Genomic DNA, 57508 nt, shown 5'->3' on the forward strand with positions numbered 1-57508 from the left:
GCGGGCGATATCCTGACAAGAGTGTCCGATATCCATCCAGGGATGTCCGATAAAAGCGAGAACGTCCGATAAATGAGGCAAAGTGTCCGATATCCGGAGCGGAGCGGGCGATATCCTGACGAGAGTGTCCGATATCCATTCAAGAGTGTCCGATAAAAGCGAGAACGTCCGATAAATGAGGGGAAGTGTCCGATATCCGGAGCGGGCCGGGTGATATCCTGACAAGAATGTCTGATATCCACCCAAGAGTGTCCGATAAAAGCGCGAACGTCCAATCACAGAGTAGAAGTGAATCTGCAACAGCCTAAAACAAGAAAAAACCCTGCACCGCGTTCGATGCAAGGCCTATTCAATGATTGGTGATTTTGGAGCGTGTTTCTTCTCATGCTCACGCTTAATGATTGGGAAGGCATAAATCAGGAATGCTGCGATATGGGCAAATACGACATTGCCGACGAAGATCATATTGAGGACGTAGTGGTCGATGAAATTTAAGCTTCCGCTGAGATAGAGGAGAAAGTAAGCCCACATTCCAACAATAAATGGAATATGGATGATTGCTAATCTCTTTCGTTCAGGCCAGAGAAATAAAGGAGTTGCTGTCGCGATGAAAAGATAAACCACGAACACATCCATTTCACTTACCTCCTTGTCAAATTTGTTAACGCTTACATAACTTGACCAATTGTGACAGAGAAAAGAACAATTTGTGAACTTTCTGTTACAACTAGTATATCACAAAATTCTGATAATTAAAGAATTTTGTTTGAGAAAATTTGCCTATTTTTACGTTTAGCATTTCTCATTTGTGGAATTTTTAAACTATATACTTTGAGGAGGACAAAAAAATGACATTAAAAGCATTGGTATTGAACTGTTCCCTGAAAAAGGGTGATGAAGAATCAAATACGGAAGCGTTAGTTAAAAAGGTAACCGGCATTATGCAGCGTGAAGGAGTATTTACTGAGACAGTCAGGGTAGCTGATTATAACGTAGCTTTTGGAATCTCCGATGATATGGGCGGAGGAGATGAATGGCCGCAGATTTTTGAAAAAGTGAAAGAGGCGGACATTCTAATTATAGGCACCCCTCTTTGGATTGGGGAGAAGAGCAGCATTGCAGCCATGGTTATGGAGAGGCTGTATGGCGGAAGCAGCCTGACCAATGAAAAAGGACAATCCATCTATTACAACAAAGTCGGCGGAGTTGTTATAACTGGGAATGAGGATGGAGCAAAAGATGCGGCTAAATCCATTTTATACGGTCTTTCGCATATGGGACTTACCGTTCCTCCAAATGTTGATACATATTGGGTGGGAGAGGCTGGACCAGGACCTTCTTTTATTGAAGCGGAAGGATATAAAAATGAATTTACAAAACAGCATGTGCAAATGCTGGCATTTAACCTGATGCATTTCGCCAGAATGCTGAAAGAAAACCCCATCCCTGCTCAGGGTACGGTTATTCAATAAGGGTTGCTGGTATTTTGAGACGGTTACTTAATATAGCCATTTCACTGAAAAACGCTGTATTAGGTAACCAGGCCCGTAAAACGGAATACCTCATTATTTATGAGTCAGCATTTTCCTAATCAGCCTTATTTGACCTCTATGGTTGATTTCATCCTCAAATACGTGAAAACAGATGAAATAATTATTAGACGGGTGGTGATCCCATACTCTATTTTCGTAAAGCCAGTCATCATTTAAAGCAGCAAATTCGCTCATTGTTCTGTTTCTGACATCTTCAAGCTTGGAAATGTAGTATTCCAAATGATATCCTTTGATACTTTTTCTTCCTTCTGCTCCCAGACTGTACGGTGCACCCCATTCTGCCATCTCTTGCTCATTCGGGCTTCTTCCATCAAAAATCTCTATTTGGAACCCTTTTTCAACTGCTGCCATATGCAGCAGCAGGGCTCCGATACTATTCCCATCCTTGATTGGTAAAAAATCTAATTCGAAGGTTGTTAAACCGGTTACTGCTTCCAATGTTGTTTTTCTGGCATATTCCATTTGTGTGACAAGATGGCCTATTTGGGGAGTATATCCCTCTAATTTTTCTAGTTTAAATTCCATAAGATATGGCACCTCATTCGTTCAATTATGATGCTGCTCTTTTAGAATAGCTTCTTTCCTTGTCAAATAATAGTATTCTTTTCTTATCTGAAAGCAGCATGCTGGAACAGGGAAACTTTGAAGGGGAATATTCCGCTGCTATTCTTATTTCCTAAAATATCGGATTGTGACATAATAAAGAAGAATTTTGAAAAAGAAGGGTGTTACATATGAATGATCAAACAAAGCTTTCGAAACGGAAGCTTTTAGGAATAGCAGGAATGGGATGGATGTTTGATGCAATGGATGTTGGACTCCTCTCATTTATTATCGCCGCGCTTGCGGTGGAGTGGCAGCTGAAACCGGATCAAATGGCTTGGATCGGCTCGGTCAATTCAATCGGGATGGCAGTCGGTGCTCTCATTTTTGGTTTGATGGCGGACCGCATCGGCAGAAAAAACGTTTTTATTATCACTCTTCTGTTATTTTCAGTGGGAAGCGGGTTATCCGCGCTTGCCTGGGCGCTGCCGGTTTTTCTTGTTTTGCGATTTATCATAGGAATGGGTTTAGGCGGCGAGCTTCCGGTTGCCTCGACGCTTGTCTCAGAAAGTGTGAAACCGCATGAAAGAGGCCGCATTGTTGTACTTCTAGAAAGCTTTTGGGCGGGCGGATGGCTCCTTGCAGCCTTGATTGCCTTCTTTATCATTCCGCGCTTTGGCTGGCAGACAGCACTGGTCATCAGTGCACTTCCTGCATTTTATGCTCTATATTTACGATGGAATCTACCGGATTCCAAAGCGTTTAAGGCTGTTCAGGAAAAAGACCAGGAAACGATGCTGCAAAAAGTAGCAAAGGTATGGAGCGGGAAGTACAAAAAACGCACCGCTATGCTGTGGATTCTATGGTTTTCTGTGGTTTTTTCCTATTACGGAATGTTTCTATGGCTGCCAAGCGTCATGACCATGAAAGGATTCACCTTAATTAAAAGCTTTGAATATGTCCTTATTATGACTCTTGCTCAGCTCCCAGGTTACTTCAGTGCGGCCTGGCTGATTGAAAAAAAGGGCAGGAAATTTGTCCTGATTGTTTACCTGTCAGGTACTGCTCTGAGTGCCTATTTCTTTGGAAATGCAGAAACACCAGCGCTGCTTCTTGCGTCAGGAATGTTTCTTTCCTTCTTTAATCTAGGGGCATGGGGAGCGCTCTATGCATACACCCCTGAACAGTATCCAACTTCCATTCGGGGAACCGGATCAGGGATGGCGGCCTCGTTCGGAAGAATCGGTGGAATATTGGGACCGCTGCTTGTTGGATATCTGATTAAAATGAATGTTGAAATTGGAACAATCTTTACCATTTTCTGTTTCTCCATCATCATCGGTGTGCTTTCCGTTGCATTTTTGGGGAGAGAAACGAAACAAACGGAAATGGAAGAATTTTAATACCCTTCTGAGTGTTGATAATCGCCTTAGAGGGTGCTATAGTATTGGACAGACTTGAAGCCTGAGGTCTGAAGGAGGCAGGTCTGTTCAGTGATTCCGAAGACCGCTGCACGGAATAGATCTGTTCCGGACACCGGCCTTTTTTACGAAAATCTTCGAGGAGAGACAACTATGCTTACAAATATTAAAGAATACAGCTTGCTCATCATAGGATCTTTCTTTTTTGCCATTGGGGTTAATCTGTTTGCCATCCCAAATGAGCTGGGTGAAGGCGGCGTAACGGGAATTTCGATGCTTCTTTACTATGTGCTTCATTGGTCCCCTGGCATCACCAACTTCATTATGAACGGTATTTTGCTATCAGTGGGCTTTCGCTTACTGAGTAAGCGTGTAACCTATTATTCTATCATCTCAATTGTGTTCACTTCCGTTTTCCTGCATCTAACGGAAGGAATGGCAGCACCAGTTGAAGATGCCATTTTGGGAACTGTTTTTGCCGGCATTTTCATCGGTGTCGGTCTCGGACTCGTTCTTCGCGCAGGCGGTACAACCGGGGGCTCGGCTATTCTTGCGAGAATGACTCAAAAATATCTTGGCTGGAGTGTAAGCAGCTCGATGCTGCTGTTCGATATGATTGTGGTGCTAAGCTCTTATTTTGTCATAGATGCTGCTAATACCATGTATACCGTAATCTCTATCTACATTAGTACAAAAGTGCTCGATTATATTCTCGAAGGCTTCGATACAAGAAAAGCCGCTACTATTATTTCTGATCATGCGGATGAAGTCGCGAGCCGGGTTAATGAAGATATGGACCGGGGTGTCACGGTCATTTCTGCAAAAGGCAGCTATACGAATGAATCGCGCGATATTCTCTATATCGTCATTAATAAACAAGAGCTGTTTCAGCTGAAAAAAATTGTTCATAAAATTGATGACAAAGCGTTTGTCGTAATCCATGACGTTCGCGATGTATTCGGAGAAGGCTTTACCTTCCCGAAAACATAAAGAACCCCTTCGATCTCTGAAGGGGATTTTTTTTTCGGCTCAAATTCAATTGTTTGACGGAGGGCAATCAACTCCGCTACTCTTTAATCAGGAAATTCATGAGGATGCAGCTTTGTTATGGAAGAAAAGCTAAAAATATAAAACGATCTATAGCTCTAACCGACTTGCATGAGAAAGGATTGAATCAAATGAATACAACCATTGAAACCATCTTAAATCACCGCTCAATACGGAAATTTCAGGATCGTCCCCTAACGGACGAACAAATATCACTCCTTGTGAAAGCCGCGCAGGCTGCCTCTACATCCAGCAATATTCAAGCCTATTCGATCATCGGTGTGAAAAATCCCGAAACGAAGCAAAAGCTGGCTGAGCTTGCAGGAAACCAGTCATATGTTGCTCATAACGGTCACTTCTTTGTATTCTGTGCAGACCTGTACCGCCACGAAAAAGCAGGAGAAATGGAGAAACAGGAAGTTACCGAATCCATTGAAAGCACGGAAAAATTCATGGTAGCTATTATTGATGCCGCTCTCGCTGCCCAAAATACAGCAATCGCTGCAGAATCGATGGGACTTGGCATTTGCTATATCGGGGGATTAAGAAACAATCTTCCTGAAGTATCAAGTGTTCTTAAAACTCCTGAGCGGGTCATTCCGCTCTTTGGAATGACAATTGGCTATCCTGATCAAAACCCGGATGTTAAACCGCGGCTTCCATTTAACCATGTTTATTTTGAAGACCACTATGACACCGGAGAGCAATACGAAGAGCAGCTGAAAGAGTATAACGAAACCGTGTCTGCTTACTATAATGAACGTACAGACGGAAGGCGCTCTGATACATGGACCGGCCAAATGGCGCAAATGCTAGCGCACCCTCAAAGGATGTACATGAAAGAATTTGTGCAAAAGAAAGGCTTTAATAATAAATAAAGAACAAGCCCCCATTATAACCGGGGGCTTGTTCTTTATTTTCGTCTGGAGAACCACCAAAAAGGAAAAGCTGCCACCAGATACAAAAAGTATAAAATTGAAATCATCCATCCGGCAGGGGTTAAAATGAGAAGATCCACGACATCTTCAGCAGCCTGGCCTAGTGGATTCTTTTTACCTAAGAATACATATAACAAGGAAAACAAAAGTGAAAACAGGATAAAGCAGACTGCATAAGCAATGAGAAATAGTAAGAAAAGTTCTGGCATTGAAGCAGGTTCCCCCGAATTTTTCTATTGTTCTAGCCACTAGCATAGGAAAAAAATGAAAGTTCACAAAAGTTTTTACCCGTTCTTCCCCCATACATTCTCCACAGCCCTTTCCGATTCCTTGTTAATAACTGAAAACCTGTGAACAACTTGTGTATGACTAAAATACCAAGTGCAGATATAGTAGGGAACGCATGTACCCACACAAAATGTGGGTAACTTTTGTGGATATGTTGATAAGTTCTGTGGATAAAATGTTTGTAAAGGCATTTTCACCTGTGTATATCTAACAATTTACAAAATAATAACGAAAGCTTCATAAATTTGTGGATAACTAGGTGTTTTGTGAACTCGATGTTAATCATGGTAAAAAGGGTTATAGGAAACTTGAAAGGTGAGGTTACTGGGAAGAATGCCAGGCATCAGCCGGGAAAAAGATTCGCTATTCAGCAGCCGGGCTTTTTTATTCAGAATCACGGTAACCTCTTTATGCTCACAGACTTCATGAAGTTTTTAACTGTGTGCAGAAGAAAGGGACGCTTCCTTTTTACCTGCTCATGCTAATCGCTGCGTCTGCGAGATTGAGGTAACCCCTGGTAAATTTCCGGTCTCATGGGTAGAAGGAATACTCGTTTGATTGTATGTAGTATTTACTAGCTAAACGTTTGGCTGGACTTTATTTTGACAGGGGGAGATTGCGGATATTTAAATAAAGCTAAGACCAGGCGGTGCTTGCTCAATTATAGGACTGTACTGGATCGAGTTGGCTGCGGAAGGGGATCCAACAAAAAAAGGCGCTGCGATCTCTGTCGAATCCTCCCGAAAAGTCGATATCCGCCTTATTTTCGTCGATATATCGAAATAATCGTCGATATATTAAAATTTTCGCCGATATATTGAAATAATCGCCGATATATTTAAATTTCGGTCGATATCCGCTCAGAATAGCCGATATCTCATTAGCTGCCCCCCAACTGCGTACCGAAATAACCCAATTCATCCCGATTCTAGCACCAAATTTTCTTATCTGAGCTACGTTGACTAGCCATTGTAGCAGTTTCAAACCAATATATGTGACTTTCGATCATAAATCCGTCATATTAATCCCAGGCAGCACCGTAAAAAGACTCCAATCCCAGGCAAGAATGCCAGGCAAAACCGCAATGCCAGTTAAAACCGAAATGCCAGGCAAAACCGCAATGCCAGTTAAAACCGAAATCCCAGGCAAAACCGCAATGCCAGGCAAAAAGGAAATCTCAGGCAACACAGGGATAAAAAGCACAATGCCAGGCATCAACCGGAAAAAGCACAATGCCAAGCATCCCTATCCTCACCATAACTCACCCCACTACACATCCAAACAAAAAAACAGCCCATCCATCTAACCGGGCTGTTTTTCGTTATTTATTCTCCGTGCAGTCTCAAGCCTGCATGGTTGGTAGGTCCTACGTATTCATTCAGCGGGAAAGAATGCTTAATGGCTGCTGTAATGAATTTTTTTGCTTCATAAATGGCTTCTTTTACGTCCATGCCTTTAGCGAGGTTGGCAGTGATTGCCGATGAGTACGTGCATCCTGCGCCATGAGTGTAAGTCGTGTCGATTCGTTCGCTTTCCAGGACTTCAAAATCCGTTCCATCATAAAGCACGTCAACTGCTTTTTCATGGTCAAGCTTTCCGCCGCCTTTAACAAGGACAAAAGGAGCGCCTAATGCATGGATTTTTGCTGCAGCGTCTTTCATCTGTTCTACTGTTGTAATCGTTCCAATACCGCTTAGCTGTCCAGCTTCGAAAAGATTAGGCGTCACAACGGTAGCAGCCGGTGTCAAAATATCGCGCAGTGCTTCCGCAAGCTCAGGGTACAGAACTTCATCTGCTCCTTTGCACACCATAACGGGATCGACTACTACATTTTTTAAATCATGTTTCTTAATTGTGTCGGCTGCAAGGCGGATGATATCCACAGTCGGCAGCATGCCGGTTTTCATTGCATCCGCACCAATGCCTTCGACGATTGTAGAAAGCTGGGGCTTTATCACATCGAGCTCAACCGGGAAGACTTGATGGTGCCATTCGTTATGGGGATCCATCGCGACAATCACAGTTAAAGCAGACATTCCGTATACACCATGCTCCTGGAAGGTTTTCAGATCAGCTTGGATTCCTGCTCCGCCGCTGCTGTCCGAACCGGCAATGGTTAATGCTTTAGGCATATTCATATGTTGTACCTCCATCCAAATTAACCTTTTATCTATCTAGTTTATTATACCAATTGATCGGTCTGTTATAAAGATTCCTGCGTGAGGGAGAAAAGGGGTTGCTATTGGATGGAAAAAAAGGTAAATTAATAATTGAACAGTGGTTAATAAATCGGGGTGTAAAAGTGGCAGCAAGAAAAGCAGTTAAACAGGAACTAACTAGAGACATCATTATTGCTTCAGCCAGGGAACTCTTTGTAGAGGAAGGGTATCAGAATGTTTCCATGAGAAAAATTGCAGCCGAGCTCGGTTACAGCCATGGATCTATTTATTACCATTTCAAGAGCAAGGCCGAACTTTTTTATGCGATGGTGCGTGAGGACTTTCAATTACTAAATGAGGTGCTGGATGGGATCCTTGAGAAGAAACAGTCTTCCAATGAAGAGAAGCTGAGAAGCATATTATTCGGATACATTGAATTCGGACTGACTCATCAAAGTCATTATGAAGTGATGTTCCTCATAAAAGATGAGGAAGTGAAGAGCTACTTTGCGGAGGAGCCGAATTTAAGCTATGAAAAGTTTGCTCAATCCATATACAAGCTTTCTTCAGGCAGCGTCACGGTTTCGCAAATCTGGTCCATTTTCCTTTCGCTTCATGGATTTGTGACTCATTACAGCAAAACGGGCATGGAGTTTGAGGATTCAAGAGAGATGGCCGATCAACATGTGCAGTTTTTAATGAATTCATTAGTTCCGAAATCTTAGCTGCAGATTACTCTGCGGCCTGCTTTTTACTCATTATTGACCACTGGTTAAATAAAAACAAAAGGATGATATTTTATGAAACATGCAGCCGTTTTAGGAGCATCAGGAGGAATGGGATACGCCCTTGTTAACGAACTGATTGAGAATGGCTTCAAGGTCACAGCCTTTGCCAGGAATAAAGCCAAATTGGAGCGGCATTTTGGGGGGAAAGATGGAGTGGCGATTGAAACCGGTGATGCATATGCAGAAGGGGATATCCTTAAAGCCTGCAAAGGAGCAGATCTGATTTTTCATACAGTAAGTGTACCTTATCCAGATTGGACAGACGGACACCCAGCTATTATGAAGAATGCAATCAATGCGGCTAAAGCTGAATACGCTAAACTCATTATTATTGATAATATTTACGCCTATGGAATGCAGAATGGCAAAAAAGTAGAAGAAACAGCGCAAAAAAGTCCTCATACTAAAAAAGGGCAGATTCGCCTTTCTCTTGAAAAAATGGTTAAGGAATCAGGAGTCAGCTATATGATCCTTCATTTTCCGGATTACTATGGACCAAATGCTGAAAATACACTCCTTCATCAAACACTCAAACCGATTTCTTTAAATAAAAGAACCATTTTTATTGGGGAACTCAATAGGAAGAGAGAATACATTTACACGCCGGACGGTGCAAAGGCAGCCGTTGCATTGGCAATGAAGGAGGAAGCCTTCGGTCAGAACTGGAACATTCCGGGTGCAGGTGTGATTAGCGGGAAGGACTGGATGCAGCTATTCCAAAGGGAAGGCGGCTATACAAAATCAGTGATGAAGATAGGAAAAAGGACCATTTGGCTGATGGGGCTGTTTGATCGGAATATGAAGGAAATGAGAGAAATGATGTATTTATACGAAAACCCAGTCATCCTCTCAGGGGAAAAATATCAAAACTTTATCGGCCCCATTCCAGCTACATCATACGAAGCCGGAATCAGGAGGACACTCGTCTACATGAAACATAATAAATAAGCAGTATACCCGCTATCCAGAGTTGGATGGCTTTTTTTAGCAGAGCTTTGTCTGACAAGTTCGTCAGACAAAGCGGCCTTCCCGCAGCAGCATCAAACCCAGTATCCTCCGCTCAATAACTCCATGCAGCTTTTCCCCTCAAGCAAAAATGTCCTCTAAACGAGCAATTTTAGCCCGGTTGACGGAATGTGAAAGCGTTTATAAAATGGGAAGCACTGAAGATTATTCATAGTTTATTAATTTAATAAAGTGCGCACAAGTCATTTTGAAAGCGTTAACTACACATCTAGGAGCTGGTTGCATGAATGTATTGACAATATTTTCATTTATCTTTTTTACGGGTTTAGTGGCTGTCATTTCTTATTTCCTTACAAGAAATGAAAAACTGGATACCCAAGATGGTTATTTCCTTGGCGGCCGGAGCCTTGGGGCCTGGGTAATAGCCGGTTCTTTATTGCTGACAAATCTATCAACTGAGCAGCTAGTCGGGCTGAATGCAGACGGTTATAAGTTTAATATGTCAGTGATGGGCTGGGAGGTTGGATCCTCAATCGCGCTTGTCTTAGTAGCCTTTTTCTTGCTCCCGCGCTATTTAAAGGGAGGAATTACGACCATCCCGGATTTTCTTGAAAAACGGTTCGACAGCGGAACAAAACAGATTGTTACGCTCCTTTTCTTGTTTGGATATGTCCTTAATCTTCTTCCTCCCATCTTGTATTCAGGAGCGACAGCATTAAGCTCGATTTTTAATGTGCAGGAAGTGTTCGGTGTCAGCTATGAAACCTCAATCTGGATAATGGTTTGGGCGATTGGAATTATTGGATCGATTTATGCGATATTTGGCGGTTTGAAAGCGGTCGCAGTGTCCGATACGATAAATGGAATAGGGCTGCTCATTGGAGGACTTCTAATTCCGTTCCTTGGATTGACAATGCTTGGAGATGGTTCACCGATTGCGGGCTTCCAATCTATAGCTGAAAATACACCGGAAAAATTGAATTCAATCGGATCCAATACGGATCCTGTTCCTTTCAGTACGATGTTTACGGGAATGCTGCTTGTTAACCTTTTTTATTGGGGAACAGCACAGCATATTATTCAAAGGGCGCTTGCCGCCAAAAATCTGAAAGAGGGGCAAAAAGGGCTTGTCATTACAGCATTTCTGAAACTTTTGGGACCTGTCTTTCTAATCCTGCCGGGAATCATCGCTTATAATATCTTTGGTCCTGGACTGGAACCGATGGAGGCTTATCCGAAGCTTGTAAACCATGTACTTCCTACTCCTCTTGTCGGGTTCTTTGCAGCCGTATTGTTTGGAGCGATATTATCCTCCTTTAATTCTGCATTAAACTCATCGGTTACACTTTTTGCGTTAAACATTTACAAGCCTTTTATTCGCCCAAATGCAACGGATGCACAGGTTGTCAAAAACGGGAAAATTGTCGGTACGTTTCTTGCTATATTTGCCATGTGTGTGGCACCGCTGATCATGTTTGTTCCACAAGGGTTTTTCCAGTATCTCCAGATTGTAAACGGATTCTATAATGTGCCGATTCTGACCATTATCATTGTTGGATATGCAACGAAACGGGTGCCGGCCATTGCTGCGAAAATTTCGCTGGCGCTGTTCATTTCGGTTTATGCAATCACCCAGCTTGTTTGGGATACGGGAATTCATTTCCTTCACATTCTTGCTGTATTGTTTGTTCTGTGTGTCGGACTGATGCTCCTGATCGGAAAGATCTGGCCTAAGGACACGGTCTATGAGCTTGAAGATGAGAAGGTCGTGGATATGACGCCTTGGAAGCTCCTGTATCCAATGGGCTTTGCGGCGGTTGTTGCCATGATTACCGTCTATGTACTCTTCTCATCAGCCGGATTTGCAAATGGATAACGAGGAGTGCCGCCGGACATGGGTCCGGCGGTTTTTTTTTCGTCCTCTAAATCATGATATAATAGGCCACAAATGGATGAGAAGCAGGTGAGCGCGATGAAAATTCAAGCCTTATACGATGAAATTTATGAGCGTTTGGAGAAAGACCACGAGCAAGTGCTTTCCGCCCTTCGTCAAAGTGAATTGAACGAAGAAGAAGCGGAGAAAGCGGAACGGATGGAGCTTGCTCTTCAAACGGCCAAGGATATTTTTGAAAATATTATGACGCCTGGGACCAGCATGAAAATTGTCCACTCAAAGGGTTCGCTGACGATTGAAATTGATGCGTAAGTCTATTCCTGAATGAATTTATCCTGCTGCCACCCGGCTTTTTCTTTTCTGAGCTGTCCTGGGGATTTACCTGTAACTTTCCGGCACACCTTATTTAAATAATTTGCGTTCGTATAGCCTACTAGTACAGCAATTTCCTCAATTGTATATTTGGTGTGGGAAAGAAGCTCAAGCGCCTTTGCAATGCGGATATTCGTTAAATACTGAATCGGTGTGAGACCTGTATTTTTCTTAAAGATTCTTGTGAAATGGTAACGGGAGAGCCCGGAGGCATCCGCCATTTCATCAGGACCGATGGGATTGTGGTACGAATGTCTGGCAAACAGGACAGCACTGACTATGCTTTCAGGCCAGTCTTCCATTTCCCTGTCCATCGCAGATACATATTCGTAAAGCTCCATTATGAATTGATAAGCAAGACTTGAGCCTTTATAAGCGGACGTTATATTTTTGCTGTTGGCTTCATCATAGATCTGTTTAACAAGCTTGACTGGAACAGATTCAGGATGAAACCGGATGACCTGGTTCGTTTTTTCCTTAATGTGTTCGAAGCAGCGATCCGCTTCCTTGCCAAAAAGCGTTACATACATAAACTCCCACTTTTCGCTTGTTTCAGGCAAATAATAACGGTAATCACTCGGGCTTTTTACAATAAAAGCCTGACCGGGCTGAACACGATGCGTCCTGCCATCTATTTGAATTTCCCCATAGCCGGATAAGGTGACCTGAAAAATGACCTTGCCAAGATCCTTGCGCTCTGTACCGCTCCAGGAATAAATCGGAGATGACTGCAAGTCCCACCCGACTGACCAGAGCTGAGCAAGATGATTAATTGACTCCTCTTTAAAGCGGAAGGCGACCGCTCTGTACTGTGAATCTGACATAATAGATCCCCCTCCAAGCAAAAAAAGATTGTTTTATGGATTGAATGATTATGACGCAAAAGTCAAATATGCGTTGAAGCCATACGAAGCAACAGGATTCCCCGCAAGCAAAAAAATACCTTAAGTTCTTAACTATTTTACCATTGTCATCCCCTGTTCACACCTCTACAATGAAAGTAGATATTGAATACGTTTTCAATGAATAACTTTTATAGAATGTCAGGTGGGTGACGTATGCTTACACAGTTAATTAATCAATTTAATGAAGTATTCGGCAAAGGTACAGAACCAAGAATTTTCTTTGCTCCAGGAAGAGTGAATTTAATAGGTGAACATACGGATTATAACGGCGGCCATGTTTTTCCCTGTGCGCTTAATGTAGGGACGTATTGCTTGGTTAGAGAGAGAAGCGATCAGATGATGCGTCTCTATTCCAAGAACTTTGAAGATAAAGGCATGATTGAATTTCAGGCGGATGACCTCCTATACAAGGAAGAGCATGATTGGGCGAACTATCCGAAAGGAGTCCTGAAGGAGTTCAGCCTGAAGGGAATCCGGCTGATTCATGGACTGGATGTTCTGTTTTTCGGCAACATCCCGAATGGTGCAGGCCTTTCCTCCTCTGCTTCCATTGAACTTGCTTCTGCTGTCATGATAAACGAGCTGACAAGATCATCGATTGATCGATTAGAGCTTGTCAAAATGAGTCAGCATGCAGAAAATGAATTTATCGGAGTCAGCTGCGGCATTATGGACCAGTTCGCGATCGGAATGGGCAGAAAGGACTCGGCGGTTCTGCTAAACTGCCAGACTCTTGAATATCAGTACAGCCCGCTGGAACTTAAGGATTCTGTTCTCGTGATTTCCAATACAGGGAAACGAAGAACACTGGCAGATTCTAAATACAATGAGCGCCGGTCAGAGTGCGAGCGTGCGCTCAAAAATCTGCAAACCAAGCTTGATATCCATTCACTTGGAGACTTAACAGCAGAAGAATTTGAAGAAAATCAGCATCTCATTGAAAACGAAACAGACCGCAAAAGAGCAAAACATGCGGTGCTTGAAAACATTCGTACATTACAGGCAGTTAAGAAGCTCCATGCTGGCGATGAAGAGGGATTCGGACAATTAATGAATGATTCCCATTTGTCTTTGAGGGATGACTACGAAGTAACCGGGAAAGAACTCGATGCCATGGTCGAAATCGCATGGAAACTGCCGGGTGTAATCGGCTCCAGAATGACCGGAGCAGGATTCGGAGGCTGCACCGTCAGCATTGTTCAGAAATCAGCTGTCCAGACGTTTATCTCAGAGGCAGGCGCTGTCTATAAAAAAGAAACGGGGCTTACCCCAGAGTTCTATGTAGTTGAAGTTGGAGATGGAGCAAGAGAAATTATTCATATTTAAGGAGGAAGAGACATGTCGATTTTAGTTTGCGGCGGAGCGGGTTACATTGGAAGCCATGCAGTGTCAGAGCTGCTGGATCGCGGGGAAAAGGTGATCGTGGCAGACAGTCTGCAAAAAGGGCACATTGAAGCGGTTTTAGACGGTGCGAAGCTTTATACAGGCGATTTGAGAGATGAAGCGTTTTTAAGAAATCTTTTTGAAGAGAATGAAATTGAGGCAGTTATGCACTTTGCGGCGGACTCTTTAGTTGGAGAAAGCGTTGAGGACCCTTTGAAATATTACGATAACAATGTGTATGGAGCTTTGTCCCTTTTAAAGGTTATGAAGGAATTTGGCGTGAAAAAGATTGTTTTCTCTTCTACAGCAGCAGCTTACGGAGAGGCGAAAAATATTCCGATACAGGAAACCGAGCCGACGGAACCGACGAATCCGTATGGAGAAACGAAGCTTGCGATTGAAAAAATGCTGAAGTGGTCCGAGCAGGCTTACGGACTAAATTACATGGTTCTTCGCTACTTTAATGTTGCGGGTGCCCATATGGATGGAAAGCTTGGCGAAGACCATCAGCCGGAAACGCACCTCATTCCGATCATTCTTCAAGTAGCGCTTGGGCAGCGCGAGAAAATCATGATTTTCGGAGATGACTATGCTACACCGGACGGTACATGCATTAGAGACTACATTCATGTGACCGATCTTGCTGACGCTCATTTGCTCGCCCTTGATTCTTTAAGAAAACAGCCTGTGAGCGGTACGTATAATCTCGGAAATGGGAATGGTTTTTCCGTGAAGGAAGTCATCGATGTGGCTCGCGTGGTAACGGGCCATCCGATACCGGCAGAGGTTGCTCCAAGACGGGCTGGAGATCCAGCCAGACTTGTGGCGTCCTCTGAAAAAGCGATTCAGGAGCTTGGCTGGAAGCCGAAATATGCAGATCTGCACACCATCATTGAGAGTGCATGGAACTGGTTTTTAAAGAATCCAAAAGGCTACTAAAAATCTTCAGCTATTCAATAGGGAGGGAATGTCATGCCAAATCCAATTTATGCTCATCTGGAGGAACTGCTTCAATACGGAATCGAGAAAAAGCTCGTTTCAAAATGGGATGTGGATCTCGTCAGAAATAAGCTTTTCGAAGCACTTGATTTGAACGGGGAAAAAACAGCGGCTTACTTTGGTGAGGTGCCGGAAACCCCTGTGCCCATCCTTCATAAAATCCTTGACTGGGCAGCAGAAAACGGAAGGCTTGAAGCAGACTCTGTCACCTATCGGGATTTGTTGGATACGAAGCTGATGGGCTGCCTGACTCCTTCCCAGTCTGAAGTAATCCGCAGATACCGGGAAACGGCTGCCCGCGAAGGAATCGAAGCAGCTACAGATGCGTATTACCAGTTTTCACAGGATCTCCATTACATTCGTACAGACCGGATTGCGAAAAATCAGCATTGGTACTCGGATACTTCGTACGGGAAAATGGAAATCACCATTAATCTATCAAAGCCTGAAAAAGATCCAAAAGCGATTGCGGCCGCTAAAAATCTGGCGTTCAGCAGCTATCCTGAATGCTTGCTCTGCAAAGAAAATACCGGGTATGCGGGAAGACTGAATCATCCCGCCAGACAAAATCACCGGATTATTCCTGTGGCGCTCAATCGCGAGGAATGGTATTTGCAGTATTCTCCTTACGTTTACTATAACGAGCATTGCATCGTGCTATCGGGAGAGCACAAACCAATGCGCATTTCGAAAGAAACCTTTGTAAGGCTCCTGGATTTCACGGATGAATACCCTCATTATTTCCTAGGCTCAAACGCAGATCTTCCGATAGTCGGCGGATCGATCTTGAGTCATGACCATTTTCAGGGAGGCCGTCACGACTTTCCGATGGCGAAAGCGGAAGTGGAAAAGACGTTTACATTCTCAAGTTATCCAGGAATAAAAGCGGGAATCGTCAAATGGCCGATGTCTGTACTGAGACTGCAGGGGACGGATAAAGAGGAGCTTGTCCGGGCTGCGGAATATTTACTCAACGAGTGGAAGGGCTATTCCGATCCGGATGCTGACGTCATTGCTGCAACGGGGGATGACCCGCATAATACGATTACACCGATCGCACGGCGAAGGGGAGGACTGTTTGAGCTTGATCTTGTTCTCCGCAACAACCGGACGAGTGACGAGCATCCAATGGGAATCTTCCACCCGCATCAGGAGGTTCATCATATTAAGAAAGAAAACATCGGACTGATTGAGGTGATGGGACTGGCTGTTCTGCCGGGCAGGCTGACGGAGGAAATGCAGAAGCTGGCTGAGCTGCTGCCAACTGAACTCGCAGCAGAGCAAATCGCTCAGCATCCGGAACTCAACCAGCACCTTGAATGGGCTCTGGAAATAAAGGAGCGCTGCAGCGTGACAAGCGATAACAGCTATGAGGTTCTGCAGGAGGAATTAGGCAGAGTTTTCGCTATCATCCTCGAGCACGCGGGTGTTTTCAAGCGGAATGAAAAAGGAATGGCTGCATTCACAGCCTTTATTGAAAAAGCGGGGGGAGTTCCCGTCTTACTATAAGCAGACTGGAGTGTTGGAGCATGTATATCGGAGTGGATTACTACCCTGAGCAGTGGCCAGAATCAAGATGGCCTGAGGATGTTACGCTCATGAAGGAGCTTGGCGTCAACGTCGTAAGAATCGCGGAATTTGGCTGGCAGCTGATGGAGCCTGAGGAAGGACACTACGATTTTTCTCTTTATGACAGGGCAATTAAACTGCTGACTGAAAGCGGAATTAAGGTGGTGCTCGGTACGCCGACTGCGACACCGCCGGCATGGCTCATCCAAAAGCACCCCGAAATTTTGCCGACAGATGAGAACGGGGTTCAAATCTCCTTTGGGGCAAGAAGACATTATACGGTGAACAGCCGGATTTTCCGTGAATACACAAAGAAGATTGTGACTGAGATGGCAAAGCACTACGGGCAGCATCCGGATGTAATCGGCTGGCAGACCGACAACGAATACGGACATGAAAAATCGGACCGCAGCTATGGAGAGGAAGACCGTCAAGCCTTCCAGGCGTGGCTTGAGAAAAAATACGGAACGCTCGATGAGCTGAACGAAAACTGGGGCACTGTTTTCTGGAGTCAAACGTACACAGACTGGTCTCAAATTCCGGTTCCGCGCAAGGTTCTCCAGGAACATAATCCAAGCCTGCTGCTGGATTTTGACCGCTTTTGCGCCGATGCATACACAAGCTACAACAAGCTTCAAACTGATTGTTTACGGGAAAATATCCGTGACGATCAGTTTTTAACCCATAACTTCGTGTATACGGATCAAGCGATTAATCAATGGGATATGGCTGAGGATTTGGATTATGTTTCGTACGACAACTACCCTGTTTGGGGCGGACTCGCAGAACCGGTGTCTCCGTCAGCCATTGCCCATCAGCACGACCTGTGCCGGGGAACGAAAAACGGAAAAGGCTACTGGGTAATGGAAGAACTGTCCGGTGCACAGGGCTGGAGTAAAATCGGCTACCTACCGAGACCTGGCCATATTAAGCTATGGACCTACCAGGCAATCTCAAGAGGAGCAGAAGCGATTGTTTATTTCAGGTGGCGCGCAGCCCATTTTGGAACAGAGGAATTTTGCCACGGAATTCTCGATCATGATGGCATTCCTAAACGAAAATACAACGAAGTAAAGGAAGTAATCGACTCCCTGAAGGAACATGGCGACGACTGGATCGCTTCAAAATATGAAGCGCAGGCAGCGGTTTACTATGATACAGAAAATGCCTGGGCGTGGAACATTCAGCCGCAGAGCAGCGCGTTCTCCCACCGGCAGGAGCTGCTGAGGCATTATACGCCTGCACACAAGCTCAACGTAGCGACCGATGCGGTAAACAGCCGCAGCAGTCTTGAAGGATACAAGGTTGTATTTGTCCCAATCTATTTCCTTGAGAATCCGATTTTCACTGAAAAATTGAAGCGTTATGCAGAAAACGGAGGAACTGTCGTATTCAGCTACCGTTCAGGTGTAAAAAAACCGAACAATTTCGTTACAGGCCAAACCCTGCCTGGAGAGCTGACGGAAATGACCGGGATTACGATTAACGAATATGAATCCCTGCAAACCGGCCAGCAAAATAAGGTGAATGGGGTAAAAGGAAGTCTTAGCGGATTAGAGTCCGCTGCGACGGTATGGTGTGACCTGATTGATCCGGTGACAGCAGAAGTGCTGGCCGAATATGATGATTGCTTCTATAAAGGTACAGCTGCTGTGACGAAAAACAAGTACGGAAAAGGAACGGTCTATTATATCGGTACCGCCCTTGAAGAAACCATGCTGACAGCCCTTTACAAAGAAATTTTCCAAGAGGCTGGAGCAGAAATAATCGAAACGCAAAATGGAGTGGAAGTGGTTCGCCGCGAAAAATTCCTGAGTGCCATGAACCACTCCGTTGATCGTCCGGCAGAAATCGACCTTCCGGAAGGAAAATATATCAATTGTGCAACGAATCAAAAAATAAAAGGCGCGTTAAAACTGGGACCGCTTGCGTCTATATTGCTAAAAAAAGAATAAAAAAGAGCCGCTTCTGCAGCAGGAGCGGCTCTTTTTCATATGGGCAGTATAGCCTGTTTATTATATAAACCGAATGAACAAGGATTATACGGAGTAAGAATAAAGAGTAAGAGAATCTGGAGGTGTGAACAAATTATGAACCTCATCGTATCTATATTAGTGGCATTAGTGATTGGCTGGATTGGTGACTTGCTTGTTAAAAACACCATGCCCGGCGGCATCATCGGTTCCATCATCGCCGGCTTTGCTGGCGCATGGCTCGGCAGTGCTCTGCTGGGGAGGTGGGGCCCGGAAATTGCTGGATTTTACATTATTCCGGCAATCATTGGAGCAGCGATTGTTGTATTCCTGACTGGTTTAATCATTAGAGCAACCAGAAGAGGACCATTGTAAACGAGCTGAATATGCAAGCTGATAGACTAATCCAGAGGGTTGGTCTTTTTTTTATGAATTTATTGATGAAGCGTTTCTAAAAAGGAAGTGAATTTAGTGAGTCGTAGACCCCCAGTTACATCATCCTTTTCTATAAACTCTTCCCCGGTATGAAAAAAAGCGGACTTCGCAATTGTTCTTTTTATTACTAGCTATGTTATAGCATGATGGTGATTCTTTAACACCTGTTGATTGCCTGCTGGCTGCAATCAACAGCCAAGGTGAATAGAGCTTTATTATTCAAGTCCTTTTTTGAATCTTTCAAACTACTTAAAGGTAATATAAGGAATGTGAATGAGGTATTTAGAACCATTTATGCGAAGTTCAAGGAATAATAGGTTTTAAAGTAATATTTTAAAGGAATGTATAGAGTAATAAAACCTAAAGGAGTGTCAATCTTATGAACTTTATCGTATCAATCATTGTAGCATTAGTAATCGGGTGGATCGGAGACCTTCTAGTGAAAGGCTCTATGCCTGGAGGAATTATCGGTTCAATTATCGCTGGTTTTGCAGGCGCTTGGTTAGGTCACGGTCTATTTGGAACATGGGGTCCTGATATTGCAGGATTTGCAATCATTCCTGCCATTATTGGTGCAGCCATCGTTGTATTCATCGTACAGCTCGTTATGAGAAAGATGGGCGGTTCAAGAAGAGCTCACAATCATTAATAGAAGGATTTTGCATAGCAGGAATTCTAATTGGAAGACTAACCCAGTAAAGGGTTAGTCTTCTTTTGTATGCAAAATAAATTAGTTCTTTTCCTTCGCAAGGATCACAATTCGTCCGTTTGCAAGCTCTTCCTCAAATTTTAAAGCTTCATTTTGGCTCACACCGAGAGCAGCCATTTTAGAGGTCAATTCCTCTGTTCTTGATCGGAATGCATTCGCCATTGTATTGAATAAGCCCTTATCGAGTGTCTTCATTTTGCTCGTATTTGTGTTTTCTGTCAGGTGCTTTGACCGATCTTCATCCTGAGCGAATAAAAAAATGGAATTTTTGCTGATGCCTTGTTCTTCCAGGTTCTTCACTTTCTCAATGGCCTGAACACCGTTTTCCACAACAAATAATTTCATGCTTATTTCCTCCCCAAGACTTTGTAATATCAACCTTTACCCGATTAAGCAGCTGCAAAAACTAACCGGCTGAAAGGTGATATCAAGCGCAATATATGATTTAATAAAAACATAAGAATCGTAAGTGAGGGATCGCTAAATGAAAATTTCTGTCGTTGTGACCACCTATAACCGTTTATGGGCGCTTGCCGAGTTAATGGAATGCCTATTGCGGCAGACTCTGAAGCCGCACGAAATTATTATTGTGAACGATGCAGGTGAACGAGTGGACAGGCTGAAGGAAATGTATCCTGAACTTCCCATTCATATTCAGCATCTGACGGAAAATGGAGGACATGTTACAGCGAGAAATCTGGGCGTGAGGCAGGCGACAGGAGACGCCATTATGCTGTGCGACGATGATGATTTGCTGATGCCTTCCCATCTGGAGAGAATGTCGCGCTCGCTGGATAAGGCCGACCTTGTGTATTCGGACGCCGAAATCGTCCGCTTTAAATGGCAGCGGTTTATCCGATTCCCTCAGGAGAGGAGACTGTTCGCCTATCAGTATGATCCGCAGAATATGAAGAGGTTCTCCACTTACGTACCGTCCGGAAGTCTGTATAAAAGAAAGCTTCATGAGGAAGTGGGCTACTTTGATTTGGATGTCCATAACTATTGGGATTGGGATTTCATTCTCAGAGTCATGAAGAAACATGTTGTAAAACGGGTTCCTGTTGCCGGAGTCATTTATTCCTTTGATGGCGAGGGAGATAATCAATCGGCCCAGCTGGACTCGGTAAGAGAAGGATTTTTAAATATCTTTGCAGACAAGCACAATCTGGGAGAACTCGAGGTTAAGAACTTTTCCACTCTTCTTGAAGAACCGGAAATTAAAAGTCTGGAATCCTCGAGCGAGATTATTTGGGATGGTATGCCGATCGTCTCCAGGCTCGCCCAGGAGAATTCATTAGCCAAATAGCAAGTCGGGGTGATTACATGAAGCAGCTCATAGAGAATGACTGGTGGAATGAATTAGAAGATGAATTTTCAGCAGAATACTATCTTTCACTTAGGGAAAAGCTCAAGCAGGAGTATGAAAATGGAACGGTTTATCCGGATCCATATGAGCTTTTTAACGCCCTTCATTTAACGCCTTTCAGCCGTGTAAGGGCCGTCATCCTTGGCCAGGATCCGTATCACGGACCGGGACAGGCGCATGGATTAAGCTTTTCGGTAAAGGAAGGTGTCCGAAAACCGCCCTCTCTGAAAAATATTTATAAAGAATTGGCGGAAGATCTTGGCTGTCCCGAACCTGCTCACGGATCCCTCATCAAATGGGCCGAAGAAGGCGTTCTTTTGTTAAATACGGTATTATCAGTTCGAAAAGGGGAAGCGAACTCCCATAAAGGTCTCGGATGGGAGCGGTTTACGGATGAAGTTATCCGGAGTTTAAACAATAAAGAAGAGCCTGTCGTTTTTATCCTTTGGGGAAAACATGCGCAGGCAAAAAAAGAGCTTATTGATCTCACGAAGCATACGGTCATTGAATCTCCCCACCCCAGTCCATTTTCAGCAAACCGAGGGTTCTTCGGCAGCAGGCCATTTTCAAGAACCAATGCATGGTTAAGGGAAAAAGGGTTGAGGGAAATTGACTGGTGTATATGAAAAAGAGGAAGACATAAAAAAAGGCTGGCATCGCGCCAGCCTTTTCTGCATCATTTATACCAGTGATTTTGCACGCTCATGATCGGTTACAATCAGAAGGATTTTCCCTTGATCTAATTTTTCTTCATAAGCCTCAGCCTCTGCTTCAGAAAAGCCTACTTCTTGGAGTTTAGCGCGAAGCTCATCGCCTTTTTTGCTGAACATGTTGCCTACTGCGGTGCCAAGACCCATTTCTGAAATTCCGATTGTGTTGGCATCAGCATTGCCTGCTACACGGTTTGTACGCTCATCATCATGAGAAAGTACGTATAAATCTTTCGGATTGACACCTTGTGCTTTTAATTCCAAAACATCATTTTTCAATGTTTCATCATTTGTATATTCTCTAACTACTGGTTTCATTTCTTGTCGCCTCCTGGTTTTGTTGTCCACTATTCATTTAGCACGAATGAGGACAATTAAAACCTCTGAATACTCTTTTGGTGCTTTTGGACTATTTGTTTTGATGATGGTTGGCCGATGGATCAAACCACTTGTGTTAATGAAAAGAATGATGTACTATATGGTAACTAGCTGCATTGTTCGTAATGATAATAAAGTTTTAACCTTTAAGCTGTAATAGGGAGTTTTACATTGAAGCGAAAATGGCAAGCCTTCGTCTATATGACAGGGAGGACGTCATTTAGCGTTTCTGCGAACACCCACTTGGAGAAGTGGTGGTTTAAAACTTTCTTATAATGAGTTACGGCAAAAGCGGCTACTTCATTTAATTTCTAAACCAGCTTTCTAACGGAGGCTGGTTTTCCTTTTGTTTCCTCTCACCTGCATCCGTACCCCATCCGTGGTAAAATAAAGGAATGTACTTCAAGAGAAGGAGGGTCGATATGGACATTTCGATACACCAGCTGCTGAATAAAATGGAAGCCGAGCTTCGGGAAGCAAGAATATCCGGTTCGGATCAAGCCATCCGCGAAAAGCTTCTCGTGATTAAAAGCCTTTGCGATGTTGTACTGGATCAAGAACCGGTGCGCTATCCTGAAAAGCCTAAGTCAGAGAGCGGAATCAGCGAGTATGAACTTCAGAAAATGATGGGAATTTCCAAGCCTGCCTCTCAGAAGTCCCTTGGAACCGGTGAACGTTTCAAAGATGAAGGAGCCAATGGCTCATCGCTGTTTGATTTTTAATAAGCCGTTTTTTCGGCTTTTTTTAATGGAGGATTCCAAGATATGAAATTGCTATTATCAGCCCTTCAATGGGTGTTCTTTATTATTGCTTCAACAATCGTCGTTCCGATTGCAATCGGACAGCTGTATCAGCTCGATGGCAGCCAGACGGCTATTCTCATTCAAAGCACCTTATTTGTTCTTGGTCTTGCCGGTTTAATGCAGGTTCTTTTTGGACATAAACTGCCGATAAATGAAGGGCCGGCTGGGCTGTGGTGGGGAGTTTATTCCATCTACGCCGGACTGAGCAGCACACTGTTTGCAAGCTACATAGATACGCTTCAGAACCTCCAGGGCGCCCTGCTGATGAGCGGCGGCTTCTTCCTGCTGTTTGCCATTTTCGGACTGATTGATAAATTGGCCAAGCTCTTTACACCGCTTGTTACAGGGGCATATCTTCTTCTCCTTGTTTTCCAGCTGAGCGGATCCATTGTAAAAGGAATCATGGGAGTAGGCTACAGAGGGTCAAAGGTGGATCCGGCTGTATTCGCAGCCGCAGCGGCAATCCTGCTTTTTACCTTTTTCCTAAGCCGGATGAAGCGGCAATTTTTCAAGCAATATTCCATCCTGATCGGCCTGCTCGCTGGATGGGGAGTTTTTGCTTTGCTCGGCTTAGCCAAGCCGGTTAAAGGGACCACGGATTGGTTCTCCCTGCCCGTCCTGTTTCCATTCGGTGCCCCGGTTTTCAATGCAGGCATGATTGTCACCGCCTTTTTTATCACCCTGCTGCTCATCGCTAATATGCTCGCAAGCATTAAAGTGGCCGAGCAGGCAGTAAAAGCATTAAACAAGGATGAAAAGGATGAGCATGGACGCGGAAGAAGAGCCGGTATTTTTGCCGGAATCAGCCACGGAATCAGCGGTCTTACGGGAGCGGTTGGGCCTGTCCCGATCTCCGGAGCCGCTGGATTCATCACGACTACAGGAAATGGCGCACGGCTTCCGTTTATCATAGCCAACCTGCTTGTCATCGCTCTGAGCATGATTCCACTCGTATTAAACTTGTTTGCTGCCCTTCCTGCACCTGTGGGGTTTGCCGTACAGTTTGTCGTTTTCTCCGGGATGATTGGAATGGCGCTGAGACAGCTGAATGAAACAGCGGATAAAGACCGAATGCTCTATACAATAGGGATAGCTTTGCTGACAGGAACCGGAGCGATGTATGTTCCTCCTGCCGCATTTGAAGGATTCCCTCCTGTATTGATTTCCATCTTCAACAATGGTCTGATCTTAGGAACCATTATTGCCATTATCGTCGATCAGCTCACAATGAGGTTCGGCAAGAAGGCGTAACCGTCACAAAACGTTCAACAGAGCGGCAGTTGGAAAGTTTTCACCCGTAAGGTAAGATGAAAAGAGACGATTTCATAACAGGAGCTGGTCGAAATGAAGCTGTTTATTATCCTTGCCGCAATTAACGCCTTTTTAGCTGTAGCACTAGGTGCTTTTGGAGCACACGGATTGGAAGGGAAAATCCCTGAAAAATACATCGCCATCTGGGAAAAAGCGGTCACATATCAGATGTTCCACGCAGGAGGACTGTTCGTTGCTGCGTTTCTCGCAGATAAAATCTCTCAGGCTGGACTGGTCACGTGGGCTGGCTGGCTCATGTTCGCAGGAATCATCCTTTTTTCAGGAAGCCTTTACGTACTCGCTGTCACCCAAATCAGCGTACTTGGCGCGATCACACCGCTTGGAGGACTATGCTTCCTTGCCTCTTGGGTCTTGATTGTCGTTGCTGCATTTAAATTTATGTGAACAGGGAAAGGGCGGTGCATTTGGCACCGCCCTTTTTGTGTGGTTTGGAAATTGTATTTTGTGTGATCGGCGAGTGCACTGACCCCCGCTCAGGTAAAGGAGTAAAGCTCCGTCCCCATTCTGTTTAGGCCTTACTCTCCCAAAGGTTTGTCAGGAGCTGCCTTTGGCCCCTTCTGCGGTGAAGCGCTGAGGGTCAGTGCAGTGCACTGACCCCCGCTCAGATAAAGGACTAAAGCTCCGTCCCCGTCCTGTTTCCGCCTTACTCTCTCAAAGGGTCGTGAGGAGGTGCCTTTGCCCCCGTTTGCGGTGAAGCAGTGAGGGTCAGTGCAACTTCACCCAGTCAACTTTACATCATCGCGGCGAAGAAGCTGACATTCCAAATGGATATTCATAATTAATCTCTTCGTCAAATGTAATGTAATCAAGGTAGACCATCAGAAGCAGGAACCGTCTGCCGGTTTGCGGATCACTCAAAATAATATGATCGCGGCCTGCGGCTTCAATGGTTCCCTTGAATATCATGGCGTTCCATTCTTTGTTGTTTTCAAACGTCATATAAACAGTGGCTGTCTTTCCGCGGTTCAGCCGCAGGATGTTTTCGATATAGGATTCTTCAAGCGGAAGCATCCCCGGTATGCTTTGCGAGGGGGAGGACTGGGATTGCATAGGCGGAACCTGAAGGCCCTGCTGCCCCTGCATGCCTCCCATACCTCCCATACCGCCTTGCCCCTGCTGCTGCCCTTGCTGTCCTTGCATACCGCCCATTCCCGGCTGACCCTGTCCTTGCTGCATTTGTCCCTGCCCCTGCTGCCCCTGCATCGCATACGGCTGATAGGCACGGTAATCATAGGAACCATCATATCCGGCCTCATAGCCGTATCCGTATGCGGGATATGGGTAGGGCTCCTGCTGCTGTCCACTATTCCCTTGCTTTTTATTGAATAACATTTAAATCCCCCTTTTCAATCATTCTCATCATCTTAGCGCGTCGAATAAACGGAGGCACAGGCTTCCTGGCTGGGTGTGTAAAAGCAATGTGATTTGCAGCGCCCGGAGTTCGCCTGATTGTACCAGGTGCCAGGGCAGTTACCGCCTGGCCTGAAAAACCAGAGGGAATATTCCCCTGGACGGTAACGGCTGGGCAATGACCTTTTTGGCAAGATCGATTTCACTGGAACGTGCTCTTTGATAAAAGTAGCCTTTCTGAGTTGCTTCAAACCCGCCTGGCCGCTGAAAAATCATTCTTTCAATGGATGAAATTTTTAAAAATCCAGACAATCGGCCCTGACCCGGTTTACCCCCGCATTTCCGGCCAGAAGCATTCCTGTCGGGCCGTCTCCTTGACCTTCCGCCGATTCAGTTCTTTGTCGTTGTAAGGAACAACAGCCATGCCTTCACCCCTAAAAAGAGATTGAAAAAAGACTGAACGCTATTCTCATAGTATGAGAAAAGAAGGGGATTATTCTTTTTTAAAAAGGCAAAAATCGAAAAATGCTTCATAGGCTAGGATTAAGGGGGCGTTGAAAATGATGGGATTTTATAGAACCGGAAATTCGCTGGCCTATAGACAGGTCAGGGCAAATATCATTACATTAAGCGAAATTCAGCTGATGGGCTTTGTTTCGGCTGCACCGGTTTTAACCATTACCGGAGATGATGGAACGAGCTTTCGGGCGAGGAGCAGCGGCAATGGAAGCTATCGGCTGACAGGGGACAGGTTTCTTAAAATCGGAGTCACCTACCGGATTGCGGATTTAAATGTCAGAGCGGCGGTTCCAAAGCTGCTGGAGGCAAGACAGACTGCAGCGAATCAAATTGAAATGGTATATGACCGCCCATGTGACCTGGCATCTGCTGTAAAGGTGACAAATTACTGGATAAGAGTCAGTCAAGCACAGCCCACGGGAATCGGGACAGTGGGGATGAATGGCCGTTTGCTTCCATCAAACAGTCTAACCCCGCAAAATTCGGTTATTGCCCCGACGGATTCAACGAAAATGAGATTTACCATCCTATTTAAACAAAATGCGGTGCCAGGTATTGTCCACGAAGTTCTGCCATGCTTCGTTAATGAGGAGGGACATACCGGATACCGCGGGGAGAACTGGGATCAGGATAGCCGCAACCAGTTTACTGCGCGTTAAAAAAAGCTCTTTCCGCTGGGAAAGAGCTTTACTCATTAAATATGAAAAAAAGATGAAACCTTTTCAGTGGAGAGAATATTCCCTACATAGAAGGATCCGAATTCGCCGTAGCGTGCGCTGACTTCGTCAAAACGCATTTCATACACTAATTTTTTGAATTGAAGAACGTCATCTGCAAAAAGCGTAACGCCCCACTCATAATCATCGAAGCCGACTGAGCCGGAGATGATTTGCTTTACTTTGCCCGCATATTGTCTGCCGATCATGCCGTGGCTTCTCATCAGGCTTTTGCGCTCGTCCATTGGAAGCATGTACCAGTTGTCATTGCCCTGTCTGCGCTTGTCCATCGGATAGAAGCAAACATGATTTGCTTTCGGAAGCTCCGGATACAATCTTGCCCGGACTTGAGGGTTTTCATAAGGATCGCCATCTCCTGCAAGGTAATTGCTCAGCTCGACAACGGAAACGTATGAAAAAGCCGGCAGGGTGAATTCAGCGAGACGGGATTTGTTAAACTCCATCTCAATCTCGTTTAATTCCTCCATCGTAGGTCTTAAAACCATCATCATGAAATCAGCTTTTTGCCCGACAATGCTGTAAAGGGCATGGCTGCCTTTTCCTGCTTTCTCGACGGCGCCCCATTTTTCAAGAAGGCCTGTGAATTCGCGGATGACCATTTCGCGTTCATCGCCCGTAAGCATTTTCCATGCTGCCCAATCAAGCGTTCTGAAATCATGGAGACTGTACCAGCCATCAAGTGTTTGTGCGGCTTCATTTTTTGGCATTTCGTTCAAGTCGATCCACTCCTATTCTCACTATGTATTCTAACCTAACTATATCATAAATTAACGGTTCGCTCTGTGAATAAAACTTGAAGGAAACAAGGATGATAAAAGAGGGAAAAAAGGTACAGATAAGAAGTCAGTCAGTTTTGAAAATAAAGAATTATTCACTGATAACGCTGTCATAACTGGAGATGACTTGAATTTCCTGCTGAGTGAAGTATCCTAAACTAGGAAGCATTAGAGGCACTAAATAAGGAGGGCATTCATTTGTCAGATTTGTTTGCAACGTTAAAAGAAAAAGTTACTGGTAAAGATATAAAAATCGTTCTTCCTGAGGGGACAGACGAGCGTATTCTTGAGGCAGCATCCCGTCTTGCTGCAGAAGGCGTATTAGAGCCAATCGTCATTGGAAACAAGCAAGAGGTTGAGCAGAAAGCGGCTGACCTGAATGTAAAGCTTGATGGTGTTGAAATTAAAGACCCGAACAGCTTCGAAGGCTTTGAAGATATGGTTCAGGCATTTGTTGAACGCCGTAAAGGAAAAGCAACGGAAGAGCAGGCTCGTGAAATTCTGAAAGACGAAAACTACTTCGGCACGATGCTTGTGTATACTGGACAAGCTCACGGCTTGGTGAGCGGAGCGGCACACTCTACAGCTGATACCGTTCGTCCGGCACTTCAAATCATCAAAACAAAGCAAGGCATGAAAAAAACGTCCGGCGTATTCATCATGGTCCGCGGAGACGAAAAGTACGTATTTGCTGACTGTGCCATCAACATTTCTCCAGATGCTCAGGACTTGGCAGAGATTGCAGTTGAAAGTGCCAATACAGCAAGCATGTTTGACATCGAACCGCGTGTTGCGATGCTGAGCTTCTCAACTAAAGGATCAGCTAAATCACCTGAAACGGAAAAAGTGTCAGAAGCGGTAAACATCGCAAAAGAATTGGCTCCAAACCTTGTGCTAGACGGTGAATTCCAATTTGATGCGGCATTCGTTCCATCTGTAGCAGAAAAGAAAGCTCCGGACTCCGTAATCAAAGGCGACGCAAATGTATTTGTATTCCCGAGTCTCGAAGCAGGGAACATCGGCTACAAAATCGCACAGCGCTTAGGAAACTTCGAAGCGGTCGGACCGATCCTTCAAGGCCTGAACATGCCGGTCAATGACCTTTCCCGCGGCTGCAGTGCAGAGGACGTTTACAAGCTTTCTCTTATAACAGCAGGACAAACGGTACAATAAATTTTGATAGGGAGCTGGACTGAGAGGATGAAAATCCTTTTGGTGCCGGCTCTTTTTTTATGAAGAGGTGTCCAAGAGGGGGCAGTCCCGTCATGCTTCACCGCATTAGGGGACAGAGACCGCACAGCTCAAGCCCTTATGTATCAACGGTTTGCAGAGGTGGTGCCGGAGCTTTAATACGGTAAAATTGCAGGGGACTGGCACGGTGCCAGTCCCGTCATGCTTCACCGTAACGGGGGACAGAGACCGCACAGTGCAAGCCCTTAAGTATCAATGGTTTGAAGATGCGGTGCCGGAGCTTTAATACGGTAAAATTGCAGGGGACTGGCCCCTCCACCCCCCGCTGCCCTGCCCCGCCACCGCAGATGGAAACGCTAACCACAAGAGAGCCAGTCCCCACCGCAGTTCTCCCCTAACCACAGAAGTGCCACTCCCTTTTTCTCCGCCGAATAGTTCATGCTATAATAGAAACACTGCAGAACGATCGGATAGAAAGGATCACATGACCATGACAGAAAAGTCTTTAAACCTATTAATGCAGCCTGAATGGAGAATACTGGATCAGTCCAGTCTTGGACCCCAATTTGACGCAAAGCAGTCATTTGCTTACGATGATACTCTTTGCACGTCAGCGGGATCCTTGGCGTCCCCTGCGACGGCCAGGACGTGGGTTCATCACGACACGATCGTTTTAGGAATACAGGATTCCCGGCTGCCCTCTATTGATGAAGGAATAGAGTATTTAACCTCTCGAGGGTACCGGACAGTTGTCAGGAATTCGGGCGGGCTCGCGGTTGTACTGGATGAAGGGGTGCTGAACATCTCTCTTATTTTTCCTGAAACAGATAAAGGAATTGATATAAACAGAGGATATGACGCTATGTGGGAGCTGATCAAGATGATGTTCCCCGGCCATGCAGCTGGCATAGAAGCAAGAGAAATCACGGGTTCCTATTGCCCTGGCAGCTATGATTTAAGTATTGGCGGCAAAAAATTCGCTGGAATTTCGCAAAGGCGCCTTCGAAACGGGGTCGCTGTGCAAATTTATCTTTGTGTAACAGGCAGCGGATCGGACCGTGCGGAGATCATCCGGAATTTTTACGAAAAGAGTCTGAAGGGAACGGCGACAAAGTTTGAGTATCCGGTCATTGTTCCGGAAGTAATGGCTTCCTTAAGCGAGCTTTTCGGATTGGAAATGAGCATTCAGGATGTGATGCTCAAACTTCTTACTTCCTTAAAAAACCTCAGCGGACGGATTTTTTCGTCCTCTCTTTCTATGGAAGAACAGCTGATTTTCGAAAAGAACTTGACCCGGATGATCGAAAGAAACAAAAAAATAGGGATTTCCTAAAAAGAGACGCCCCCGAAACGGGAGCGTCTTCTATATTTAATAGGGGGAGGGGGCAAAGAGTTATTCGGCTACTTTTTCAAGGTTTCCATTCCGGTCCATTTTGAACTTTGGAGCAGACCGGTCTTCCTCTTCAAACAGAGTCAGTTTTCTTGCGCGATTCATGATTTTCATCAATGTTTCATAGTCTTCCTGAATCGTATCGGAATCTTCTTCCATTTTAGCAATTCTGATTTCCAGTTCTTCATTACGACTTGCGAGCTCATCCAGTTCACGCTTTAAGCGGATGTTTTCCTGCTTAAGCGCAGTACTGTGGTTCGCCCGGCTTTCGTATGTTTCAAGAAACGAAATGACTTGATCCATCGTAATGGCTCCTGATGATACAGGTATACTAGCAGGCTGTTTAAGGGTTGTATAGGAAACCCCATTCAATTCCTCGTAGTCCAGCTCTTCATCCTGCACAGGTGCTGTATAGGATGAAATAGCAGGTTCATAGGTTTGCTCCTCTGCGAACTCCTCTTTATATACGGGCTTAACCGATGCGGATGGTGCCTCAGGGGGTGCGTAGAGCAGCTTTTTCTTAGCCGGCTGGCCTTTTCCAAGTGCTCTCATTTTTTGTTTCCGCTGTTTTTTTGCAAGCTGCAGCGCTTTCTCATATTGATGGCGCACGACTGCGTTCCAGCGGAATCCGCATGCGGCGGATGTACGGTTTAATTTATCTCCAACTTCTTCAAATGCATTCAGCTGCGTACTTCCTTCACGTACATGACGCAGAACGGTTTCGGCAAGCAGCAGGTCATTTTCTTCAGACCAGGCATCCTGTCTCTGTTTCATGATCTCAACTCCCATTAACTGTAATGTTTTCCTGCTAACAGAATGGCCGGATTTAAAATCTTTTATACATATTTTTGAAAGGATAATAGAAAAATTATGAAAGTTTCGGAAGATGATTGAATTCTTTATGAGCTTGCAAGCGGTGAATAATCGGGGTAAAATAGCCCTTAGTGTTTTAAAAAGACAATGAGGGCTCTGGCTCTTACTATAGAAATTTTCATGAAAGAAAGGAAATGGGGATTCATGGCGAATGAATTTCGTATTTGCGACGATTGCCAGGCAACCAACATTAAAACCCTCGTCCCCCGCTTGAAAAAAGCGGACCCTGAAGCAGCCATTGATATCGGCTGCCAATCATACTGCGGACCAGGCAGAAAAAAATCGTTTGCATTCGTAAATAACCGTCCGATTGCAGCCTTGAGCGAGGATGAACTGCTGGATAAAATTGAAAAAAAACTGAACAAATAAATCGCCGGGCATTGTTTTGCCTTGGTGATTTTTTTCTTTTAATGATTCCGATTATTCATCCGCTAAATAGGGCAATACATGACTATGCCCTCTATTCAGCATCCTGCATTTATTTCAGAATATAGGAATTTTTTCATTCAGCTACACCGGGAAAACAGCTATAATGGATACAAGTAAAACGGAAGAGGGAAAAGAATGGCAAATCGCAACGGTAAATTGTCCGAAGAAAAGGTATTTAAAGACCCGGTTCACCGTTATATTCATGTCCGGGACAAGCTGATTTGGGATCTGATCGGTACGCCTGAATTTCAGCGTCTGCGGAGAGTCCGCCAGCTTGGCACAACCTATCTTACTTTTCACGGGGCCGAGCACAGCCGGCTGAATCATTCTCTGGGAGTATACGAGATTGTACGGAGGATCGTTGATGACGTCTTCAAGGGAAGACCAGAATGGAATGAGGAAGAACGCCTTGTCAGTCTTTGTGCGGCTCTGCTGCATGACCTGGGCCACGGGCCGTTTTCCCATTCCTTCGAGAAGGTTTTCCATATGGATCATGAAGATTTTACCCGCAGAATCATTCTTGAAGATACCGAGGTCAATCGGGTACTGAAAACGGAAGGCAGAGACTTTCCGAAAAAAGTGGCAGAAGTCATCGCTAAAACCTACTCCAATAAACAAGTGGTTTCCTTAATTTCAAGCCAGATTGATGCCGACCGCATGGATTACCTGCAGCGTGATGCCTACTACACGGGAGTGAGCTACGGCCATTTTGATATGGAACGGATTCTTCGCGTCATGAGGCCAAGAGAGGATCAGGTTGTCATTAAATACAGCGGAATGCATGCTGTAGAAGATTACATCATGAGCCGATATCAAATGTATTGGCAAGTTTATTTCCATCCTGTAACAAGAAGTGCGGAAGTCATATTAACGAAAATCCTTCACCGTGCGAAGCAGCTTCATAAAGAGTACTATTCCTTTAAACAGGAGCCGGTTCACTTCTACTCTTTATTTGAAGACGAAGTAACATTGAAGGATTATTTGAAGCTGGACGAATCTGTCATTCTCTTTTATTTTCAGGCTTGGGAAGAGGAGCAGGATGAAATTCTCTCCGACCTGTGCCGCCGGTTTTTAAACCGCAATCTATTTAAATATGTTGAATTCAACCCGTCTAATGAACAGATGATGAAGCTGATGGAGCTGAAAGCCCTGTTTAAGAAAGCGGGAATCGACCCTGAATATTATCTTGTCCTGGATTCCTCATCCGATCTGCCATACGATTTTTACCGTCCTGGAGAAGAGGAAGAACGCCTTCCGATCCATCTCCTTATGCCAAGCGGTGAAGTCAGGGAACTGTCCAGACAATCAGAAATCGTAGACGCCATTTCCGGAAAAAGAAGAACGGACCACAAATTGTATTTTCCGCGTGACCTCATAGAAGATTTATCAACAAAGCGAACGGCAAAGAAAAAGATTATGGAACTGCTCAATCTGAATAGATAGAGAGAAAAACGGAGTTAGGAGATGACGGGGAATTGCTTAACGAACACGCAAAAGTCTTGAAGGTGTTTTCGTCGGCCGGAGAAGTCATTGGACGGAAGAAACTTCAAAAAATGATCTACATCGCGAAGAAAATCGATTATCCATTTTATGAAAAATACGATTTTCACTTTTACGGACCATACTCAGAGGAACTGACCCTTCGGATTGAAGAACTGTGCAACCTTGGATTTGTAGACGAAGTTCGGGAAAAGAAAGGCGGATATTATCAATACCGCTACAATTTAACCGAATCCGGAGAGGAATTTCTGGCAAACCATGACCTTAATATCCCGCCGCTGGACGTCTGCATGACCGACTTGAACGGACAATCCGCCAGGTTCCTTGAACTCGTATCCACCGTCCTGTATTTTGACAGCCTCGAGCGGGAAGAGGTAAAGGAGAAGGTGTTTACCCTCAAAAGCAAACAGAAGTACACAGAAGAAGAAGTCGATGAAGCATACACCTATGTGGAAGCGCTGAAAGAGAAAACAAAGCATTAAGGTAGATGGGGCCGATCCAGTGGATTGGCCTCGTTTTTTTTTGCTGTGATTTCGATGTGCATTGTCCTTTGCACTTTGCACTCTTTGCACTGACCCCCGTTGAATCACCGCACTGGGGGCCAGAGCAAGAAATCAGCCAGTCTGCGCCAGATCGGCGATAGCAGAGTGAGGGGACGGAGGTTTAGTGCTTTAGCAGAGCGGGGGTCAGTGCACTGCACTGACCCCCGTCGAATCACCGCAGCAGGGGCCAGAGCAAAAAATCAGCCAGCCTGCTACACATCGGCGTTCGAAGGGTGAGGGGACGGAGGTTTAGTGCTTTAGCAGAGTGGGGGTCAGTGCAAAAACCATACTCGCACTCTGTAAATCTCCTAACCGTCACACGGTGCCAGTCCCCACATTCATCACCGCAGCAGGGGACAGAGGCCATACTCTTTGAAGCCTTGCCCAGCAAGGGTTTAAAAAGCGGGTGCCGGAGCTTTCGTTCACTAATGAAGCGCGGGTCAGGAACCCGCGCCGGTTATTATCTGCAAACCGAATAGCAAAGCAAGAGTCAGTGCAAACCAAACTCTCTCTCTGCAATCTCCGCAAATTCATCAGCAGAAATCCCGTGCTTCTCTGTATGTCCGCCCTCTGTTACCGAAAAGGATGACTCAGATAACGTTTTGAATCCAGCTTCCGTCCGCATTGCAGCAAGCGGCTTCTTATTAAACGGGGAGTCGGGATGCTCATGGATTTTTGTCTGCATGTTTTGTAAACCAGCCAGGTTCAACACCCTGTCCGGGTTAAAAGCGTAGCCTGTTTTCCAACCGTCATCCTCTGCAAGCTTCATTTCAAGCAGATGGCTGCCTTCGCGCGTCTTTTTTTCTATGATCCGAAATTGGCCTGCCGATGATTCGATGATTTCGCCATTCATCGGGATCGGCTTTTGAGCGACATTTGTTCCGAATCCAGCGTCGAGAATATAGGAGCCGTCTTCTGTGCGGATTAAAATAGCAGCATGGGTGCCGCTCAGGCTCCAATTCTGTATGGCATGGTTGAATACGGTTCCCTGGACAAGCTGGGCATCAAAATGATTCTCCAGTAAAAAATAGTACAGAAGCGGATTTAATTCATAGCAGACGCCGCCCTGGTTCTGCTCAATGATTTTTTCGAAAAGGGATTCAGCATTGAGCGGAATGCTTCTGTTCCGCAGGATCCCCAGGTTTTCGAATGGAATGTGATGGGCAAAGGCGGTTAAAATAGTTTCCAGGTCTTGAAATGGAACGCTTCCTTTGTCTTTGAGGCCAATTCTTTTAAGAAATGATGGATGAAGATTCATCTGTTTTCCCCCTATTCGAAAAAACGGCCCGCCGATTACTCAGCAAGCCGCTTTCTTATGATTACTCCATATCGCTTAAACGTTTTCCGGCAACACCGTAATGGTTTTTCGTCATTTCTTCAATGAAAACGACGATTTTGTCTTCAGATGCTCCGGTGGTGTCAGATACAGCGGCCGTTACTTTTTCAACGAGGGCTTTCTTTTGCTCTTCTGTACGGCCTTCAAGCATTTTTACAGTTATGTACGGCATTTAGAATCGCTCCTTTAGAATTGTTTGCATCCATAAGAACTTGAGACTGATATTCATCTTTAAATATAGTATACTTTAATCAGAAAATCGATGCAGTGATTATGTGTCAAAGGAGAAGTGCGCGTGGAAGATACATTCAGTTTTTTGGCCTTTGATTTAGAAGTGCTGCCATATGTGATCCTGACATTGCTGGCTGCATTTACGGTGCATGAATTTGCACATGCCTATGTTGCATATAAATTTGGGGATCCGACAGCGAAAAATGAGGGCAGACTAACCTTATCGCCGATTGCACATCTGGACCCTTTTGGAACGATCCTGATCTTAATTGCCGGTTTTGGATGGGCAAGACCTGTTCCGGTTAACCGGTTTTATTTTAAAAAGCCAAGACTTGCAGGCGTGCTTGTTTCCGTTGCAGGACCGGTGAGCAATCTGCTCATGGCCTTTTTAGGCACGGCTGTATGGAGCATCCTCCTCGTATCGGGAACGGCTGAGAGCTTCTCCCCGCAAGTCACGGATGCCTTGAAAAATTTCTTTGATATTTTTGTCGGCTTAAACGTTACATTATTCCTGTTCAACCTGCTTCCGCTGCCTCCGCTAGACGGATACCGGATCCTTGAGGATTTGGCTCCAAGGACATGGAGACCAAGGATGACGCAGTTTGAAACATACGGATTTATTGTATTTATCGTATTATTCGTGACACCTCTCGATCAATACACGGTTTGGCCGTTTCTCGAAACGGGCAGATATTTAGTTATGAACCTTTTTTATGGGATATTAAACCCGCTGTTTTAGGAGGCTTTTTAAAATGGAAGAAAAAAAGAAAAAGAGCATAGGCTTTAATATCATCAAAAGTGACCCGACAGACGGGCATGGCGGCTTCGGTGTCGGAGCACTCAGCCTGGATAACATTTCTCCGGTCTTCGTAGACGTAAATGAAGGGGAAGCATTTGTCGATATCGGAGCAATGCATGCCCGCAGTGTAGTTGAAAAGGGCATTAAATTCCTTCCGAATAAAGAGGATGTGCCGGATGCAAAACCATTCTGGCTCGTCTGGGTAACCATCGATCGCAAGCCTGAAGGACCATACTACGCTGGTGTGACCGCCTGTGAGATGACGGTCAACCGGGAAATTAGAAGAGGCTATAAATCCTTACCGGAGCATGTGAATAAAATGGATAAATCCATGAAACGGCAGATTATGGTCGAGCATATGGATGAGAGGTCCAAAGAGATTCTTGCCCAATTCCTCATCTCCCACGATGCCGGAATGTGGCAGCGTTCAGAGGCGAAGCTGAAGGAAGATTTGAAGGCTTAAATAAAGAAAACCGAGCGGATCGCCGCTCGGTTTTTCTATTCCCAGAATTTTAGTTTCTTCCAGAAGCTTTCCTTTTGCTTCTCTTGCTTCTTAGCAGGCTCATGTCTATGTTCCTGGTGTTCTATGCACATCTCTGTTGGCTCAGTTCCGGCCAGGTAATAAACAAAACGCTTAACCGGACAGCCGGGACCGGCAAGCTTGCCGGTCTCCGGATTAATGTAGACGCCGGTAACGCCTTCAGGAGGCTTGAACTCCTTCAGCGGTTTTCCTCGCAAGGCGTCTTCCATAAAACCTGCCCATATTTTTTTGGCATAGGAGCGCTCTTCAACCTGTTCAAGCGCCTTATCTCGGTCATAGCCCGTCCATACACCAGTAACCAGGTCCGGACTGTAGCCGATCATCCAGCTGTCTGTTTGGGTTGAGCCTGATTTGCCCGCGTAAGTACGCGTCAGATTCTTGGTGATTTTATCGCCTGTTACAGAGGTATAAGCGTTTAGCTTTGTATCAAACATTCCCGTCATCAGCTGAGTCGTCACGAAGGCTGCTTTTTCATCCAATACCTGCTTTCCAGCTGCTGGTTTTCCTTCATAGAGGACGTTTCCGGTAGCATCCTCGATTCTAGTTACATACACCGGTCTGATTCTTTTCCCCCCATTAGCGAGAATTCCATAAGCATTTACCATTTCTTCAAGCCTCGCCGGTGCCGTTCCAAGTGCTAGCGATGGCAGTTCAGGAAGCTTGCTGGTGATTCCGGCCGCTCTCGCAGTCTCCGCGAGCTTTTCCGGTCCGATAAACAGATGGGTTTTAACAGCATAGATGTTATCGGAGAGGGCGATCGCCTGGGCGAGAGTGATGGGTCCGTTCGCATAGTAATCATTGTAGTTGCTTGGTTTATACGTTGATTTTCCCGAATCGTATTCAAAGACAGTCGGTTTGCTGACCATCAGGGTGGATGGCGTAAAACCGTTCTGGATGGCTGCATAGTACAGGAACGGTTTGATTGTCGATCCTGGCTGCCTGAAGGCCTGTGTTACCCGGTTAAATGGACTCTTATCATAGTCCCGTCCTCCTGCCAATGCCCGTACTGCTCCGGTTTTCGGATCGATGGAAATCAGCCCTGTCTGGATAGCGGAATCGGGATCAATGACATCCTTTACCTGTTTCTCAGCTTTTTGCTGAAGCACAGGATCGAGCGTCGTATAGATTTTCAATCCGCGGGTCGAGAGGGCTCCCTGTTCTACACCAAGCAGCCTGGCCGTTTCTTTCAATGCCTGATCATAAAAGTAGGGAGCATCCGTTTTCGCTTCCTCTTCAGGTTTCGGCCCTGCATAAATAAGGGGTTCGCGCTCTGCTGAGACTGCCTGCTCCCGTTTTATGGCCCCTGCACTGACAAGTGAGCTTAAGATCAGCTTCTGCCGCTCCTTTGCTCTTTTTTCATTTAAGAAAGGAGAGTATTGGCTTGGTCCTTTAGGGATCCCTGCAAGCATGCTCGCTTCGGCAAGTGTCAATTCTTTCGCGCTTTTCCCGAAATATGTCTTCGAAGCCGCTTCAATGCCGTAGGCTCCATGCCCGTAATAAATGGTATTTAAATAGCCTTCCAGAATTTCATCCTTGCTGTAGTTCACTTCAAGGCGGACCGTATAAAAAGCTTCCGTCAGCTTCCTCGTCCAGGTTTTGTCATGGCTTAAATAAAGATTCCGGGCATACTGCTGGGTAATGGTACTGGCACCCTGAATTTTGGCCATTGCTTTCAGGTCGGCTAAAGCCGCTCCGGCAATCCGTTTGAAATCAAATCCGTGATGCTCGAAATAGTGGCGGTCCTCTATAGACAAAGTGGCCTTAACCGCATACGGGGAGATATCCTCAAGGTTCGTCCAATAGCGTTTTTCCCCATAATGCGTTTCTCCCAATTTTGAATGATCGCTTGCAAATAGAATGGTTGACTGTGGTACGTTTAAAGACGGAGGCCCCTGCAGCTTGGCTGCAAGCAGAACCATGCCCGCGGCTATGGACATCAATGCGAGCAGCATCAAGCCAATGAAAAATAAAGCGCGAACCAGTTTAATTGTCCGGCGTATTCTTGAAGGATGGATCACGTTCATTTTTTTACACCCCGTTTCGTCTCAAATCTCTTCTTACCATTATGGAAAAAGATCTGTATTTCTAAACAGCGGGGGGCCGATAGTCCTTAAAAATTTCTTGCATTTTTGCAGGATTCCTCTATACTTTTTTAGAGATTGGGATAGGGTTTTGTTTTAGGCGGTTGGGGTAGGTTAACTGTGTACAAACAAGACGGTCTCAGAAATGACAACACATACTCGAAAGGATGATCAAAACATGTCCGAACTTTGGTATACAGAGAAGCAGACTGACAGCTTTGGAATCACGATGAAAATTAAGCGCACTTTACATACAGAACAAACGGAATTTCAGCACCTCGAAATGGTAGAAACCGAGGAGTTCGGAAACATGCTGTACTTGGACGGCATGGTCATGACGTCTCAAAAGGACGAGTTTGTTTACCACGAAATGGTTGCGCACGTTCCTCTTTTCACTCACCCGAATCCTGAGAACGTTCTTGTAGTAGGCGGCGGAGACGGCGGAGTCATCCGTGAAATCCTGAAGCACCCGAGCGTGAAGAAAGCAACGCTTGTTGATATTGATGGAAAAGTAATCGAGTACTCTAAAAAATATTTGCCGGAAATCGCCGGGAAGCTTGACGATCCACGCGTAGACGTAAAAGTAGGAGACGGCTTCCTTCATATCGCTGAGAGCGAAAACGAATATGACGTAATTATGGTAGACAGCACAGAGCCTGTTGGACCGGCTGTAAACCTATTTACAAAAGGCTTCTATGCCGGTATTTCAAGAGCACTTAAAGAAGATGGAATTTTCGTCGCTCAATCGGACAACCCTTGGTTCACACCTGATTTGATCCGCAACGTGCAGCGCGACGTTCGCGAAATCTTCCCGATTACGAACCTGTATATTGCAAACATTCCAACGTACCCAAGCGGCATGTGGACATTCACGATCGGATCGAAGAAATACAATCCGCTTGAAGTACCGGAAGACCGTTTCCACGACATCGATACGAAGTACTATACAAAAGAACTTCATAAAGCAGCATTCGTACTGCCGAAGTTTGTACAGGACTTAACGAAATAAGATGAATCAAAAGGGCGTTTAACCAAACGCCCTTTCCTAAATTGGAGGGTGAAAAATGAAATTTGATGAAGCTTATTCAGGTAACGTATTTATTAAAAGCCATCCGTCTTATGAGGAAAGCGAGGCGGTTATTTACGGCATGCCAATGGACTGGACCGTGAGCTACCGTCCGGGATCAAGATTCGGCCCGTCCCGCATCCGCGAGGTGTCCATCGGCCTCGAGGAGTACAGCGCCTATTTAGACCGTGAGCTGGAAGAGGTTAAATATTTTGACGCCGGCGACATCCCTTTGCCGTTCGGCAACCCGCAGCGCAGCATTGACATGATTGAGGAGTACATCGACGGGCTTATGGCAGCGGACAAGTTCCCGCTTGGCATGGGCGGAGAGCATCTTGTATCCTGGCCGGTCATGAAAGCTGTCGCGAAGAAATATCCGGATCTCGCAATCATCCATATGGATGCCCATACGGACCTTCGTGAGGAATACGAGGGAGAGCCGCTCTCCCATTCCACACCGATCCGCAAAATTGCCGAACACATCGGACCTGAAAATGTATACTCTTTCGGAATCCGTTCCGGAATGAAGGAAGAATTCCAATGGGCAAAGGAAGCAGGCATGCACATCTCGAAATTCGAAGTGCTCGAGCCTCTGAAAGAAATTTTGCCGAAGCTTGCCGGACGTCCGGTATACGTAACGATCGACATTGACGTATTGGATCCTGCTCACGCTCCTGGAACGGGAACCGTAGACGCAGGCGGCATTACCTCCAGGGAACTGCTTGCATCCATCCACGAAATTGCCCGTTCTGAAGTGAAAGTGGTTGGAGCAGACCTTGTAGAAGTTGCCCCAATCTACGATCCATCCGAGCAAACAGCGAACACCGCGAGCAAGCTGATTCGCGAAATGATTTTGGGCTGGGTTCAAAAACGATAAACAAACAACAGGACTGTTCGCATAAGGCGCCGTTTTTGGCGATTTATTCCGGACAGTCCGTTTTTATTTCCTGCATGATAATTTGATGAATAAACCTGCCTGTAAAAGCCGTATGAATTTAAATAACCATAAGAGGGGAGCACCTCCCTCTTTGTGGAAGTTTCACTTTTTTACCAATTCCCCCGGGCTATTGAACTTTGCATGAAGAATCTTTATACTATTGTAGTTATAGTGGAAGGATGTGTCTTAGATGAAGGAACAGACACCAGTAAGTCTCTACATTCATTCAAAGATCCGAAATGATGGAGAGACGGAAACAATTGAATTCCGTTCAAGCGGCAGCTTTTACATAAAAGACTCAGTTCCTTACCTTACTTATAAGGAAGAGCAGGAATACGGCACGATTCAGACCATCGTGAAAATGAAGCCGGAGGAAACGATTGTCTTCAGGACAGGCGCTGTCTCCATGAAGCAGCGTTTTATTAAGGATGCTGAAACGCTCACTCATTACAAAACCCCTCTCGGAACTATTCAAATGACTACCTATACATCGAGGGTAGCTCAAATCATTAACCATGAATCCGCTGAAGGCAAACTGGAGATTGAATACGAACTGCATATGGGAGAAGGACAAACTCACCTTCACACCCTTTTGATTGATTTTAAGGAGGCCAAGTCATGAACATCGTCGAGCAAATGAAAGAACGTTTAAAACAGGAAGTAAAAGCTTCAGTTCAAACTGCAGGGCTTGCAGAAGCATCCCAAATACCGGACGTTGTGCTGGAAGTGCCTAAAGAAAAAGCGCACGGCGATTTTTCAACAAACATGGCCATGCAGCTGACAAGAGTCGCTAAAAAAGCGCCGCGCATGATTGCAGAAGAAATCGTCAATCATTTCGATAAAGAAAAAGCTTCTATAGAAAAAATTGAAATTGCAGGACCGGGCTTTATCAATTTTTACATGAACAACGCCTACCTGACAGACCTTGTACCGGCTATTTTAGATGCTGGTGAAAAATATGGAGAGTCCAATATTGGAAACGGCGAAAAGCTTCAAGTGGAGTTCGTGTCCGCCAATCCAACGGGTACGCTCCACCTTGGACACGCCCGCGGCGCAGCTGTAGGTGATTCCCTGTGCAACATCCTTGCGAAAGCAGGCTATGATGTATCCAGAGAATATTACATCAATGATGCAGGAAATCAAATCAATAATCTCGCTCTTTCCATCGAAGCCCGTTATCTACAGGCACTGGGCCAGGATGCACCGATGCCGGAGGATGGCTATCACGGCAAGGATATCCAGGAAATCGGCCAAAAGCTTGCGGACGAATACGGAGACCGCTTCGTTTCAGAGGAGCAGGCTGAGCGTCTCGGCTTCTTCCGTGAATACGGACTGAAATTTGAAATGGATAAACTGAAAAAGGACCTGAATGAATTCCGCGTGCCATTTGATGTTTGGTACTCAGAAACAAGCCTTTATCAGAACGGAAAAATTGATCAAGCCCTTGAAGCGCTTCGTGAAAAAGGACACATCTTTGAAGAAGAGGGCGCAACATGGTTCCGCTCTACTGAATTCGGTGATGACAAAGACCGCGTTTTAATTAAAAACGACGGCTCTTACACCTACCTGACTCCGGACATTGCGTATCACAAGGACAAGCTGGACCGCGGCTTCACAAAGCTCATCAACATCTGGGGTGCCGATCACCATGGCTACATTCCCCGCATGAAAGCGGCGATTGAAGCACTTGGCTATGGAAAAGACACACTTGAGGTTGAAATCATTCAGCTCGTCCATCTCTACAAAGACGGCGAGAAAATGAAAATGAGCAAACGGACCGGAAAAGCGGTTACGATGCGCGATCTAATGGAAGAGGTCGGCCTTGATGCAGTCCGCTACTTCTTCGCGATGAGAAGTGCCGACACGCACATGGACTTTGATATGGATCTCGCTGTATCGAAATCCAACGAAAACCCTGTATTCTACGCACAATACGCGCATGCCCGCATTTGCAGCATGCTGCGCCAGGGCGAAGAAAAAGGTCTTTCATATGGCCGTGAAAATGTGCTCGGATCAGACCTATCCGAAAAGGAAATCGACCTGCTGAAAAAATTAGGCGAGTTCCCGGAAACCGTGGCAGACGCTGCTCAAAAACGGATCCCGCATAAAATCACCCACTATATTTTCGACCTGGCTTCTACCCTGCACAGCTTCTACAACGCAGAAAAAGTGCTGGACCCGGAAAACGACGATAAATCCAAAGCCCGTCTCGCTCTTATGAAAGCGACTCAGCATACATTGAAAAATGCCCTGACGCTCATTGGAGTATCGGCTCCGGAAAAGATGTAAGGTTTTGGCCCCCGTACCTTTTTGGTGTGGGGGTTTTGTTTTTTTTGCTTTGTTTTTGTGCTTTGTTTTTGTGCTTTGTTTTTGAACTTTGTTTTTGAACTTTGTTTTTGAACTTTGTTTTTGTGCTTTGTGCTTTGTACTTTGCACTGACCCCCGCCGCTTCACCGCATCAGGGGACAGAGGAAGAGAGCTGCAATTCCTTGGTACGTAAGAGTTTACAGGGTGCGGTGCCGGAGTTTTAGTGCTTTATCAGAGCGGGGGTCAGTGCACTGCACTGACCCCCGCTGCTTCACCGCATCGGGGGACAGAGGAAGGGAGCTGCAATCCCTTGGTACGTAAGAGTTTACAGGGTGCGGTGCCAGAGTTTTAGTGCTTTAGCAGAGTGGGGGTCAGTGCAAGCCCGCACACACCGAGTACCAACCGCACAAACCAAGTACCAACCGCACAAACCAAGTGCCACCCCCCACACAACACCCCCCAATCACCAAACCACACTCCCCCCATCCACACGCTTCACCCCGCGGATCGCTGAAATTTCCTCGATCAGCTTCAACAGGGCCAAATCCTTCATCTTCGCTTCAATCATGACATCTACATCGACGTCAAATTCCTTCAGCATTTTGAGCAGCGGCCGAATAAACTCAAGATCCACATAATCTGAATGGCTGCGGTATTCTTTTTCCGATTTGGGTGAAGAGATATGAATCTTTGGTGCAAGTCCTGTCTGTTTCCACGTATCAAAAAATCTTGGAAGCAGATCCTCTAATTTTTGATCGCCTTCGTTTTTATTTGCCTGATGGTGATGATAATCAAACATGAGCGGGGTGCCGCCTTTTTCGCATACTTGCAAGGTTTCTTCCGTCGTATAGGTTTTGTCATCATTTTCAAGCGTCATTCTCGAAAAAACCGGAGCAGGGAGCGATTGAATGTTTACAAAAAAGCGCTCAGCCGATGCGGTTTTATCTCCGTACGCTCCGCCAACATGGAGGTTGATCAAGCCTTCTTTTTCGAGCCCCATTGCTTCGAGCATCGCATAGTGATATTCCATGTCCCTCACTGAGTTTTCCGTGATGGATGGCCGATCGCTTGTGAACAGTGTATACTGGCTCGGGTGAAAGCTTGTCCGCATTTTATGTTTCTTTACCAGCTCGCCAATTTCTTTAAATTGATCCTTAAATGGTGCAACAAAATCCCAGCTCACTTCAGGATGAGTGGCGAGCGGAACGAGGCTCGAAGAAAAGCGGTAAAGATGGATTTCGTGCGCAATGTTGTAATGAATGATGCGCAGTGTATGCTCAAGGTTTTGCTTCGTGACACGGCAAAGGGCTTCTTTGCGTTCACTTTCTTCGAGCTTTTGATATCTTGCAAAGGTCATCGTTTTTGAGGGGGAGCAATCCCAGAGGGAAAGGGCGTTTGCAACATAACCAAACCGTATTTTCATTTCTCTCTCCTTTTCACCGCATGTGCTTTACAGGAAAAAGGACACAGCGGACGCGGCTTTTTCTTTCGCTCTTTGCCACAGCGGTCTTTGTAAGTAGTCTTCATATAACAGCTGTTCCGAATCGTGAATATCCTTCACAATACTCCGCTTCACTTTGGCTGTAAAAGCTTTGTCCTGGATTAAAGCGTTCATTTCATCGTTTAAATACATGCTCCGTTTATCAAAGTTTGCGGTTCCGATATCAATGAAATCGTCATCGACTATAATGATTTTGGCATGATAAAACCCCAGATAAAACCGGTATACCTCTGCACCTGCTTTCAGCAAAGGCCCGTAATACGGAAAAGCAGCCTCTTTCACAAAAAGGTGATCAGAGCGCATGGGAACGATGATTTTTACTTTTACCCCTCTTTCAAGGGCGCGAAGCAATTCAATCTGCAGCTTCGCACCGGGGATAAAATAGGGCGAGCAAATAATCAGCTCTTTTTTGGCTCGATGGATAAAAGAAAGGAACTGATCATCGAGGGCTTTGCCGTAAGTTGAAACAAACCGGTATGAAATGCTGCCGTCCGCTCCTGCCGGGAATTTAGCTTTGTCTAAATAGCTTCCTCCTGCATTTCGCCAATCTTTGCGGAACTGCTCCTCAAGGTCCTGAACCCCGGCTCCGGTAAATGATAGATGGTAATCGCGCCAGTATCCGAGCTTTGGATTTTTTCCTATGTATTCTTTTCCAATGTTATAGCCGCCCAGGTAGCCGGTTTTATGATCGATAACGGTGATTTTCCGGTGATTTCTGGCGAGCAGCGTAAAGAAGAAAAATGGAAATTTAGGGTTGTGGGAATAGGCAAGCGCGACTCCCTGAGCCTGAATTTGCTTTAAAAGTTTTTTAGGGGCTTTGGCAGATCCAATCCGGTCCAGCATCAAATAAACCTTCACGCCATCCTCTGCTTTTTGGCCTAGAATTTTTAAGAAGCTCTGACTGATTTCCTCATCATTTTTTATAATGTAAAAGCTTGCATAAATACAAGTAGACGCCTGCTTCAAATCATTGAAATAGCGGGTGTAAAATTCCTGTCCATCAGAAAAAAACTGAATATCTCCCTTGCGGATCGGATAGGACTGGAGCCCGGCCTTCCGCACATGGCGGCTGTAAGCGATTGAAAAGTCAATGCGGATCCAAACGGTTAGGAGCAGGGCAAGAAGTATTAGGATAAAAAAGGCCATGGCGGTTCCTTCTTTCAAAAATTAGACGTACCCTTATCATGGACGAGTAAGGGAAAATTATGAAAAAAGATTAAGGGAAAAGGATTGACTGAATGCTCATTCATAATTATGATGAAGATAGGGATAATTTCTGAAAATTTGTTTGTTTTTAAATTTTCAAGAGATAAGGGAGAAACCACATACACATACGTTAGGGGGAAAAAGAATGAGCATACTGCTATGGATCAATCTGATTGCATTCTTGCTTGTAACCGCTTACGCAGTTGCGCTGTTTGTTCATTTAATCCGTTCCCGGATCGCATATATCCGGATGGGCAGAAAAGAAGAGTTTGACGGGAAATGGAAGGACCGGCTTGACCGGATTTGGGTAAACGTCTTTGGCCAGAAGAAACTGCTGAAGGATAAGAAGAGCGGAATCATTCATGTGATGTTCTTTTACGGGTTTATCCTCGTACAGTTTGGGGCGATTGATTTTATTATAAAAGGGCTGTCTCCAGGGGCGCATCTGCCGCTTGGACCGCTTTATCCCGGCTTTACATTTTTCCAGGAAATTGTGACGTTTGTCATTCTTGCTGCCGTCGTCTGGGCGTTCTACAGACGCTATATTGAAAAGCTTGTCCGTTTAAAGCGAAATTTTAAAGCGGGACTTGTCCTGATTTTTATCGGAGGCCTAATGATCTCCGTGCTTCTCGGTAATGCAATGGGCATCATTTGGCATAATCACGAACTGACATGGACAGAGCCGATTGCTTCATCGCTTGCGTTCATTTTTGGCTTTATGAATGAAACAGCCGCTATCGCTGTTTTTTATGTATCCTGGTGGGTGCATTTGCTGATTTTGCTGACGTTCCTTGTATACGTTCCTCAATCCAAGCATGCCCACTTAATCGCAGGGCCGGCCAACACATTCTTCTCCAGAGTGGGACCGCCTGCAAAGCTTGAAAAAATTGATTTTGAAGATGAATCAAAGGAATCCTTCGGGGTTGGAAAAATAGAAGATTTTAAACAGTCTCAGCTGATTGACCTTTATGCCTGTGTGGAATGCGGAAGGTGCACAAACATGTGTCCGGCAACCGGTACAGGTAAAATGCTTTCGCCAATGGATTTGATTTTGCGCTTAAGGGATCACCTCACAGACAAGGGGGCAGCTGTAACGTCCCAGACACCATGGGTACCGGCTTTCGCATTTGCTGAAACACAAGGGAATCAGCTGGCCATGGCTTCAGCAGGTCAGGGTTCCAAAGAAGCTGCCGCAGCTGTCGCGTACAATCCGAGCCTGATTGGCGAGGTCATCACGGAAGAAGAGATTTGGGCGTGTACGACTTGCCGGAACTGTGAGGATCAGTGCCCAGTCATGAACGAACATGTGGATAAGATCATTGATCTTCGCCGCTATCTTGTTTTGACAGAGGGTAAGCTTGATGCTGATGCACAGCGTGCGATGACGAACATTGAACGTCAGGGAAATCCTTGGGGACTAAACCGGAAAGAGCGCGAAAACTGGCGTGAAGCACGCGAGGATGTGGTCATCCCGACAGTGAAAGAGCTTCAAAAACAGGAGGAAGAGTTTGAATACTTGTTCTGGGTAGGTTCCATGGGCTCCTTCGACAACCGAAGCCAGAAAATTGCTCTTTCCTTTGCGAAGCTGATGAATGAAGCGGGTGTGAAGTTTGCCATTCTCGGCAATAAGGAGAAAAACTCAGGCGATACGCCAAGAAGACTTGGAAATGAGTTTTTATTCCAGGAGCTGGCGACGAAAAATATTGATGAATTCGAGAAAATTGGTGTGAAGAAGATCGTCACGATCGATCCGCATGCCTACAATATTTTCAAAAATGAGTATCCGGACTTCGGACTGAATGCAGAGGTTTATCATCATACGGAGCTGCTTGCGAAGCTTGTGAGGGAAGGCAGGCTTAAGCCGGTCCATGAAGTGAAGGAGACGATTACCTTCCATGATTCCTGCTACCTCGGCCGTTACAATGATGTGTATGATGCACCGAGGGACCTTCTAAAAGCGATTCCGGGCGTCAAGCTTGTTGAAATGGCCCGTAAGCGGGAAACTGGAATGTGCTGCGGAGCCGGCGGAGGTTTGATGTGGATGGAAGAGGATACAGGAACCCGCATCAACGTAGCAAGAACCGAACAGGCGCTTGCTGTGAATCCAACTGTAATCAGTTCCGGGTGTCCTTACTGCCTGACGATGCTCAGTGATGGGACGAAGGCAAAGGAAGTTGAAGAAACGGTATCCACCTACGATGTAGCCGAGCTGCTTGAAAAATCGGTCATTGGAGATGTGAAGAAAGAAATTGCATAAAAACGTGAGATAAGGCGGTGCAGTATGTACTGCCTGTCCCTTTTTAACTGAACTGAGCGAGCGTTCAGTCGCCATTAAATGTAAGCGCTTGCTACTAAACTTGAGGAGGAAAACATGATGGGAAAAACGGTAATCGTTGGAGGAGCACGTACACCTTTTGGCAAGTTTGGAGGAGCACTTCAGTCTTTAACGGCTTCAGAGCTCGGCGGAATCGCCGTGAAGGAAGCGCTTGAGAGAAGCGGAGTCCGTCCGGAAGATGTCGGCGAAGTGATTCTCGGAAATGTTCTTCAGGGAGGGCAGGGACAAATCCCTTCAAGACAGGCAGCACGCCACGCAGGCATCCCATGGGAAGTAAAAACAGAAACCGTGAATAAAGTATGCGCGTCCGGATTAAGAAGCGTAACAATGGCCGATCAGATTATCCGTGCAGGGGACGAGGAAATCATTGTCGCAGGCGGCATGGAATCTATGTCAAATGCGCCATATATCGTTCCGAAGGCAAGATGGGGGCTTCGGATGGGGGATGCGGCTGTTAAGGATTTAATGGTCCACGACGGCCTTACATGCAGCTTTGAAGGGGTGCATATGGGCACGTACGGCAATTCAACAGCAAGAGATTTAGAGATTACAAGAGAGTCCCAGGATGAGTGGGCACTGAGAAGCCATCAGCGTGCTTCAGAAGCAATTAAAAAAGGAATTTTCAGTGAAGAAATCGTGCCGGTCAGTGTTCCGCAGCGAAAAGGAGATCCAATCACTGTTGATCAGGATGAGGCACCGCGTCCGGATACTTCTCTTGAAAGACTCTCAAGCCTCAAACCGGTTTTCGGCCATGAAGGAACGATCACAGCGGGAAATGCGCCGGGCGTAAACGATGGAGCAGCAGCGTTTGTTCTGATGAGTGAGGAGCGGGCTGAAAAAGAAGGAAAAACCCCATTAGCCACAATCATTGCTCATACTGCAGTGGCAATGGAAGCGAAGGATTTTCCTAAAACACCGGGGATTGTCATCAATGAACTGCTTAAGAAGACCGGCAAAACGGCGGCGGACATTGATTTGTTTGAAATTAACGAAGCGTTTGCGGCTGTGGCTCTTGCAAGCAATCAGCTGGCAGATCTGGATCCGGAAAAAGTGAATGTTAACGGCGGGGCAGTAGCACTGGGGCATCCGATTGGTGCAAGCGGAGCACGCATCCTTTTAACGCTTATTCATGAGCTCAAACGACGGGGCGGCGGCATTGGGGTTGCTGCCATCTGCAGCGGCGGCGGCCAGGGTGATGCGATTATGGTGCACGTGTAAGCAACGATATTCATAGGGGGATGGAAAATGGAAATTAAAAAAGTAATGGTGATTGGAGCCGGCCAAATGGGTTCAGGGATTGCCCAGGTTTGTGCCATGGCTGGATTCAGCGTCATTTTGCAGGATTTAAAAGAAGAATTTCTGGAACGGGGATTATCAGGGATTGCAAAAAACCTTCAGCGACAGGTAGATAAAGAAAGAATGACCGCCTCAGACAAGGAAGAAATACTGAACCGGATTGAGCGGTCAACCGCCATATCAAGCGCCGGCGAGGCTGATCTCATCATTGAAGCAGCCATTGAAAACATGGAAATCAAGAAGCAAATTTTCGCTCAGCTGGATGAAATCGCCCCGCAGTCAGCGATCCTTGCGACGAACACATCTTCACTGCCCATTACTGAAATTGCGGCTGCCACAAAACGGCCCGGCAAAGTCATCGGGATGCACTTTATGAACCCGGTACCGGTTATGAAGCTCGTCGAAATTATCCGCGGTCTTGCAACAGAGGATGAGGTTTATGCAGCCGTCGAGGAAATGACACGAAAGCTTCAAAAGGTGCCGGTCGAGGTAAATGACTTCCCGGGGTTCGTCTCTAACCGGATTTTAATGCCGATGATTAACGAAGCCATCTATACGCTGTACGAAGGTGTCGCGAGCCGTGAGGCCATTGATGAAGTGATGAAGCTCGGGATGAACCATCCGATGGGGCCGCTGACTCTCGCTGATTTTATCGGTCTGGACACGTGCCTTTATATCATGGAAACGCTCCATGAAGGCTTCGGTGATGATAAGTACCGCCCATGTCCGCTTTTGAGGAAGTATGTAAAAGCAGGCTGGCTTGGCAAGAAAACAGGCAGAGGTTTTTACGAATACGCTTGATCAAGGAGGACATGCGGTGAAGTTTCATTTTACAGATGAGCAGAACATGATGAGGAAAATGGTGCAGGACTTTGCCAAAACGGAGATTGAGCCTGTGATTGAAAAAATGGAACAAGGTGAATTTCCGAGAGCTGTACTAAATAAGATGGGGAAGCTTGGGTTCATGGGAATCCCGATTCCGGAGGAGTATGGGGGAGCGGGCATGGATTTCACCTCCTACATCATTGCGATTCACGAGCTTTCAAAGGTAAGTGCAACCATCGGAGTCATTCTCTCCGTTCACACCTCCGTCGGAACGAACCCCATTTTTTATTATGGAAATGAGCAGCAGAAGCAGCACTATGTGCCAAAGCTCGCTTCAGGGGAATATTTGGGCGCCTTCTGTCTGACCGAACCGGGTTCAGGATCGGATGCTGCGAGCCTGAAGACAAGGGCTGTGTTAAAAGGAGACCACTACGTTCTAAACGGTTCCAAGGTGTTTATCACAAATGGCGGCGAGGCGGATGTGTATATTGTTTTTGCTACGACGAGCCCGGCGGCAGGAAGCAAAGGGATATCCGCTTTTATCGTAGAGAAGGGGACGAAAGGGTTTGTCATCGGCAAGGATGAGCACAAAATGGGCCTGAGCGGTTCAAGAACGGTTCAGATTACCATGGAAGATTGCCTTGTACCGGCTGAAAACCTTCTTGGAGAGGAAGGGCATGGCTTTAAGATTGCCCTTGGCAACCTGGATGTCGGCCGGATTGGAATTGCTGCCCAATCGCTTGGAATAGCAGAAGCAGCTCTCGAGAAGTCCGTTGAATACGCGGCAGGCAGACACCAATTCGGCAAACCGATATCCGCTCAGCAGGGAATCGGCTTTAAGCTTGCCGATATGGCTACAAGCGTTGAAGCCTCCAAGCTATTAATCTATCAGGCGGCATCTTTAAGGCAAAAAGGAATTCCATGCGGAAAAGAAGCTTCCATGGCCAAGCTTTTTGCATCTAGAACGGCAATGGACGTAAGCACCGAGGCCATCCAGGTATTCGGCGGCTACGGCTATACAAAGGAATATCCGGTCGAACGGTACTTCCGCGATGCGAAAATCTGCGAAATTTATGAAGGTACAAGTGAAATACAGCGAATCGTGATTTCTAAATACTTAACAAGCTGAAAATGGGGGATGGGAACATGCAATTTAAACTATCAGAAGAACATGAAATGATTCGGAAAATGGTACGCGATTTTGCCAAAAAGGAAGTAGAGCCTACGGCCGCTGAGCGCGATGAAGAAGAGCGCTTCGACAGGGCTCTGTTTGACAAAATGGCGGAGCTTGGCCTGACGGGAATTCCATGGCCGGAAGAGTACGGCGGAATCGGCAGCGATTATTTAGCGTACGTGATTGCGGTAGAGGAGCTCTCCCGTGTCTGTGCCTCAACAGGTGTTACGCTGTCAGCCCATACCTCTCTTGCCGGATGGCCTGTGTATAAATTCGGTACAGAGGAACAGAAACAGAAATATTTAAAGCCGATGGCACAAGGAGAAAAAATCGGTGCCTACGGTTTAACTGAACCCGGATCAGGATCCGATGCAGGCGGGATGAAGACGAATGCGAAGCTTGATGGAGATCACTACGTGCTGAACGGGTCCAAAATCTTTATTACAAACGGCGGAATCGCTGACATTTATATCGTTTTTGCCGTAACCGATGCGGATCAAAAACATAAAGGAACGACAGCATTTATCGTCGAGAGCAGCTTCCCTGGCTTCTCCGTCGGAAAAAAAGAAAAGAAACTGGGCATCCGTTCATCACCGACAACGGAAATCATCTTCGAAGACTGCCGTGTACCGAAGGAAAACATGCTTGGCGAAGAAGGAGAAGGCTTCAAAATCGCCATGATGACGCTTGACGGGGGAAGAAACGGAATCGCTGCCCAGGCAGTCGGAATTGCACAGGGGGCACTGGATGCTTCTGTCGGCTACGCAAAAGAGCGCCAGCAGTTTGGCAAACCGATCGCTGCCCAGCAGGGAATCGGCTTTAAGCTTGCCGATATGGCAACAAGTGTTGAAGCAGCCAGACTTCTAACCTATCAGGCAGCATGGCTTGAATCAGAAGGGCTTCCATATGGAAAGGAATCGGCTATGTCAAAGCTTTTCGCAGGGGATGCGGCTATGAGGGTGACAACAGAAGCGGTTCAAGTATTCGGCGGCTATGGCTATACGAAGGATTATCCAGTTGAACGCTACATGCGCGATGCAAAAATCACGCAGATTTACGAAGGAACGCAGGAGATTCAAAGACTTGTTATCTCCAGAATGCTGACGAAGTAACAGGGGCAGCCAATTCAGTTAATTACACGGAACTTGGATGATTTACAAAAACCTTGCGTAAATCCTCCTGAATTTTGTGCGATCGCAGCTATGAACCACCAGCTTGGCGGGCTGGGAGCGGAATGATTATTCTCTGGTCCGTCCAGGCTCTGAAAATGTCGCGGCAATTTTGAAAAAAAGGGGCCGATCGAATGAGAAGAGAGGTACCGGCATCCGTTAAAGATGAACGGCTGATTAAAAAAAGACGGGATCAAATGATCAAGGGAGCGGTCAGCCTGTTTAAGCAAAAGGGCTTTCATCGAACAACAACCCGCGAGATTGCAAAAGCTGCGGGCTTCAGCATTGGAACGCTTTATGAATACATCCGGCAAAAGGAAGACGTTCTATACCTCGTTTGCGACACAATTTACGATGAAGTCCGGAACCGCCTTGAGCAGGATATCAATCCAAGAAATGGAACAATTGAAGGACTGGAGCATGCCATTGCCAACTATTTTCGCGTCATTGATGATATGCAGGATGAGGTTCTCGTAATGTACCAGGAGGCTAAGTCCCTTTCGAAGGACGCACTTCCTTACGTCCTGCAAAAAGAGGTGGAAATGGTCGGAATGTTCGAGCATGTCATAGAAAATTGCGTGGAGAACAATGCTTTTTCTTTAAGTGAAAGCGAAAAAACGCTAATGGCTCATAATATTTTCGTTCAAGGGCAGATGTGGGCATTCCGGCGGTGGGCACTCCAAAAGCTTTGTTCAATTGATGAGTACATTGCTTCACAGACATCTCTGATTCTAAATGGAATTAAATGAGTGAAGCCGCACATGGGGATGGGCGGTGAAACGAAGGGGGAAACGGAATATGCATATTTACAAACCAAAGCATGCCGTACGTTTTGTTACAGCTTCAAGTTTATTCGATGGACATGATGCATCCATTAATATCATGAGGCGGATTTTGCAGGGAAGCGGTGCCGAGGTTATTCACCTTGGCCATAACCGATCTGTAGAGGAAGTGGTGAATGCTGCGATTCAGGAAGATGCACAAGGAATTGCGATTTCCTCCTATCAGGGCGGTCATGTCGAGTATTTCAAATACATGCTCGATTTATTGAAAGAAAAAGGTGCACCTCATATCCGGATCTATGGCGGAGGAGGCGGTGTCATTATTCCGCGGGAAATAAAAGAATTGCACGAATACGGGATTGCGAGGATTTTTTCACCGGAGGATGGCCGGAAAAATGGCTTACAGGGCATGATTAATCGAATGCTGGAAGAGTGTGATTTTCCAACGGTAGTGAAGCTTGGAAATGAGCTTGAGGAACTGAAAAGCGGAAGTGTGACAGCGGTGGCAAAACTCATTACGCTGGCGGAAGCGCGTGTAAACGAAAAAGACGAGGCGGCAGCGGCAGCCGAGCAGCTGATCGCCGGACTGAATCAGACCGAATCCAGCGCACCCGTCATAGGAATCACAGGAACAGGGGGAGCCGGTAAAAGCTCCTTAACCGATGAATTGATCCGCCGTTTTATAAATGAAATACCGGAAATGAAGATTGCCATCCTATCCGTTGATCCGACAAAGCAAAAAACAGGCGGAGCACTGCTTGGAGACCGGATTCGCATGAATGCGATCTTTAATCCGAGAGTATTTATGAGAAGCCTTGCAACGAGGCAATCAAGATCCGAGCTTTCCCTTGCTATAAAGGATGCCATCTCAGTGGTGAAGGCAGCGGGATATGATCTGATTGTCGTAGAAACAAGCGGAATTGGTCAGGGAGATGCGGGGATTACGGATATTTGCGATCTTTCCATGTATGTGATGACGAGCGAGTACGGAGCACCAACCCAGCTCGAAAAAATTGACATGATTGACTACGCGGATCTGATTGTGATCAACAAGTTTGAGCGCAAAGGCTCCGAGGATGCAAAGCGCCAGGTTCAAAAGCAATACCAGCGCAGCCGTAATCTGTTTGAACAGGATTTGGATGCAATGCCTGTCTACGGAACGATTGCCAGTCAATTTAACGATCCGGGCACGAATACCCTTTTCCAGGCGCTGCTTCAAACCATCCGTAAAAAAACCGGAAAAGAGTGGAATTCCTCTCTGGAAATGGTGACCGATGTAAAAAAACAAAACGTCATCATTCCAACTGAACGCCGCTATTACCTGCGTGAAATCAGCGATACAGTCCGGAATTATCATAAAAAAGCAGAGCAGCAGGCAGTAATTGCGACAAAGCTTTATCAGCTCGATGGCGTGCTCTCCCTTCTTCCGGAAACAGAAGGAGAAACGGCGTCGGCTCTTCAAGTAATAAAAGAGCAAACGAAAGAAGAACTGACCAAAGAATCCAAGAACCATCTGGAGAACTGGGAATCTCTAAAAGAACAATACAAAGGCGATCAGTTTGTTACGAAGATTCGTGATAAAGAGCTTGTCACCCAGCTGAAAACCATTTCTCTGTCCGGTTTAGGAATCCCGAAGATTTCCTTGCCGGCTTACAAGGATCATGGTGATCTTTTACGATGGATTTATCGGGAGAATGTTCCGGGTTCCTTTCCTTATACAGCGGGCGTTTTTCCGTTTAAGCGTGAAGGGGAGGATCCGAAAAGACAGTTCGCAGGAGAAGGTACGCCTGAAAGAACGAACCGCCGTTTTCATTATCTGTCCAAGGATGATTCAGCCAAACGTTTAAGTACAGCTTTTGATTCGGTGACGCTCTATGGAGAAGATCCTGCCCACCGTCCTGATATATATGGAAAAGTTGGCGAGAGCGGTGTAAGCATCTGTACTCTCGACGATATGAAAAAACTATACGCGGGCTTTGACCTTTGTGCGCCATCCACCTCTGTTTCAATGACGATCAATGGACCGGCTCCTATTATCCTTGCCATGTTCATGAACACAGCCATCCAGCAGCAGCTTGACCGGAAAAAAGAAGAGCTTGGACGCGAGCTGAATGAAGCGGAAGCTGCAGAGATCAAGGCGTATACACTGCAAACGGTGCGCGGAACGGTTCAAGCGGATATTTTGAAGGAAGATCAAGGCCAGAACACGTGTATTTTTTCTACCGAATTCGCCCTTAAACTAATGGGAGACATTCAGCAGTATTTCATTGAGGAAAAGGTGCGCAACTATTACTCCGTCTCCATATCCGGGTACCATATCGCGGAAGCCGGAGCCAATCCGATTTCGCAGCTTGCTTTTACGCTGGCAAATGGCTTTACGTATGTAGAATACTATTTAAGCAGAGGCATGAACATCGATCATTTTGCACCGAACCTTTCCTTCTTCTTCAGTAACGGCCTTGACCCCGAATATACCGTAATCGGGCGTGTGGCAAGAAGAATCTGGGCCACGGTTATGCGTGATAAATATGGAGCAAACGAACGAAGCCAAAAGCTTAAATACCATATCCAGACGTCCGGAAGATCTCTGCATGCACAGGAAATCGACTTCAATGACATCCGGACTACGCTGCAGGCGCTAATGGCTCTGCATGATAACTGCAACTCACTCCACACGAATGCGTATGATGAAGCAATCACAACGCCAACAGAGGAATCGGTAAGGCGGGCGATGGCGATCCAGATGATCATTACGAAAGAACACGGCCTGACGAAAAACGAAAATCCGCTTCAAGGCTCATTCATCATTGAAGAGCTTACCGACCTGGTAGAAGCGGCCGTCCTTGAAGAATTCGACCGCATTAACGAACGCGGCGGCGTACTTGGCGCAATGGAAACACAGTACCAGCGCGGCAAAATTCAGGATGAATCCATGCACTATGAAATGAAGAAGCACAATGGCGAACTGCCGATCATCGGTGTGAATACGTACTTAAATCCTAATCCGCCTTCGGAAGAAGAACTCGACAACATGGAAATTGCCCGTGCTTCAAAGGAAGAGAAAGAGACACAGATTCAAAATCTCCTAGCCTTCCAAAAAAGGCATGAAAAAGAAGCAGAAAAGGCATTGGAAAAATTGCAGCACACGGCAATGACCAATGGAAACCTGTTCAAAGAACTGATGAACACGGTTCAATACGCAAGTCTTGGCCAAATAACGGCTGCACTATACGAAGCAGGCGGACAGTATCGCCGGAATATGTAATCGGAAATCAGGCAGTGCCGGGCACTGCCTGGTTTTTTAAATGGAAATTTATCAGCTGCTTTGTATTCAGCCATGTGGACACGGTTTTTGATTCCGGCTCCCCTGTCCGTGAAAATAATCAAGTGTTATTTTCATAACAGCCTTCTTTTTTTCACAGAAAGCTAGCATAAAGTGCTAGAATTTGTTTATAATGAAAGATATGATTTTGTGTCTTCAGCAAGGTTTACATACAGGCGGGAAGGCTTGCGGCCGTTAGCCTCACCCCTTTTCAGCCTTTATATAATGTTAAATCTCCATTAGCGGGGGTTTAACTGTACGTTAATGCGGGATAAAGAATGGACGAATAAGAAAGGGAGTGCCTTACGTTGAGTTTAGCGCAATACTCTAAAGAAGAAATAAAAGAAATGGCATTGATCGAAATTGCTCATGGATTAATGACGGATAAAAAAGAACCAGTTGATTTTCAGGATCTAATGAAAGAAGTTACCAAATTAGCAGGTCTTACTCAAGAGCAGGTTGAGGAAAAAATTGCACAATTTTATACGGACCTGAATATTGATGGCCGTTTCATTGCTGTCGGTGATAACAAGTGGGGACTCCGCAACAGATATCCAGTGGATACACTTGAAGAGGAAATGACGGTTGTTCCGAAAGTGAAGAAAAAGAAAACGAAGAAAGCTGCTGCAGTGGCAGATGACTTTGAAGAAGAAGATTTCGAAGAGGCAGAAGAAGATGAGGATCTTGATTTTGACGACCTCGAAGATTATGACGATGAAGAAGATGCAGTGGATGCAGACCTTGATGATACGGATGAGGATG

The 57508-nt window shown here is 45.8% G+C and carries 54 protein-coding genes, 1 other RNA gene and 1 pseudogene (1 of these 56 cut by a window edge); 41 read left to right on the top strand and 15 right to left on the bottom strand.

Annotated features, from left to right (window positions below):
• Window positions 1–345: 345 nt before the first annotated feature.
• Window positions 346–636 carry a spore morphogenesis/germination protein YwcE gene (locus AS29_RS13470; RefSeq protein ID WP_035407889.1) on the bottom strand — a complete coding sequence of 97 codons (291 nt, stop codon included), beginning with the start codon at window positions 634–636 and terminating at the stop codon, window positions 346–348.
• A 212-nt stretch (window positions 637–848) separates the two neighbouring features.
• On the opposite strand from AS29_RS13470, the gene AS29_RS13475 reads away from it, so the two are divergent.
• Window positions 849–1472 carry a flavodoxin family protein gene (locus AS29_RS13475; RefSeq protein WP_035407891.1) on the top strand — a complete coding sequence of 208 codons (624 nt, stop codon included), beginning with the start codon at window positions 849–851 and terminating at the stop codon, window positions 1470–1472.
• A 93-nt stretch (window positions 1473–1565) separates the two neighbouring features.
• Here the strand turns inward: AS29_RS13475 and AS29_RS13480 are convergent, their stop codons facing one another.
• Window positions 1566–2078, bottom strand: a complete 513-nt coding sequence (locus tag AS29_RS13480; RefSeq protein WP_035407894.1) for a DinB family protein — start codon at window positions 2076–2078, stop codon at window positions 1566–1568.
• 209 nt (window positions 2079–2287) lie between these two features.
• Between AS29_RS13480 and AS29_RS13485 the strand changes: the two genes are divergently transcribed.
• The 4 genes from AS29_RS13485 to AS29_RS21425 all read left to right on the top strand — a co-directional run bounded on the left by AS29_RS13485 (window position 2288) and on the right by AS29_RS21425 (window position 7096).
• Window positions 2288–3499, top strand: a complete 1212-nt coding sequence (locus AS29_RS13485; protein WP_035407896.1) for an MFS transporter — start codon at window positions 2288–2290, stop codon at window positions 3497–3499.
• Window positions 3500–3670: 171 nt separating this feature from the next.
• Entirely contained in the window at window positions 3671–4507 is an 837-nt protein-coding gene (locus tag AS29_RS13490) for a YitT family protein (protein ID WP_035408231.1), read from the top strand.
• A gap of 188 nt (window positions 4508–4695) precedes the next feature.
• Window positions 4696–5442 carry an oxygen-insensitive NADPH nitroreductase gene (nfsA, locus tag AS29_RS13495; RefSeq protein ID WP_035408233.1) on the top strand — a complete coding sequence of 249 codons (747 nt, stop codon included), beginning with the start codon at window positions 4696–4698 and terminating at the stop codon, window positions 5440–5442.
• Between the two features lie 1432 nt (window positions 5443–6874).
• Window positions 6875–7096, top strand: a complete 222-nt coding sequence (locus AS29_RS21425) for a hypothetical protein (RefSeq protein ID WP_156505952.1) — start codon at window positions 6875–6877, stop codon at window positions 7094–7096.
• Window positions 7097–7115: 19 nt separating this feature from the next.
• Here the strand turns inward: AS29_RS21425 and AS29_RS13510 are convergent, their stop codons facing one another.
• Complete coding sequence (locus AS29_RS13510) at window positions 7116–7928, bottom strand: bifunctional hydroxymethylpyrimidine kinase/phosphomethylpyrimidine kinase (RefSeq protein ID WP_035407905.1); 813 nt, start codon at window positions 7926–7928, stop codon at window positions 7116–7118.
• A gap of 164 nt (window positions 7929–8092) precedes the next feature.
• Between AS29_RS13510 and AS29_RS13515 the strand changes: the two genes are divergently transcribed.
• The 4 genes from AS29_RS13515 to AS29_RS13530 all read left to right on the top strand — a co-directional run bounded on the left by AS29_RS13515 (window position 8093) and on the right by AS29_RS13530 (window position 11909).
• On the top strand, window positions 8093–8674 hold the full coding sequence (locus tag AS29_RS13515) for a TetR/AcrR family transcriptional regulator (protein WP_035408235.1): 582 nt from the start codon (window positions 8093–8095) through the stop codon (window positions 8672–8674).
• Window positions 8675–8749: 75 nt separating this feature from the next.
• Complete coding sequence (locus tag AS29_RS13520) at window positions 8750–9685, top strand: NAD(P)H-binding protein (RefSeq protein ID WP_035407910.1); 936 nt, start codon at window positions 8750–8752, stop codon at window positions 9683–9685.
• A gap of 301 nt (window positions 9686–9986) precedes the next feature.
• Window positions 9987–11579 carry a solute:sodium symporter family transporter gene (locus tag AS29_RS13525; RefSeq protein ID WP_035407912.1) on the top strand — a complete coding sequence of 531 codons (1593 nt, stop codon included), beginning with the start codon at window positions 9987–9989 and terminating at the stop codon, window positions 11577–11579.
• A 96-nt stretch (window positions 11580–11675) separates the two neighbouring features.
• Entirely contained in the window at window positions 11676–11909 is a 234-nt protein-coding gene (locus AS29_RS13530; RefSeq protein WP_035407915.1) for a hypothetical protein, read from the top strand.
• Between the two features lie 2 nt (window positions 11910–11911).
• Here the strand turns inward: AS29_RS13530 and AS29_RS13535 are convergent, their stop codons facing one another.
• A complete protein-coding gene (locus AS29_RS13535; RefSeq protein ID WP_051860678.1) occupies window positions 11912–12793 on the bottom strand; it encodes an AraC family transcriptional regulator in 882 nt (293 codons plus the stop codon).
• Between the two features lie 234 nt (window positions 12794–13027).
• Here AS29_RS13535 and AS29_RS13540 point away from each other — a divergent pair, with 234 nt between their 5' ends.
• The 6 genes from AS29_RS13540 (at window position 13028) to AS29_RS13565 (ending at window position 19882) form a co-directional block, all read left to right on the top strand.
• Entirely contained in the window at window positions 13028–14200 is a 1173-nt protein-coding gene (locus AS29_RS13540; protein WP_035407918.1) for a galactokinase, read from the top strand.
• 12 nt (window positions 14201–14212) lie between these two features.
• Window positions 14213–15196, top strand: a complete 984-nt coding sequence (gene galE, locus AS29_RS13545) for a UDP-glucose 4-epimerase GalE (RefSeq protein ID WP_035407921.1) — start codon at window positions 14213–14215, stop codon at window positions 15194–15196.
• Window positions 15197–15229: 33 nt separating this feature from the next.
• Window positions 15230–16765, top strand: a complete 1536-nt coding sequence (galT, locus tag AS29_RS13550) for a UDP-glucose--hexose-1-phosphate uridylyltransferase (protein ID WP_035407923.1) — start codon at window positions 15230–15232, stop codon at window positions 16763–16765.
• A 20-nt stretch (window positions 16766–16785) separates the two neighbouring features.
• Window positions 16786–18780 carry a beta-galactosidase gene (locus tag AS29_RS13555; RefSeq protein WP_035407925.1) on the top strand — a complete coding sequence of 665 codons (1995 nt, stop codon included), beginning with the start codon at window positions 16786–16788 and terminating at the stop codon, window positions 18778–18780.
• Window positions 18781–18915: 135 nt separating this feature from the next.
• On the top strand, window positions 18916–19173 hold the full coding sequence (locus tag AS29_RS13560; RefSeq protein WP_035407927.1) for a GlsB/YeaQ/YmgE family stress response membrane protein: 258 nt from the start codon (window positions 18916–18918) through the stop codon (window positions 19171–19173).
• A gap of 439 nt (window positions 19174–19612) precedes the next feature.
• Complete coding sequence (locus AS29_RS13565; protein WP_035407930.1) at window positions 19613–19882, top strand: GlsB/YeaQ/YmgE family stress response membrane protein; 270 nt, start codon at window positions 19613–19615, stop codon at window positions 19880–19882.
• 81 nt (window positions 19883–19963) lie between these two features.
• Here AS29_RS13565 and AS29_RS13570 read toward each other — a convergent pair whose 3' ends face one another.
• Complete coding sequence (locus AS29_RS13570) at window positions 19964–20287, bottom strand: general stress protein (RefSeq protein ID WP_035407932.1); 324 nt, start codon at window positions 20285–20287, stop codon at window positions 19964–19966.
• A 139-nt stretch (window positions 20288–20426) separates the two neighbouring features.
• Between AS29_RS13570 and AS29_RS13575 the strand changes: the two genes are divergently transcribed.
• Together AS29_RS13575 and AS29_RS13580 are read left to right on the top strand one after the other, a co-directional pair.
• A complete protein-coding gene (locus AS29_RS13575; RefSeq protein WP_035407934.1) occupies window positions 20427–21248 on the top strand; it encodes a glycosyltransferase family 2 protein in 822 nt (273 codons plus the stop codon).
• A gap of 17 nt (window positions 21249–21265) precedes the next feature.
• Window positions 21266–21934 carry a uracil-DNA glycosylase gene (locus AS29_RS13580; protein WP_035407936.1) on the top strand — a complete coding sequence of 223 codons (669 nt, stop codon included), beginning with the start codon at window positions 21266–21268 and terminating at the stop codon, window positions 21932–21934.
• 54 nt (window positions 21935–21988) lie between these two features.
• On the opposite strand, the gene AS29_RS13585 is transcribed toward AS29_RS13580, so the two are convergent.
• Window positions 21989–22336: a general stress protein gene (locus tag AS29_RS13585; protein WP_035407938.1), complete on the bottom strand. Its 348-nt coding sequence runs from the start codon at window positions 22334–22336 to the stop codon at window positions 21989–21991.
• A gap of 165 nt (window positions 22337–22501) precedes the next feature.
• Here AS29_RS13585 and ssrS point away from each other — a divergent pair.
• The 4 genes from ssrS (at window position 22502) to AS29_RS13605 (ending at window position 24915) form a co-directional block, all read left to right on the top strand.
• Window positions 22502–22698, top strand: a non-coding RNA gene (gene ssrS / locus AS29_RS13590) — 6S RNA.
• Window positions 22699–22818: 120 nt separating this feature from the next.
• Entirely contained in the window at window positions 22819–23118 is a 300-nt protein-coding gene (locus AS29_RS13595; RefSeq protein ID WP_035407940.1) for a YwdI family protein, read from the top strand.
• A gap of 42 nt (window positions 23119–23160) precedes the next feature.
• On the top strand, window positions 23161–24450 hold the full coding sequence (locus AS29_RS13600; protein WP_035407943.1) for a purine/pyrimidine permease: 1290 nt from the start codon (window positions 23161–23163) through the stop codon (window positions 24448–24450).
• A gap of 93 nt (window positions 24451–24543) precedes the next feature.
• The gene (locus AS29_RS13605) at window positions 24544–24915 is read left to right on the top strand and encodes a DUF423 domain-containing protein (RefSeq protein ID WP_035407945.1); all 372 of its coding nucleotides are present in this window, start codon (window positions 24544–24546) and stop codon (window positions 24913–24915) included.
• A gap of 351 nt (window positions 24916–25266) precedes the next feature.
• Here AS29_RS13605 and gerQ read toward each other — a convergent pair whose 3' ends face one another.
• The gene (gerQ, locus tag AS29_RS13610) at window positions 25267–25863 is read right to left on the bottom strand and encodes a spore coat protein GerQ (RefSeq protein ID WP_442854534.1); all 597 of its coding nucleotides are present in this window, start codon (window positions 25861–25863) and stop codon (window positions 25267–25269) included.
• A 32-nt stretch (window positions 25864–25895) separates the two neighbouring features.
• A pseudogene (locus AS29_RS21615) lies at window positions 25896–26279 on the bottom strand (cell wall hydrolase); the annotation flags it as partial.
• A gap of 162 nt (window positions 26280–26441) precedes the next feature.
• Between AS29_RS21615 and AS29_RS21795 the strand changes: the two are divergent.
• On the top strand, window positions 26442–27059 hold the full coding sequence (locus tag AS29_RS21795) for a hypothetical protein (protein ID WP_231889944.1): 618 nt from the start codon (window positions 26442–26444) through the stop codon (window positions 27057–27059).
• A 35-nt stretch (window positions 27060–27094) separates the two neighbouring features.
• Here the strand turns inward: AS29_RS21795 and hemQ are convergent, their stop codons facing one another.
• Window positions 27095–27844 carry a hydrogen peroxide-dependent heme synthase gene (hemQ, locus tag AS29_RS13625; RefSeq protein ID WP_035408242.1) on the bottom strand — a complete coding sequence of 250 codons (750 nt, stop codon included), beginning with the start codon at window positions 27842–27844 and terminating at the stop codon, window positions 27095–27097.
• Between the two features lie 267 nt (window positions 27845–28111).
• On the opposite strand from hemQ, the gene pta reads away from it, so the two are divergent.
• The gene (pta, locus tag AS29_RS13630; RefSeq protein WP_035407946.1) at window positions 28112–29086 is read left to right on the top strand and encodes a phosphate acetyltransferase; all 975 of its coding nucleotides are present in this window, start codon (window positions 28112–28114) and stop codon (window positions 29084–29086) included.
• Between the two features lie 508 nt (window positions 29087–29594).
• A complete protein-coding gene (locus tag AS29_RS13635; protein WP_035407949.1) occupies window positions 29595–30437 on the top strand; it encodes a lipoate--protein ligase family protein in 843 nt (280 codons plus the stop codon).
• Between the two features lie 60 nt (window positions 30438–30497).
• Here AS29_RS13635 and AS29_RS13640 read toward each other — a convergent pair whose 3' ends face one another.
• Window positions 30498–31268 (bottom strand): RsfA family transcriptional regulator, encoded by a 771-nt coding sequence (locus AS29_RS13640; protein WP_442854535.1) that lies wholly within the window; start codon window positions 31266–31268, stop codon window positions 30498–30500.
• Window positions 31269–31511: 243 nt separating this feature from the next.
• On the opposite strand from AS29_RS13640, the gene AS29_RS13645 reads away from it, so the two are divergent.
• The 3 genes from AS29_RS13645 to AS29_RS13655 all read left to right on the top strand — a co-directional run bounded on the left by AS29_RS13645 (window position 31512) and on the right by AS29_RS13655 (window position 33778).
• Window positions 31512–31736, top strand: a complete 225-nt coding sequence (locus tag AS29_RS13645) for a DUF1450 domain-containing protein (RefSeq protein WP_035408247.1) — start codon at window positions 31512–31514, stop codon at window positions 31734–31736.
• A gap of 195 nt (window positions 31737–31931) precedes the next feature.
• On the top strand, window positions 31932–33239 hold the full coding sequence (locus tag AS29_RS13650) for an HD domain-containing protein (protein WP_035407951.1): 1308 nt from the start codon (window positions 31932–31934) through the stop codon (window positions 33237–33239).
• Between the two features lie 32 nt (window positions 33240–33271).
• Entirely contained in the window at window positions 33272–33778 is a 507-nt protein-coding gene (locus AS29_RS13655; RefSeq protein ID WP_035407953.1) for a YwgA family protein, read from the top strand.
• Between the two features lie 550 nt (window positions 33779–34328).
• Here the strand turns inward: AS29_RS13655 and AS29_RS13660 are convergent.
• Window positions 34329–35096, bottom strand: a complete 768-nt coding sequence (locus tag AS29_RS13660; RefSeq protein WP_035407955.1) for an arylamine N-acetyltransferase family protein — start codon at window positions 35094–35096, stop codon at window positions 34329–34331.
• 61 nt (window positions 35097–35157) lie between these two features.
• On the bottom strand, window positions 35158–35346 hold the full coding sequence (locus tag AS29_RS13665; RefSeq protein WP_035407957.1) for a 2-hydroxymuconate tautomerase: 189 nt from the start codon (window positions 35344–35346) through the stop codon (window positions 35158–35160).
• Between the two features lie 123 nt (window positions 35347–35469).
• Here AS29_RS13665 and AS29_RS13670 point away from each other — a divergent pair, with 123 nt between their 5' ends.
• Window positions 35470–36144: a site-2 protease family protein gene (locus tag AS29_RS13670; protein ID WP_035407959.1), complete on the top strand. Its 675-nt coding sequence runs from the start codon at window positions 35470–35472 to the stop codon at window positions 36142–36144.
• 13 nt (window positions 36145–36157) lie between these two features.
• Window positions 36158–36667 carry a YwhD family protein gene (locus AS29_RS13675; protein ID WP_035407961.1) on the top strand — a complete coding sequence of 170 codons (510 nt, stop codon included), beginning with the start codon at window positions 36158–36160 and terminating at the stop codon, window positions 36665–36667.
• A 35-nt stretch (window positions 36668–36702) separates the two neighbouring features.
• On the opposite strand, the gene AS29_RS13680 is transcribed toward AS29_RS13675, so the two are convergent.
• Window positions 36703–38769: a transglycosylase domain-containing protein gene (locus tag AS29_RS13680; protein ID WP_035407962.1), complete on the bottom strand. Its 2067-nt coding sequence runs from the start codon at window positions 38767–38769 to the stop codon at window positions 36703–36705.
• A 235-nt stretch (window positions 38770–39004) separates the two neighbouring features.
• Here AS29_RS13680 and speE point away from each other — a divergent pair, with 235 nt between their 5' ends.
• The 4 genes from speE (at window position 39005) to argS (ending at window position 43118) form a co-directional block, all read left to right on the top strand.
• Window positions 39005–39835: a spermidine synthase gene (gene speE, locus AS29_RS13685; protein WP_035407965.1), complete on the top strand. Its 831-nt coding sequence runs from the start codon at window positions 39005–39007 to the stop codon at window positions 39833–39835.
• A gap of 55 nt (window positions 39836–39890) precedes the next feature.
• A complete protein-coding gene (gene speB / locus AS29_RS13690) occupies window positions 39891–40769 on the top strand; it encodes an agmatinase (RefSeq protein ID WP_035407967.1) in 879 nt (292 codons plus the stop codon).
• A gap of 250 nt (window positions 40770–41019) precedes the next feature.
• Entirely contained in the window at window positions 41020–41451 is a 432-nt protein-coding gene (locus tag AS29_RS13695) for a DUF1934 domain-containing protein (RefSeq protein ID WP_035407968.1), read from the top strand.
• The gene (gene argS, locus AS29_RS13700) at window positions 41448–43118 is read left to right on the top strand and encodes an arginine--tRNA ligase (RefSeq protein ID WP_035407971.1); all 1671 of its coding nucleotides are present in this window, start codon (window positions 41448–41450) and stop codon (window positions 43116–43118) included. Before AS29_RS13695 ends, argS begins: the two co-directional genes overlap by 4 nt.
• Before the next feature lie 481 nt (window positions 43119–43599).
• Here the strand turns inward: argS and uvsE are convergent, their stop codons facing one another.
• Entirely contained in the window at window positions 43600–44559 is a 960-nt protein-coding gene (gene uvsE, locus AS29_RS13705) for a UV DNA damage repair endonuclease UvsE (RefSeq protein WP_035407972.1), read from the bottom strand.
• A gap of 27 nt (window positions 44560–44586) precedes the next feature.
• Window positions 44587–45783, bottom strand: coding sequence for a cardiolipin synthase (gene cls / locus AS29_RS13710; RefSeq protein ID WP_035407974.1), 1197 nt, complete (start codon window positions 45781–45783; stop codon window positions 44587–44589).
• A 205-nt stretch (window positions 45784–45988) separates the two neighbouring features.
• On the opposite strand from cls, the gene AS29_RS13715 reads away from it, so the two are divergent.
• The 8 genes from AS29_RS13715 to rpoE form a co-directional block, all read left to right on the top strand.
• Window positions 45989–48100, top strand: a complete 2112-nt coding sequence (locus AS29_RS13715; protein WP_035407976.1) for a heterodisulfide reductase-related iron-sulfur binding cluster — start codon at window positions 45989–45991, stop codon at window positions 48098–48100.
• A gap of 117 nt (window positions 48101–48217) precedes the next feature.
• Window positions 48218–49396: an acetyl-CoA C-acetyltransferase gene (locus tag AS29_RS13720; RefSeq protein WP_035407978.1), complete on the top strand. Its 1179-nt coding sequence runs from the start codon at window positions 48218–48220 to the stop codon at window positions 49394–49396.
• 27 nt (window positions 49397–49423) lie between these two features.
• Entirely contained in the window at window positions 49424–50275 is an 852-nt protein-coding gene (locus AS29_RS13725; protein ID WP_035407980.1) for a 3-hydroxybutyryl-CoA dehydrogenase, read from the top strand.
• Window positions 50276–50291: 16 nt separating this feature from the next.
• Complete coding sequence (locus AS29_RS13730; protein ID WP_035408249.1) at window positions 50292–51428, top strand: acyl-CoA dehydrogenase; 1137 nt, start codon at window positions 50292–50294, stop codon at window positions 51426–51428.
• 17 nt (window positions 51429–51445) lie between these two features.
• Window positions 51446–52585: an acyl-CoA dehydrogenase gene (locus tag AS29_RS13735; protein WP_035407982.1), complete on the top strand. Its 1140-nt coding sequence runs from the start codon at window positions 51446–51448 to the stop codon at window positions 52583–52585.
• Between the two features lie 191 nt (window positions 52586–52776).
• The gene (locus AS29_RS13740; protein WP_035407984.1) at window positions 52777–53391 is read left to right on the top strand and encodes a TetR/AcrR family transcriptional regulator; all 615 of its coding nucleotides are present in this window, start codon (window positions 52777–52779) and stop codon (window positions 53389–53391) included.
• Window positions 53392–53440: 49 nt separating this feature from the next.
• Window positions 53441–56689 carry a fused isobutyryl-CoA mutase/GTPase IcmF gene (gene icmF, locus AS29_RS13745; protein ID WP_035407986.1) on the top strand — a complete coding sequence of 1083 codons (3249 nt, stop codon included), beginning with the start codon at window positions 53441–53443 and terminating at the stop codon, window positions 56687–56689.
• Window positions 56690–57054: 365 nt separating this feature from the next.
• On the top strand, window positions 57055–57508 hold the 5' portion of the coding sequence (rpoE, locus tag AS29_RS13750) for a DNA-directed RNA polymerase subunit delta (protein ID WP_035407988.1). Its footprint extends 101 nt past the window's final position; the window shows 454 of its 555 coding nt (coding positions 1–454); the start codon lies at window positions 57055–57057; its stop codon lies off the right edge, out of view.

The sequence above is a fragment of the Bacillus sp. SJS genome (genome assembly GCF_000732485.2).
GTDB lineage: Bacteria > Bacillota > Bacilli > Bacillales > Bacillaceae > Metabacillus_B > Metabacillus_B sediminis.

What these genes read in the sequence shown, in the direction of transcription:
- AS29_RS13565 (WP_035407930.1), top strand. Translation starts at nt 19,613, where the DNA reads ATGAACTTTATCGTATCAATCATTGTAGCATTAGTAATCGGGTGGATC.
- AS29_RS13555 (WP_035407925.1), top strand. Translation starts at nt 16,786, where the DNA reads ATGTATATCGGAGTGGATTACTACCCTGAGCAGTGGCCAGAATCAAGA.
- AS29_RS13560 (WP_035407927.1), top strand. Translation starts at nt 18,916, where the DNA reads ATGAACCTCATCGTATCTATATTAGTGGCATTAGTGATTGGCTGGATT.
- AS29_RS13635 (WP_035407949.1), top strand. Translation starts at nt 29,595, where the DNA reads ATGACAGAAAAGTCTTTAAACCTATTAATGCAGCCTGAATGGAGAATA.
- AS29_RS13480 (WP_035407894.1), bottom strand. Translation starts at nt 2,078, where the DNA reads ATGGAATTTAAACTAGAAAAATTAGAGGGATATACTCCCCAAATAGGC.
- AS29_RS13725 (WP_035407980.1), top strand. Translation starts at nt 49,424, where the DNA reads ATGGAAATTAAAAAAGTAATGGTGATTGGAGCCGGCCAAATGGGTTCA.
- AS29_RS13740 (WP_035407984.1), top strand. Translation starts at nt 52,777, where the DNA reads ATGAGAAGAGAGGTACCGGCATCCGTTAAAGATGAACGGCTGATTAAA.
- AS29_RS13640 (WP_442854535.1), bottom strand. Translation starts at nt 31,268, where the DNA reads ATGAAACAGAGACAGGATGCCTGGTCTGAAGAAAATGACCTGCTGCTT.
- AS29_RS13575 (WP_035407934.1), top strand. Translation starts at nt 20,427, where the DNA reads ATGAAAATTTCTGTCGTTGTGACCACCTATAACCGTTTATGGGCGCTT.
- AS29_RS13490 (WP_035408231.1), top strand. Translation starts at nt 3,671, where the DNA reads ATGCTTACAAATATTAAAGAATACAGCTTGCTCATCATAGGATCTTTC.
- AS29_RS13600 (WP_035407943.1), top strand. Translation starts at nt 23,161, where the DNA reads ATGAAATTGCTATTATCAGCCCTTCAATGGGTGTTCTTTATTATTGCT.
- AS29_RS13695 (WP_035407968.1), top strand. Translation starts at nt 41,020, where the DNA reads ATGAAGGAACAGACACCAGTAAGTCTCTACATTCATTCAAAGATCCGA.
- AS29_RS13585 (WP_035407938.1), bottom strand. Translation starts at nt 22,336, where the DNA reads ATGAAACCAGTAGTTAGAGAATATACAAATGATGAAACATTGAAAAAT.
- AS29_RS13735 (WP_035407982.1), top strand. Translation starts at nt 51,446, where the DNA reads ATGCAATTTAAACTATCAGAAGAACATGAAATGATTCGGAAAATGGTA.
- AS29_RS13510 (WP_035407905.1), bottom strand. Translation starts at nt 7,928, where the DNA reads ATGAATATGCCTAAAGCATTAACCATTGCCGGTTCGGACAGCAGCGGC.
- speB (WP_035407967.1), top strand. Translation starts at nt 39,891, where the DNA reads ATGAAATTTGATGAAGCTTATTCAGGTAACGTATTTATTAAAAGCCAT.
- AS29_RS21795 (WP_231889944.1), top strand. Translation starts at nt 26,442, where the DNA reads ATGATGGGATTTTATAGAACCGGAAATTCGCTGGCCTATAGACAGGTC.
- AS29_RS13595 (WP_035407940.1), top strand. Translation starts at nt 22,819, where the DNA reads ATGGACATTTCGATACACCAGCTGCTGAATAAAATGGAAGCCGAGCTT.
- AS29_RS13520 (WP_035407910.1), top strand. Translation starts at nt 8,750, where the DNA reads ATGAAACATGCAGCCGTTTTAGGAGCATCAGGAGGAATGGGATACGCC.
- hemQ (WP_035408242.1), bottom strand. Translation starts at nt 27,844, where the DNA reads ATGCCAAAAAATGAAGCCGCACAAACACTTGATGGCTGGTACAGTCTC.
- AS29_RS13485 (WP_035407896.1), top strand. Translation starts at nt 2,288, where the DNA reads ATGAATGATCAAACAAAGCTTTCGAAACGGAAGCTTTTAGGAATAGCA.
- AS29_RS13660 (WP_035407955.1), bottom strand. Translation starts at nt 35,096, where the DNA reads ATGAATCTTCATCCATCATTTCTTAAAAGAATTGGCCTCAAAGACAAA.
- AS29_RS13715 (WP_035407976.1), top strand. Translation starts at nt 45,989, where the DNA reads ATGAGCATACTGCTATGGATCAATCTGATTGCATTCTTGCTTGTAACC.
- AS29_RS13665 (WP_035407957.1), bottom strand. Translation starts at nt 35,346, where the DNA reads ATGCCGTACATAACTGTAAAAATGCTTGAAGGCCGTACAGAAGAGCAA.
- nfsA (WP_035408233.1), top strand. Translation starts at nt 4,696, where the DNA reads ATGAATACAACCATTGAAACCATCTTAAATCACCGCTCAATACGGAAA.
- AS29_RS13650 (WP_035407951.1), top strand. Translation starts at nt 31,932, where the DNA reads ATGGCAAATCGCAACGGTAAATTGTCCGAAGAAAAGGTATTTAAAGAC.
- AS29_RS21425 (WP_156505952.1), top strand. Translation starts at nt 6,875, where the DNA reads ATGCCAGTTAAAACCGAAATGCCAGGCAAAACCGCAATGCCAGTTAAA.
- gerQ (WP_442854534.1), bottom strand. Translation starts at nt 25,863, where the DNA reads ATGTTATTCAATAAAAAGCAAGGGAATAGTGGACAGCAGCAGGAGCCC.
- cls (WP_035407974.1), bottom strand. Translation starts at nt 45,783, where the DNA reads ATGGCCTTTTTTATCCTAATACTTCTTGCCCTGCTCCTAACCGTTTGG.
- argS (WP_035407971.1), top strand. Translation starts at nt 41,448, where the DNA reads ATGAACATCGTCGAGCAAATGAAAGAACGTTTAAAACAGGAAGTAAAA.
- AS29_RS13720 (WP_035407978.1), top strand. Translation starts at nt 48,218, where the DNA reads ATGGGAAAAACGGTAATCGTTGGAGGAGCACGTACACCTTTTGGCAAG.
- AS29_RS13470 (WP_035407889.1), bottom strand. Translation starts at nt 636, where the DNA reads ATGGATGTGTTCGTGGTTTATCTTTTCATCGCGACAGCAACTCCTTTA.
- AS29_RS13605 (WP_035407945.1), top strand. Translation starts at nt 24,544, where the DNA reads ATGAAGCTGTTTATTATCCTTGCCGCAATTAACGCCTTTTTAGCTGTA.
- AS29_RS13525 (WP_035407912.1), top strand. Translation starts at nt 9,987, where the DNA reads ATGAATGTATTGACAATATTTTCATTTATCTTTTTTACGGGTTTAGTG.
- uvsE (WP_035407972.1), bottom strand. Translation starts at nt 44,559, where the DNA reads ATGAAAATACGGTTTGGTTATGTTGCAAACGCCCTTTCCCTCTGGGAT.
- AS29_RS13570 (WP_035407932.1), bottom strand. Translation starts at nt 20,287, where the DNA reads ATGAAATTATTTGTTGTGGAAAACGGTGTTCAGGCCATTGAGAAAGTG.
- galT (WP_035407923.1), top strand. Translation starts at nt 15,230, where the DNA reads ATGCCAAATCCAATTTATGCTCATCTGGAGGAACTGCTTCAATACGGA.
- icmF (WP_035407986.1), top strand. Translation starts at nt 53,441, where the DNA reads ATGCATATTTACAAACCAAAGCATGCCGTACGTTTTGTTACAGCTTCA.
- AS29_RS13535 (WP_051860678.1), bottom strand. Translation starts at nt 12,793, where the DNA reads ATGTCAGATTCACAGTACAGAGCGGTCGCCTTCCGCTTTAAAGAGGAG.
- galE (WP_035407921.1), top strand. Translation starts at nt 14,213, where the DNA reads ATGTCGATTTTAGTTTGCGGCGGAGCGGGTTACATTGGAAGCCATGCA.
- AS29_RS13540 (WP_035407918.1), top strand. Translation starts at nt 13,028, where the DNA reads ATGCTTACACAGTTAATTAATCAATTTAATGAAGTATTCGGCAAAGGT.
- AS29_RS13675 (WP_035407961.1), top strand. Translation starts at nt 36,158, where the DNA reads ATGGAAGAAAAAAAGAAAAAGAGCATAGGCTTTAATATCATCAAAAGT.
- AS29_RS13475 (WP_035407891.1), top strand. Translation starts at nt 849, where the DNA reads ATGACATTAAAAGCATTGGTATTGAACTGTTCCCTGAAAAAGGGTGAT.
- AS29_RS13680 (WP_035407962.1), bottom strand. Translation starts at nt 38,769, where the DNA reads ATGAACGTGATCCATCCTTCAAGAATACGCCGGACAATTAAACTGGTT.
- speE (WP_035407965.1), top strand. Translation starts at nt 39,005, where the DNA reads ATGTCCGAACTTTGGTATACAGAGAAGCAGACTGACAGCTTTGGAATC.
- AS29_RS13645 (WP_035408247.1), top strand. Translation starts at nt 31,512, where the DNA reads ATGGCGAATGAATTTCGTATTTGCGACGATTGCCAGGCAACCAACATT.
- AS29_RS13530 (WP_035407915.1), top strand. Translation starts at nt 11,676, where the DNA reads ATGAAAATTCAAGCCTTATACGATGAAATTTATGAGCGTTTGGAGAAA.
- AS29_RS13580 (WP_035407936.1), top strand. Translation starts at nt 21,266, where the DNA reads ATGAAGCAGCTCATAGAGAATGACTGGTGGAATGAATTAGAAGATGAA.